The sequence below is a fragment of the Nocardia sp. NPDC057668 genome, from assembly GCF_042799795.1.
Classification (GTDB): domain Bacteria; phylum Actinomycetota; class Actinomycetes; order Mycobacteriales; family Mycobacteriaceae; genus Nocardia.
This window is the reverse complement of the sequence record NZ_JBHVIC010000008.1, coordinates 56,747-113,740: the sequence shown is the minus strand read 5'-3', so window position 1 is coordinate 113,740 and position 56,994 is coordinate 56,747. Positions and strand designations below refer to the sequence as shown.

The following is a 56,994-nucleotide window of genomic DNA, read 5'->3' as shown; positions in this document are numbered from 1 at the left end:
ATCGACGGTCGTGGCGCGGGCACCGCACCGGCCACCCTCATCGATTATTTCCCCGATGATTTCCTGCTCGTCATCGACGAATCACATGTGACGGTCCCGCAGATCGGCAGCATGTACGAGGGCGATATGTCGCGCAAGCGGAATCTGGTGGAATTCGGATTCCGGCTGCCGTCCGCGGTCGACAACCGACCGCTCACCTGGGAGGAGTTCGCCGACCGCATCGGGCAGACCGTGTATCTGTCGGCGACCCCGGGCAAATACGAATTGGGCCAGAGCGGCGGCGAATTCGTCGAACAGGTCATTCGCCCGACGGGTCTGGTCGATCCGCACGTGGTGGTCAAGCCGACCAAGGGCCAGATCGACGATCTGGTGCACGAGATCCGGCTGCGCACCGAACGCGACGAACGCGTGCTGGTCACCACCCTGACCAAGAAGATGTCCGAGGACCTCACCGACTATCTGCTCGGGCTCGGCATCCGGGTGCGGTACCTGCACTCGGAGATCGACACGCTGCGGCGCGTGGAGTTGCTGCGGCAGCTGCGCCTGGGCGAGTACGACGTCCTGATCGGCATCAACCTGCTGCGTGAGGGCCTGGACCTGCCCGAGGTCTCGCTCGTGGCCATTCTGGACGCGGACAAGGAAGGGTTCCTGCGCAGCGGGACCAGCCTGATCCAGACCATCGGCCGCGCGGCCCGCAATGTGTCCGGCGAGGTGCACATGTATGCGGACAAGATCACCGATTCGATGCAGCACGCCATCAGCGAGACCGAGCGCCGGCGCGCGAAGCAGGTCGCGTACAACGAGGAACGCGGCATCGACCCCAAGCCGCTGCGCAAGAAGATCGCCGACATTCTCGACACCGTCTACCGCGAGGCCGAGGACTCCGAGGCGGTGGAGGTCGGCGGCTCCGGCCGCAATGCCAGCCGCGGCCGCCGCGCGCAGGGCGAGCCCGGCCGCGCGGTGAGCGCGGGGGTGTACGAGGGCCGCGACATCAAGTCCATGCCGCGCGCCGAACTGGCCGACCTGGTCAAGGACATGACCGCGCAGATGATGAACGCGGCGCGTGAGCTGCAGTTCGAGCTCGCCGGTCGCCTGCGCGACGAGATCGCCGATCTGAAGAAGGAGCTGCGCGGCATGGACGCCGCCGGTCTGCAGTGAACGGGTCCGGCCGGCCCCGAACCTCCCGGGGAGCAAGCGCTCCCCGAGGCGGTGCGGGTTCAGCCCTGCCGGGCCAGCCACTCGTCGACGCGGCGTTCGGCCTCTTCGCGGGACACGTCCTCGACGCGGGTCATGACGATCCAGCGGTGACCGAAGGGGTCCATGACCCGGCCGAACCTGTCGCCGGTGACGAAGGTCTGCGGCTCGTCCACGTGGCGCGCGCCGTGCTCGACCGCGAGCTTGGCGACGGCGTCGACATCGGGGCAGTAGTGCACGACGCTGCTGTGCACCCAGCCCGCCTCGGGCGCGCGCACGCCCTCGTCCGGCATCGGCACGCCGACCTGGATGGTGGAATCGCCGATCAGCAGTTCGGCGTGCGCGGCCTGGCCGTCGGGCAGATCATTGCGGCTGAGTACGGTCGCACCGAAGACGGCGGAGTAGAAGTCGATGGCGGCGTTCGGGTCCGGGACGGCCAGGAAACAGGTGATGGAGTGGTAGTTCGCGGGGATGGGATGCACTGTTTCGCTCATGGGAAGGACTCTGCTCCGCACCGGCTTCGCGGTCTTGTAGGAATGCGACAGGCCCCCGATGCCCGGTCCTGAGCGCCCGCATCCCGCACCGCGGACCCCGCCCGCCGGCCCGAATTCCCCGGCGGGCGGCCGCAATTCGCGCCCTGTCCCCGGCCCCGAGTCCGTGGCGGGAGGTCGCGGCCCACACGCCGACTTCGGCCCTGAGCGCCCGGTAGCCGTACGCGGCCCACACGCCGACTCCGGCTCGAATCCCGCCGCCCCGGTTCCGGGCACGTTCGCCCCGCGCCCGGTGCCGCCGCCGGAAACCGCGAAAGGCATTCTGCGACCTCGGGAGCAGGCCGCGGTCAACAACCACGCCCGGCTCGCGGCGGGGGAGCGGGTGTCCCGCTACGTCGAGTGGTACTGGGCGGTGCGCTGGGATCGGCGCGGCCTCGAGCCCTACTACGCCGAGGTACTGCCGTTCCCGGCGGTGAACGTGACCTTCGAGAACACCCGGGAGCGGCTCGGGGGTTTCGTCTCCGGGGTGTGGACCACCAAGTACGTCCGCGAATTGGCCGAGGCGGGTGAGACATTCGGGGTCAAGTTCCTGGCGGGCGGCTTCGGCGCGTTCACCGGGATGGACGTGGGCGCCCTGCGTGATCGGGCGGTCCCGCTGACCGAGGTCTTCCCCGAGGCGGCGGGCCTGGCCGAGGCGGTGCTGGCCGAGCCGGAACTCGAACAGCGCCGCACGCTCGTCGAGGACTTCCTGGCCGGCATCGCCGAGCGGCGCGCGGTGACCGACGACGCGCCGTACCGGCAGGTGCTGACGATCATCGACGCCATGGCGCAGGACCGCGAGCTCACCCGGGTCGACCAGGTCACCGAGCGTTTCGACATTCCGGTCCGCACGTTGCAACGGCTGTTCCGCCGCTACGTGGGCACGACCCCGAAGGCCGTGCTGCGCCGCTACCGCCTGCAGGACGGCGCGCATCTGCTGGCGCAGGGCCGCACGTCGGACCTGGCCGCGCTGGCGCTCGACCTGGGCTACTTCGATCAAGCGCACTTTTCGCGCGAGTTCGGCCAGGAAATCGGAATTTCTCCGCTGGAATACGCCCGCGCCTCGCTACTGTCCTGAGATATTGGGAATAAGGAAGTCGCACGACCAGTTGGTTGCCATGTCACCTACTGGCAGAGTCGATCAACCGAGGAGTGAGCCATGGTGAATGTGCTGGTTTTGATCGGGCGGATCCTGTTCGCCGCGTTGTTCCTGGGCTCAGCGATGGGCCATCTCACCAAAGCCGACGCGATGGCGCAGTACGCGCAGTTCCGCGGCGTGCCCTCGCCCAAGCTCGCGGTCATCGGTTCGGGTGTGCTGCTGCTGGTCGGCGGGCTGAGCGTGCTGTTCGGCGTCTGGGCCGATCTCGGCGCGCTGCTGCTGGTGATCTTCCTGCTCCCGACGGCGTTCCTCATGCACCCGTTCTGGAAGGAGACCGATCCCGAGGCGAAGCAGACCGAGATGATCAGCTTCAACAAGGATGTCGCGCTCGCCGGTGCGGCGCTCATGCTCTTCGCCTTCTTCTCCGCGGCGGGCCACTGCCTCGGATTGACGCTCACCGGACCGCTTTTCAACCTCTGACCGATCGGCGCGCTAGTATTGCGCGGCATTGTGATCGGCCACAACGAAGAGGAGCGCATGAACATCATGAGCGTGATTCTCGGCTGGTTCTGGGCCGACTATCACCAGCGGTGAGTGGGTAGCGGTTGTATTTCCGGCCCATCCGGTGCGTGTCGAGCACCGGATGGGCCGAGCCGTTTCATCCGGGCGTTTCCGGGCAGGAAACACGGCTTGTGACCAATATCCCAGGCGCGCAATAGGGTTGACGTTTTACGCCGTCTCCCGGCGGCCAATGGAAATTCGCTGGTAGCCGGGGTCCGTTCGGTATCCGCGCGCGGAATGTGTGCTGCGTCCGATGCGCCACGCGAGTGTGATGTGTTGCCATATCGAAAATTTCCGTCGGATATGCCGCTATTGTCAGGCGCAGTCGCCGCCGACTCATCCGCAGCACGCGGGCGTCGCGGCCCCCGACCCTTGTACTTGGAGGAGAGAATGACCGCCTACCGGACGATCGTCGTCGGTACCGATGGCTCGGACTCGTCGTATGTCGCCGTCGAGCGGGCTGCGGCGCTGGCCGGCGAGGGCTCGACGTTGTACATCGCCTGCGCCTACTACCCGACCGACGACCGCGATGTCGCCGCGGCCGCCGACGTGCTCAAGGAAGAGGCCTACCAGGTCCGCGGCTCGGCCCCGACCAGCGAGATCCTGCGCGTGGCACGCGATCGCGCCGCCGCCGCGGGCGCCGCGAACATCGTGGAGAAGGCGGTGGTCGGCGAGCCCGTCGAGTCGCTGCTGCACCTGCTCAAGGAGGTGGACGCCGATCTGCTCGTGGTCGGCAACCGCGGCCTGAACACCCTCGCGGGCCGGCTGCTCGGCTCCGTGCCCTCGGACGTGGCCCGCAAGTCGCGCAGCGACGTGCTGATCGTGCACACCGTGCGCTGAGTCCCCGTACGCCGAAGCGGCCGTGACCACTTGGTCACGGCCGCTTTCGCGTTCGCGGGGCGAACCCCGCTGCTACGCGGTGGTTCCGGCGGCCGCGATCTTGCCGAGCACCGGCGGCAGGTCGGCGGTGTGCACGACCGTCAGGCGCTGGGTCGCACGGGTCAGGGCCACGTACAGATCGTTCATGCCGCGCGGGGACTCCGCGAGCACGCGCTGCGGCTCGACCAAAATCACCGCGTCGAACTCCAGGCCCTTGACGTCGTGCACGGTCAGCACCCGGGCCGAATCATCGGCCGCGTCGGCCAATTCCGGCGCGAGGTCGTGCGGCACGATGATCGCGGTGGTGCCCGGGTGCGCCGCCTCGGCCGCGACGTGCCGCGCCACCTCGGCGGCCAGTTCCGCGGCGGCCACGCGGTGGGCGGCGGGGGTGAAGCCGGATTCGCGGATCGAGCGCGGGATCGACATGCCCGGATCGATCTCGGCCAGCACATCGGCGGCGATGGCCATGATCTCGGCGGGGGTGCGGTAGTTGACGGTCAGCTCGGTGAGCTTCCAGCGTTTGGCCACATAGGGTTCCAGCACCTGCTGCCAGGACGCCGCGCCGGCCGGGTCGCCGGTCTGGGCGACGTCGCCGACGGCGGTGATCCAGCGATTGGGGATGCGGCGCATGACCATTCGCCAGGCCATCTCCGAGAGCTCCTGCGCCTCATCGACGATGACGTGCCCGTAGGTCCAGGTCCGGTCCCCGGCGGCGCGCTCGGCGGTGGTCTGGCTGGTGCGGACCTGCTGGCGTTCGGCGAGCTGGCTCGCGTCGATGAGGTCGTAGGCCATGAGCAGTTCCGGGTCCAGGTCGTCCTCGAGATCCTGTGGCGCGGAACCGGTCAGGATGTCCAGGGCGTCCTGCGCCTCGGCGAGCTGGGCGCGCCAGCGCCGGCGCGAGCGTTCGCGTTCCTCGCTGTCGTCGATGCCGAGCAGTTCGGCGAGCTCGTCCAGCAGGGGCGCGTCGGCGTCGGAGAACTCGCCGCTGTCGGTGCGCTGCAGTTCGGCGCGGTCCTCGGCGCCGAGGTTCCCCGCGGCGTTGGCCAGGCGGCGGGCATCGGCCCACAGTCCGCCGAGCACGTCCTGCGGGGTGAGCAGCGGCCACAGTCCGGCGATGGCGCGCTGGATCTCGGCGTCGGCGCGCATCTCGTCGCGGATCTCGGTGAGATCGGCCTGGCTCAACAGGTTTCGCCCGCCGAGCGGATCGGCGCCGATGAGCTGGGCCAGCTGATCGGTGAGCGCGTCCACGACCCCGGCGGCGAAGATCGGCCGGGCCAGGTTGTGCGGGCGGCGCGAGGAGCGGGCCCGCCCGCGTGCCTTGGTGATGATGCGCCGGTCCAGGGTCAGCTCGCGGCCGTCGAAGTGCAGGCGCACCGGTTCGCGCGGCACCTCCTGCCAGTCGCGGACCGCCTTCTTGAGTACCTCGAGCATGTCGAGCGAGCCCTTGAGCTCCCCGGCGCGCAGCGAATCCTCCAGTGTCGCGCGCACACCCGGGTACAGGTTGCCGACGGTGGACAGCAGCACACCGGTCTCGCCGAGCGAGGGGAGCACCTGGCCGATGTAGTCCAGGAAGGTCGAGTTCGGCCCGATGATGAGCACGCCGGCTTTGTCCAGCTGCTGACGGTAGGTGTAGAGCAGGTAGGCCGCGCGGTGCAGCGCCACCGCGGTCTTGCCGGTGCCGGGCCCGCCCTGCACCACGAGCACGCTGCGGTGCTCGGAGCGGATGATCGAGTCCTGTTCGCTCTGAATCGTTTCCACGATGTCGTTCATGTGTCCGGTGCGCGCGGCGTTGAGCGCGGACAGCAGCGCGCTCTCGCTGCCGACGCCACCGGCGCCGTCGATCACGCCGTCGCGCTGCGCCGCGCCGAGATCGAGGTACTCGTCGTTGACCGCGGTGACCTTGCGGTTGCGCGAGCGAATGTGCCGGCGCCGCGTCACCCCGTCCGGGGCCGCGGTGGTGGCGAGGTAGAACGGGCGTGCCATGGGCGCGCGCCAGTCCAGCAGCAGGGTCTCGTAATCGGACTGCTCGTCCAGGATGCCGATGCGGCCGATGTACCGGCGTTCGCCCTCACCGGCCGCGCCCGCCTGGCCGTCGCCGTTGCCCGTGGCCGCCCGGCCGTTGCCGTTGCTCACCCGGCCGTTGCTCCCCGGGCCGGCGGCGGGTCCCGCGTCCTCCTCGGCGCTCTCGGCGAGATCGATTCGCCCGAAACACAATCCGTGTTCGGCGGCGTCGTACTTCGATAGGTCCTCGGAGTACAGCTGGGTGAACGACTCGCGCTCACTGCGGGCCTGCGGCGTGCCCCCGGTCTCGAGCAGCACGGTCCGCAGCCGCCGCTGCGCGTACTCGCGCATGCCGTCGAGCCGCTCGTACAGCAGGGTCAGGTGCCGCTGTTCGGCTTCCAGGTCCGCCGTCGGTTCGGCATCGGATCCGGATACGGATCGCTCCTGCGTGAGGTCGGGCAAAACGGAACTCCTTGTCACCACACCGGTCGCCGGGCAGGGCGCGCGCACCATCGAGAACAGAGTTGTCGAGTCTAGTTCGCGTTCGCCCGCCGCGCCGTATCGGCTGCTCGTGGCGTGACGAGCGGCTCAGGACGCGTGGGTCGAGTCGCTGCGGCGGCTCAGGGCGCTGTCCCGGTGGCCGGGGGGTTTGGCCCGGTACATCGCGATGTCGGCGTCGTGCAGGACGGCCTCCGGGGTACGGCCGTCACCCGGGTGCAGCGGGGTGATGCCGATCGAGGCGTTCACCTGGATGCGGTGGCCGCGGGCGATGATCGGTTCGGCCATGGTGGTGCGCAGGCGGGTGACCAGGGTTTCCAGGTCCTCGCCCAGGGTGCGGCCGGACAGCAGGACCAGGAACTCGTCGCCGCCGATGCGCCCGACGATGTCGTCCGAGCGCAGGCCGCGCTGCAGGCGCTGGGCCACGATCTGCAGCACCGTGTCGCCGATGGCGTGCCCGAGGGTGTCGTTGATGGCCTTGAAGCCGTCCAGGTCGATGAACAGCACCGTGGACACCGGCAGATCCTCGCTGGTGCCCAGGGCCGCGGCGAGCCGGGACAGCACCAGCGCCCGATTGGCCAGCCCGGTGAGCGGGTCGTGGGTGGCCTGGTACTCCAGTTGCCTTCGGCTGGCCCGGAATTCGGTGATGTCGTTGAAGGAGGAGACGGCCGCGGAGTTGGGATCCTCCGGATTGAGCAGCCGGCTGCTGGCCGAGAGCCAGCGGCGCTGCCCGTCGGGCCGGTCGACGCCGAACACGAAGCGCGTCACCGTCTCCCCGGTGGCCAGGGTCCGCATGACGGGGTACCAGGACTGCGGCATAGGCTGGGCGTTGGCATCGAGCAGCGCGAGCGGGATGTCGTCGATGCGGGTGCCGACCAGATCGTCGGCGTCGTAGCCGAAGATGCGGCGCGCGGCCGGATTGGCCGATTCGATGCGGCCCTCCCGGTCGATCACCACCACCCCTTCCTCGAGTTGGGAGACGACCGTGGCGAAGAATTGCTCGGCGCGTTCCTGCGCGGCCTCGGCGGCGCGCTGCGGGGTCAGATCGTGCAGGACCACCTGGTAGGCGAGGTGTTCGTGCCAGGCGGTGAGCACCGAGACGGTTTCCACGTCCACGGTGCGGCCGTCCAGGCGCAGCAGCGTCATCTCCGCGGGCACCGAGGCGGTGCCGGCGATGGTGAGACAGCGGATCCGCTCGAGCATCGGCGTGAGCGAGGCGGGATGGACGAACTTGGTGATGGGCTGGCCGACGATGTCGTCGGTGGTCTCGGCCGCGAGCAGGCGCACGGTGGCCGGGTTGGCGTAGACGATGACGCCGCGCTCGTGGACGACCACGGCGTCGGGGCTGTATTCCACCAGGGTCCGGTACCGCTGGGCCAACTGCTCAGCATCGGTCGGAGCGTTTGCCCGATCGTTACCCACCACCTCTTGCACCCCCTGATCGTCGTCATGAAGCGTCGATGGAGCCCGGCACCATTATGTTGTCGGCGAGGTTGCTGTGACACCCTGCCGACCTGTATTGAATCAATCACAGTCCCGCACAGCATCGGGCGGCATTTGACGATCATTACAGGCACCGGCTCTGGAAGGAGCGATGCTCATGGCTGGCACCATCCCCATCCCGAATACCGAAGAACAGCACCAAGATCATATGACCATCGCCGGAATCGGTGCGGTGACCGGGTACGGCTGGGGTCGTGAAGCTCTGTGGGAAGGTTTGCTGAGCGGTAAGCCCGCCGCTCGGCTCTTTCCAGGGTACGGCCCCGAACGTGATCGGCACGGTTGGGTTGCCCGCGTGCCGGACGGTGGGGACGCGGAGCTGGGGCCGAGCCGGTACGCGCGGGCCGCGCAGCAGTCGGTGCGCGAGGCCGTGGCCGATGCCGCGGCGCGGGGCTGGCGGCCGGGCCGGACGGTCGGTCTGCTGCACGCCATCGTTCTGGGTGATGTGTCCGAATGGCGAGATTTCTACCTGGTCGACGGCGGGCAGCGGCGCTCGCGCGACTACATGCGATTACTTCCCTCGACCGTGGTGTCGATGCTGATGCAGGAGTTCGGCTTTCACGGTCCGTCCATGAACGTCTCGGCCGCGTGCTCCTCGGCCAACGTCGCCATGATCACCGCACAGCTGTGGCTGGCACAGGGTTTCGCCGACGACGTGATCGTGGTGGCCACCGATCTGTCCGCGACCCCCGACATGGTCGAGCACTTCGTGGCCCTGGGCGCCGCGGTCACCGACGACGAACCGCTCAGCGCGTGCCGTCCGTTCCAGCAGGGCAGCCGCGGGTTCAGCATGGGCGAGGCCGCGACCGCGTTCGTCGTGACCCGCGCGGCCGATCGGCCCTACACCGCGGTTCTGGGCGGCGCCATGTCGAACGACGGCTATCACGTCGTGTCGGTCGAACCCAGCCACGAGCACATCTTCGAATGCGTGCGCCGCGCACTGGCCGGCGCCGGCGTGCGGCCCGAGGAGATCGCGTATCTGAACGCGCACGGCTCGGGCACCGAACAGTGCGACGACGCCGAAACCGCGCTGCTGGCGGACATGTTCGCGGACCGGCCGCTGGTGTGCGCGACCAAACCGCTGACCGGGCACTGCCAGGGCGCGGCCGCCGGGGTGGAGGTGGCGGCGATCGCCATGGGGTACGAACGCGGCCTGGTGGTCTCGTCCCCGATCGTGGCGCCCGCGCATCCGCGGCTGCTGGACGGGGTGGCCGTCGGCGGCGACGGCATCACCCTCAAGACCTCGCTCGGTATGGGCGGGCACAATTCGGCGCTGGTGCTCGGGCCGGTGGACTGACCCGCGCGGCCCGTCCCGTCAGTGCAGCGGCACGGACCAGTGCAGTTTGGTGCCGGTCTCCTCGCCGTCGCGGCGCGGATAGACCGCGAGCCTGCCCCCGGACTCCTCGGCGCGGGTGGCGAGATTGGTGAGCCCGCTGGGGGTGATGTCGTCGGCGATGCCGCAGCCGTTGTCGGCCACCACGATGGTGAGATCGTCCGCGACCCCGATGTCGATGGTGATGGTGCTCGCCCCCGAGTGCCGCACCGCGTTGCTGACCGCCTCGCGCACCACGGCTTCGGCGTGATCAGCGAGCCCGGGCTCGACCACCGAGAGCGGGCCGGTGATGTGCATGAGCGCGCGGATCTCGCTGTCGGTGGTCTGCTGTTTCACCGCGCGTTCGATGCGCTGGCGCAGCCGGGTGCTGTGCCCGTTGCCGCCGTGCAGATCGAAGATCGAGGTGCGGATCTCCTCGACCACGTCCTGCAGATCGTTGATCGTGTCGCTCAGGCGCTGGCGCACCTCGGGAACGCGGGCGCGCGGCACGGTGCCCTGCAGTGAGAGTCCGATGGCGAACAGCCGCTGAATGACGTGATCGTGCAGATCGCGGGCGATGCGGTCGCGATCGGTGAGGATGTCGAGTTCGCGCATGCGCCGCTGGGCCACCGCCAGCTGCATGGCCACCGCGGCCTGATCGGTGAAGGCTGCGATGAGCTCCACCAATTCGTCGGTGTACGGCGCGGATTCGGCCGAGCGCACGATGATGAGCACGCCCATGGTGGAGTCGGGGGTGTGCAGCGGCAGCACCAGTGCCGGGCCGATGTCGTCGATGGGGATGCCGAGATCGATGTGGCGGGCGTCGTCGAAGCGCAGCGGGGTGCGGGTGGTCAGGGCCTGCCCGACCGCCGCGTCGACGGTGCGCACGATGGCCGCGTCCGGTCCGGCCGCGGGCGCGGCGGGACCGGACCACTGGGCCACGACGAGTTCGGTGACCTCCTCGGGCGGGGTGTCGGTGTCGGCGACCACGGCCAGCAGCGCGCGCTGGGAGGCGGTGAGTTCGCGGGCGTGCTCCACCACGTGCGCCAGCACCTGGTTGGGATCGGTGTCGGCCAGGAATTCGGTGGCGATGTCGCGGGTGGCCTCGATCCAGGCCTGGCGGGTGCGCGCGGATTCGTACAGTCGCGCGTTGTCGACCGCGATGCCGGCCGCGGCCGCCAGGGCCTGCATGAGGACCTCGTCGTCCTCGGTGAAGGGGTGCCCGCCGGATTTCTCGGTGAGATACAGGTTTCCGAAGAGTTCGCCGCGAATGCGCACGGGCACACCGAGAAAGGTGTGCATGGGCGGATGCTGCGGCGGGAAGCCCACCGAGGCCGGATGCCGGGTGAGATCGTCCAGCCGGACCGGTTGCGCCTTGCTCAGCACCAGCCCCAGCACGCCGTGGCCCTCGGGCAGGTCGCCGATGAGCATGCGCGTCTGATCGTCGATGCCGTGGTAGATGAACTGGTTGAACTGCTGATCGTGCCCGCGCACCCCGAGCGCGCCGTACCGGGCGTCGACCAGGCTGGTGGCCGCGCGCACGATGGTGCGCAGCGTTTGATCCAGGTCGAGCCCGGAGGTGACCGCGAGCATCGCCTCGACCAGTCCGTCGATGCGATCGCGCGCGTCGATGATCTGCTCGACGCGGTCTTTGACCTCGGTCAGCAATTCTCGTAATCGCAACTGCGACAACGTGTCACGTACCGAATAGGGTCCGGTGCGAGTGGTGTCGTGCATGGTAGTCCTGGTGTCCGGCGGGCGCGCACACAGCACGGTGGATACTACGCTCGGCACGATTGCCGAAGGGTTGTTACGCCGAACGTGACCGTCTCGTACGGTGTTTCGTCGTCCGCGCGGTATCGGCGACCACACCCCACGCGCGCCGCCGCGCCAGCAGCGCGGCCCCGGCGCGATTGTCCAGCAGTGAGCGGCCCGCGCCGATTTCCCTGATGGCCGAGGCCAACTCCATGCCCTTGATGTCCTTCACCACGTAACCGCTGGCCCCGGCGTCCATGGCGGCCATCATGGCCTGCTCGTCGGGATAGGAGGCCAGGATCAGGCAGCGCAGTTTGTCGATGCCGGCCAGCAACTCCCGGCACAGTTCGATGCCGTCGCCGTCGGGCAGCCGCGCGTCCAGCACCGCGACGTCGGGGCGCAGCGCCGGTATTCGCGAGCGCGCCTGGGCGACATCGGCGGCGCCGCCGACCACGGTGAGGGCGGGATCCTGCTCCAGTATCTCGGTGAGTCCGCGGCGGACGGTACCCGGTGCGGTGACGAGGAAGACGGTGATCAAGGCTGCCTCCGTGCTCTCGGTGAAACCAGGGTGCGCAATGTCCCTTCGAACGTAACCCGTGATGGCTCAGGTGAATACGGGCGAAGGTCACTTGTTATCTCGGTGGGGACTTTCGGCCCTGTTTCGTGTTGTGAGGACCGTGATGCCATGAATGCGAGTTGCCGGGTCGGATACGGGAAAGGTGGTTGGCTATGGGCGGGTTGGAAGTGTGGTCCAGTGGCATGGATCCGGATTTCGTTGTCACCACCCAGGGGGCGGTTCCAGCCGCGGAGGTGACGCGGGCGGTGCGCGGGCTCGGGCGGATTCTGCGCAGGCACGGGCTGGATGGACCGGTGCGGGTGCGCCTGCGCTGGCCCGGCGCCGAGGACGGTCCCACCCTGGTGCAGGTGTCGGTCCGGGCGCTGGGGAAGGCGATCCGGGTGCAGGTCGCCGGGCCGGGGCGGTTCGCCACCACGTTCGCGCTGGAACGTCTGGATCTGCGGCTCGGGTGCGAGCCGGAGGTCGCGTCGCGGCCGTGGCCGGATCCGGCGCGGCCGGTGCTGGCGGTGGTCAGCGAGCCGCGCGAGATCGTGCGGCGCAAGGACTGCCGGCTGCGGGTCGCCACCGCGGCGAACGCGGCGCTGGTGCTCGACGCCATGGATTACGACGCGCACCTCTATACCGACGCCGATACGGGTACGGACGCGGTCGTGTGCTGGAGCGGGCCGCTCGGCGCGCGATGCCGGCGCCAGTATCGCGACGCGGTGCCCGCGCTGCTCGAGGACGAGGCCGCGGAGCGGCTGTGCCTGGGCGGGCTGCCGTATCTGTTCTTCACCGATCCCGGCACCCGGCGGGGCAGGCTGCTGTACCGCCGCTTCGACGGCGACCTCACCTTGGTCGCGGCGATCGGGAGCGACGAGCGCCCGCGCGATCGCGGACTGCAGCCGCGCGTGCTCAACGCCACATGTGTGCGCCGAACCCAGACCGAAGCGCTCACCGAATGGTTCGCCGAGGGCGTGATCGCCGACCGCTGAAACCGCCCGCGACCGGGCGGGAGCCGACACAACAACACAGGGTGTGACCAGCGTCCGAGCCCGCTCGACAGAACTTGTCGGTGGGCACGCCTAGCATGGCTTCGGGGGTAATTCTGGATACCGAACGTTGGAAGGATGGCCGGTGGCGGATCGCCTTACGGTGCGCGGAGCACGGGAACACAACCTCAAAGGGGTCGATCTCGACCTACCCCGTGACAGCCTCATCGTATTCACCGGGCTGTCCGGGTCCGGCAAATCCTCGCTGGCGTTCGACACCATCTTCGCCGAGGGCCAGCGCCGCTATGTCGAGTCGCTCTCGGCGTACGCGCGCCAGTTCCTGGGGCAGATGGACAAGCCGGATGTGGATTTCATCGAGGGGCTGTCCCCGGCGGTTTCCATCGATCAGAAGTCGACCAACCGCAACCCGCGGTCCACGGTCGGCACGATCACCGAGGTCTACGACTATCTGCGCCTGTTGTTCGCGCGCGCGGGCACCCCGCACTGCCCGACCTGCGGTCACCTGATCGAGAAGCAGTCGCCGCAGCAGATCGTGGATCAGGTGCTGGCCATGCAGGAGGGCATCAAGTTCCAGGTGCTCGCGCCCGTGGTGCGCACCCGCAAGGGCGAGTTCGTCGATCTCTTCGAATCGCTGCACGGGCAGGGTTATTCGCGCGTGCGGGTCGACGGCGTGGTGTATCCGCTGACCGAACCGCCGAAGCTGAAGAAGCAGGAGAAGCACGACGTCGAGGTGGTCGTCGACCGGCTCGCGGTCAAGCCTGCCTCCAAGCAGCGTCTCACCGATTCGATCGAGACGGCGCTGCGCCTGGCCGACGGCATCGTGGTGCTGGACTTCGTCGATCGCGACGAGCACGCCCATGATCGCGAACGCCGCTTCTCCGAGCGCCTGGCCTGCCCGAACGGGCATCCTCTGGACATCGAGGATCTGGAACCGCGCTCGTTCTCCTTCAACTCGCCCTACGGCGCCTGCCCGGATTGCACGGGTCTGGGCATCCGCAAGGAGGTCGATCCGGACCTGGTGGTGCCGGATCCGGAGTTGAGCCTGGCCGAGGGCGCCATCGCGCCGTGGTCGCGCGGGCAGACCGCCGAGTACTTCACCCGGTTGCTGTCGGGTCTGGCCGAGGCCGTCGGCTTCTCCATGGACACCGCCTGGCAGGACCTGCCCGCGAAGGCGCGAAAAGCGGTGCTGGAGGGCAGTTCCGAACAGGTGCACGTCTCCTACGTCAACCGGTACGGCCGCAAGCGTTCGTACTACGCCGATTTCGAGGGCGTGATGCCGTTCCTGCAGCGGCGCATGGAGAACACCGAGTCCGAGGCGATGAAGGACCACTACGACGGGTACATGCGGGACATCCCGTGCCCCGTCTGCAACGGTGCGCGCCTGCGGCCGGAGATTCTCGCGGTCACCCTGAGCGCGGGCGGGCAGGACAAGTCGATCGCCGACATCGCCGATCTGTCGATCGGTGACGCCGCGGACTTCCTGCTGTCGCTGACCCTGGACGATCGCCAGGCGGCCATCGCGGCCCAGGTGGTCAAGGAGATTCAGGCGCGCCTGGGCTTCCTGCTCGATGTCGGCCTGGCGTACCTGAGCCTGGGGCGCGCGGCGGCGACGCTGTCCGGCGGTGAGGCGCAGCGCATCCGGCTCGCGACGCAGATCGGCTCCGGTCTGGTGGGCGTGCTGTACGTGCTGGACGAGCCGTCGATCGGTTTGCACCAGCGCGACAACCGCCGGCTCATCGAGACGCTGACCAGGCTCAAGAGCCTGGGCAACACGCTGATCGTGGTCGAGCACGACGAGGACACCATCCACGCCTCGGACTGGGTGGTCGACATCGGCCCGCTGGCGGGCGAGCACGGCGGCGAGGTCGTGTACTCCGGCCCGTACCCGGGCCTGCTCGAGGATCCGCGATCGCTCACCGGCGCTTACCTTTCCGGGCGCGAGCGCATCGAGGTGCCGCTGATCCGGCGGCCGACCGACAAGAAGAAGCAGCTCACGGTGGTGGGCGCGGTCGAGCACAATCTGCGCGACATTCAGGTGAGCTTCCCGCTCGGGGTGCTCACCGCGGTGACGGGTGTGTCCGGTTCGGGCAAGTCCACGCTGGTCAACGACATTCTCGCGACCGTGCTGGCCAACAAGCTCAACGGCGCGCGGCAGGTGCCCGGGCGGCACACGCGCATCAACGGTCTCGATCATCTGGACAAGCTGGTGCAGGTGGACCAGTCGCCGATCGGGCGCACGCCGCGCTCGAATCCGGCGACCTATACGGGCGTGTTCGACAAGATCCGCACCCTGTTCGCGGCCACGACCGAGGCCAAGGTGCGCGGTTACCAGCCCGGCCGGTTCTCCTTCAACGTCAAGGGCGGGCGTTGCGAAGCGTGCTCCGGCGACGGCACATTGAAGATCGAGATGAACTTCCTGCCCGACGTGTATGTGCCGTGCGAGGTCTGCGGCGGTGCGCGCTACAACCGGGAAACCCTCGAGGTGCACTACAAGGGCAAGACCATCGCCGAGGTCCTGGACATGCCGATCGAGGAGGCCGCGGAGTTCTTCGAACCGGTGACCTCGATCCACCGCTACCTCAAGACCTTGGTCGAGGTCGGGCTGGGTTATGTGCGCCTGGGCCAGTCCGCGCCGACGCTGTCGGGCGGTGAGGCCCAGCGCGTGAAGCTGGCCGCCGAGCTCCAGAAGCGCTCGACCGGCCGCACGGTCTACATCCTGGACGAGCCGACCACGGGCCTGCACTTCGAGGACATCCGCAAGCTGCTCAAGGTGATCAACGGCCTGGTCGACAAGGGCAACTCGGTGATCGTGATCGAGCACAACCTCGATGTCATCAAGACCTCGGACTGGGTGATCGACATGGGCCCCGAGGGTGGTTCCGGCGGTGGCATGGTGATCGCCCAGGGCACCCCGGAAGACGTTGCCGCCGAACCCGACAGCTACACCGGCCAGTTCCTGAAGGAGGTGCTGGAGGCGCCCCCGGCCTCGGCCCCGCGCGCCGTTGCGGCGAAGAAGGCTCCGGCGAAGAAGGCGGCGGCGAAGAAGTCCGCGCCCGAGGCGGCGACCGCGAAGAAGTCGACCGCGGCGGCGAAGAAGACGGCGGCTCCCGCCGACGCCGCCGCCAAGAAGGCCGCCGCCGCCCGCCGGAAGGCAGCGGCGCTGCGCTGAGCGCCGTCCCCACCCCGGCCGCGGCGTTCACCGCCCGGCCGGGGCGGGGGAGTGCGAACGCCGGGTTCGGTCCGCGATCCGCACACAGGATCTCCACCAATCGATCGACCGATCCGCACACTTTGTTCCTAGGCTCGAAAGTCGACCCGATCGCGGGACAGACTGGGAGGAACCTATGGGGCGGCCGAGCGATTTCGCTACTTGGACAAGGGAGTTCGCGGCGAACGCGGTGACGCGCTCTGCCGCGGGCGATCCGGAGTGGGGCGCGGGCGCACGACTGGATCCGGTCCTGGCTCGCAGCGTGCAACGCTTTCAAGTCGGCGAGAGCGGCGACGGCGCGAACCTCGTTCGCAAGGCCGAGGCCGCCGGTGATCCGGACTACGCGGCGGCGACCCGCCTGTTCGTCGCCGAGGAGATCAACCACGCCCGTCTGCTGCGAAATCTCCTGCTCTCCGCCGGCTACGAGACGATCTCATCCCATTGGACCGACGCGATCTTCGTGCGATTGCGCCGCGCCCTGGGCCTGCGCCTCGAACTGATGGTGTTGTCCATCGCCGAGGTCGTCGCCCTCCGCTACTACCGCGCGTTGCGCGACGGCGCCACGGATTCGGTCACCACCGAAGTGGCCCGGCTGATCCTCGATGACGAGCTCCGCCACGTCCCCTTCCACTGCGATCGCCTGCGCGTCGCCTTTGCCCCGACACCACGCCCCGTTCGATCGGTCCTGCTGCTCGCGTGGTGGCTGGTCCTACTCGGCGCGACCCTCGTCGTCGCCTTCGACCACGGCCCCGCTCTCCGTCGATTGGGCGTCACCCGAACGGATTTCGCCCGCGACGTGATCACCCTGTTCCGCGACGTGGTGGCCGCGACCTCTCGACCCGGCGCCGCCGCGCCGGTCCCGGAGTCGCTGACTCCGGGACCGATTCGCCCACGTGGTCAGAGCCCGGCGCAACTCGCGCCGGAGACTCCGTGATTGACGTAGACGTTGTTCTCGGGGTTGCTGTACTGCTGGGCCAGGATCAGCGCGCCGCCGAGGCTGTTCTTGATGCCGAGCCCGACGTTGAAGTGCTTGCTGCTGTTCAAGGTGAAGCCGTTGTCGGACTGGACGCCGTGGTAGTCGGTCTTCTTGGCCATGCTGCCCGGTACCCGCAGGCACGTGTTGCCGTAGATCACGATGTAACCGGTGGAGAGCACGTACATGGCCTGATTGGTCCAGGCCCCCATGGGCAGCGCCGTGGCGCGCGTATTGTGCGCGGCGTCGTACGGGTTGATGATGCCGATCGCGGCTCCGGTGTTGTTGTGGATCCACGTGTACACCAAAGACGCTTGCGCGGGCTGCATTTCGGGCGCGGCCTGCGCCGCCCCCGCACCCATGGTCGCGGCGGCGACGACCAGGATCGCCGCGGTGAGGAACTGCACGAACTTCTTCATCTGCTCTCCAACGCCGAGCCGAACCCTCGCGATTCGGTCTGGCGAGAGCAAGCTACAACAAGATCACTGTAAAATGCTGGCGTTTAACACTATTCGTGCTTCGACGATCCTGATCGACCTCTTCGCCACCAGCCTGCATTGGAGTCGACCGCTCGCTGCCGTTGCGGCCGGCCTGCTCCGGTAAAGCGGATTGCCGGCACCCCGCTCCGGGATGAGCTGATTCGACCTGGAGTAGATCAAAACAGCTCATGCACAGGGGAATCGGGCATCATCTACGACTGAACTGTGTCTGGTTCGGAGGTGTACCCGGACGCGGCCTCGGTCGTCGCCTTGCCGCCCCCGGCGGCGAGCTGGGAACCGCATCATCGTGAGTTGTTGTGCGCGAAGGCTGTTCGGTGCCATGCGCCGCCGACGCGGTCGGGGTGATTGGCCGCGCCGTACGCCCGCCGGACAGAGCGTATCCCGAGTGGATGCAGTTTCCGTTGTCGCGCACGGCCACCAGCTCGTTCGGGGAGATGCGGCAGAGGGATCGCGACGGCCGGGCGGGTGCCGGTTACAGCATCGCGGCCGGGGTGGCGGCGACCAGGCCGCCGTCGATGACGAGGTCCTGGCCGTTGATGTAGGACGCCTCGGGGGAGGCGAGGAAGGTCACGGCCGCGGCGACGTCCTCGGCGGTGCCGAGGCGGGCCGCGGCGACAGTGGCGACCACTTCGGCGTGGGCTGTGGGAGAGACGTTTTCGTGGAACATCGGGGTTTCGATGTAGCCGGGGCTGACCGAGTTCACGCGGATGCGGCGGGGAGCCAGGTCGGCGGCGAGGGTGTGGGACAGGTTGTGGATCGCGGCCTTGGTGGCGGAGTAGACCGTGGCGCCGGGGATACCGCGGTGCAGGGTCCAGGACGCGTTGACGACTATCGCGCCGCCGTCGGTCAGCAGCGGAAGAGACTGCTGGATGGTGAAATACACGCCCTTGAAGTTGATTCCGACGATGTGGTCGAAGCTCTCCTCGGTGACCGCCTGGACGGGGTCGAAGACGCCGACCCCGGCGTTGGCGAAGACCACGTCGAGCCGGCCGAAGCGGGCGTCGATGGCGTCGAAGAGGGCCGCGCGGTCGGTGGCGTTTCCGATATCGCCGGGGACTGCCAGAATGCGTTCGGCCACAGCGGCTTTCAGGTCTGCGGGGTGATCGATGTCGACATGTGCCGTGAGTTCGGCCGCCGCCGCGTCCAATCGGACCTTGTCGCGACCGGTGATCACCACCTGGGCGCCTTCGGTCAGCAACCGTCGCGCCGTGGCGAGTCCCATGCCGCTGCTGCCGCCGGTGACGAGAGCGACGCGGCCCTGGAATCGGGGAGTGCTGTTTGTCATGCGTTTCAGACTGCGCGGCGCGCGGGCGGCGTGACAGTGTGCGGTCATCCCGGGTGTGGCACCACCAGGGTGTTCGATCGCTGTTCCAGCATCGCCGAGACTGTGGTTCTGAATCGTGGTTGAGTCTGAATACTGTTGTATCACAATGGAATTGGGCTATTGCAGGTGGCTATCGAGGAGTAGAATAGGGGTATGAATTCGGGAGGGGAATCCAGCATCGCGCACCATGTTGAAGGACATGGCGTCGCAGTGGAGGGCCTGCTCGAATCACCCCTGTATTCATCATCCGATGACCAGGTCATCGCGATGATGCACAAACTCGAAGCGGACTACCGCAAACTCGAAGCGGTGAAGCAGCGCTTCGCCCTCGAATGCGCGGCACGAGGACTGCCCGCGCGGGCCGGGATCAAGAGCCCGATCGTGTACCTGCAACAGACCCTGCGGATCTCGCATTTCGACGCCGCTGCCCGAGTGCGGAACGCGGACCGGCTCTCCACGGTGTCCGAAGGCAGTTTCCAGCGGCCACCGGTGTTCCCGCACATCGCCGCCGCGCAGCGCGCGGGAGAAATCTCCGCCGATCACGTGCAAGCGATCGTGAAGGTCCTGGACCGGATCCCCGCGAGTGTGGATCCGAAGCTGAAGGAACTCGCCGAGAAGACGTTGACCGATTTCGCGTGCGTCGGTGACCCGAAAGGGGTTACCCAGGCTGGTATCCGGGTCCTGGCCTATGCCGACCCGGATGGGGTGTTGACCGCGGACAAGGACCGGCAGCGGATGCGCGGGATCTGCATCGGGCGCCAGCGTGCGGATGGGATGTTCCCTATTTCGGGGTTGCTGACCCCGGAGTTGGGTGCGGTGTTCCTGCCGATGTTCGCCAAGTTCGCGCGACCCGGCATGTGCAACCCTGATGACCCGGACAGCCCGCACACGACCGCGCAACTCGGGATCGACACCGAAACCGACGCCGACGACAGCGACTTGGATGCAGCCACCGTCGCTGCGCGTGCGGTGTTGCGGGCTGCTGCCAAGCGTGATCACCGCTCCGAAGCCCAGCGCAATCATGATGCGTTGCTGCGGTTCCTGCAGCCGGACATGGGGCCCACCAAGCTCGGCTACCACCGAGGCCTGCCGGTCTCGACCGTGGTCACCATGCGGTTGACGGACCTGGAGCAGCGGACCGGGCTGGCTACCACGAATACCGGTGGCACGCTCTCGATCACCGAAGCGATCAAGCTGGCCGCGCGTTCGACCCCGTACCTGGTGATCGTGGATGCCAACGGCCGTCCCCTGCACCTCTCACGCGGTCAACGCCTGGCCTCGGTAGAACAGCGCCTGGCACTCACCGCGGTCGAACTCGGGTGCACCCGCCCCGGATGCGACGCACCCGCCACCCGCTCCGCCGTGCACCACATCAAGGAATGGGCCGATGGCGGCGAAACAGACATCGAGAACCTGACATTCGCGTGCGATGCCTGCCACGCACAGATCAACACCGGCCCGAACGGCTGGAAAACGATCGTCATGCCCGATGATTCGGAGCATCCGGGCAAAACCGGGTGGATACCCCCACCCCATATCGACCCCGCTCGCAGACCACGCGTGAACTTCCGTCATCACCCGCGTGTTCCGAGTCCTTCGGGGATTCCGGGTATCCCGACGCGGCGACTCTGCTAGTGCGCTGCCCCGCAGCCGAAACCCAAAAGCCAAGTCCCAAGAGCGAAGAGCGGCATTGGTGTTCGCTCCAGTGGCCGACGTAGCCCGAACCCGCACGCGCCGTGCGCCTTCCAGCGGGGTTCGGGAGGACAAGCAAGAGCAACGAGGCAGTGCTGGTCATGTCGCCTGCCGTACCCGACTTCGGCTCCCCGGCCGGGAGCGCCTTCGCCCTTCCAGCGTGGCTGGATGGCTGTGGGAACCTTCTCGAGACCTACAGACAAAGATCCGTCATCGCTGAATGCTGGTACTGCCTGAGAGGGTGATTGTGGTGAGCGGTAATCGATTCGAGGCTTGCTCGTACCCCACCGGTGGTGGATCACGTTTGTCGGCCCGGTAGGGCTGGTACCGCCGTCGAGGCTCCTATCCGGTCCCCGCTGGTATTCCGTTATCCAGGCTGCTTTGCCCCGGGAGGGCTGGAACCGCAGCCCGACTCTCTCAACCGCACTCCGCTGGTTCTCGTTATCTAGGCTGCTCTCCCTGAGGGGGCTGGAACCGCAGCTCGACCCCCGACTGATCCCCGCTGGTTCTCGTTATCCAGGCCGCTCTCCCAGAGGGGACTGGAACCGCAGCCCGACCCCCAACCGGCCCCCGCGGGGTGTCTCGTCATCCAGGCTGCTCTGCCCAGCAGGGCTGGAACCGCAGCCCGCCCACCCCAACCGCACTCCGCTGGTGTCTCGTTATCCAGTCGTCCACCAACGCAACCACTCACCCAACGACCCGATACCCCGACACCCGGCCACGCACACCCTAAACAACCCCCACATCCAACTCGACAAGCCGCTCAGCAGTCCCACTCTCCGGCCGAGGATGATAAAGCTCGAGAAACCACGACGGCTGATCCGTGACCGCCAACGTCGTGGTGTCGAAGTGCAGCTCACCGGCCTCCGGATGCGTGATCGCCTTGACCCCCTGCCGCGGTACGGCAACGTCGTGCCGAGCCCACAGTGCCCCGAAATCCACACTGGCGGAATGCAGTTCGGCGATCACACGCTCGAATTCCGGATCCCCCGGCGACTGAGCGGCGTCGGCTCGGAAAGCCGCCACGACGGCGGGTGCGGTTGCTTCCCACTGCGGATGAGCTGCCCGGTAGCGCTCGTTGGTGAAGAACGAGATCAAGCAGTTGTGGTCGGCGTCCCCGTATCCGAATACCGCGCGGGTCATCGCGTTGATAGCGAGGATGTTCCAGTATCGGTCGCGCAGTAGCGCGGGCCCCGCTGTCCACGCGTCGATCACTCGCCGTAGTTCCGGCCCGACTCGCGTGCTACTTCCGTGCCGCCCCGGCGGCGGCGCGGTGAGTCCCGCGAGCGTGAACAGATGTGCCATCTCGGCATCGTCCAACTGCAGTGCCCGCCCGATGGCTCGCACGACCGATCCCGATACGTTGATGTCTCGCCCCTGCTCGAGCCAGGTGTACCAGGACACTCCGACTCCGGCCAGCAATGCGACTTCTTCCCGCCGCAATCCCGGCGTCCGCCTGGTTCCGGTGGAGACGATGCCGACATCGGCGGGTGTGAGTCGAGCTCGCCGCGTGCGCAGGAAGTCTCGGAGCTGCTCTCGGCGCAACTCGCGCGCCGCCTTGGATGTGCCGGCCATATCGGCTGCAACACTAGTGGCCCGGCGCTTACTCCGGTCCACCGCACGTGCCCGCGAGGTCGCGTTTCGAATCGTTCGGCTCCGTGACCATCCGACCTGCGATCGAATCCGGTGACTACGCGACAGCGCCCGGCCGGGGATGCCGGCCGGGCGCTGTCGGAAGGGGGAGATTCGTCGAGGTCAGGAGACCGGGACGGTGTCGGCTACCACCTTGCCGAAGTCGAGCTTCACGATCTGGTCGGCGAGGTGGAAGTACCGGTCGTCGTGGGTGATCACGATGACCGTTTTGCCGCGGGCCTTCAGGTCGGCGAGGATCTCGGTGTAGAAGACCTCGCGGAACTTGGGGTCCTGGTCGGCGGCCCATTCGTCGAACAGGTAGATGGCGCGATCTTCCAGCAGGGCGGTCAGCAGGGCGAGGCGTTTGCGCTGGCCCTGGGACAGGTCGATGGTCGAGAGTTTCCCGTCCTTGACCGTCACCTTGTGGGCGATCTGCAGTTCCTCGAGGTAGTGCTGCACTTCGGCGTCGATGCCGGGGCGGTCGAAGCCCAGGTAGTCCTCGAAGAGGTGGAAGTCGGTGAAGATCGCCGAGGCGTTCTGCCGGTACCACTCCACGTTCTCGTGGTCGATGCGTTCGCCGTTGAGGGTCATGGTTCCGATTCGCGGCACGTACAGGCCGGTGATCAGTTTGGCGAGTGTGGACTTGCCACTGCCGTTGCCGCCCACGACGAATGAGATCTGACCGGGCTCGAAGACGAGGTCGATGGGCCCGAGTTTGAAGCCGTCGCCGTTCTCTTCCAGCGGTGGGTGCCCGAGCGGCGCGGGCCGACCGTCGTGCCCGCTGTGCTCGACGAACCTGTGCCCGTTGACATCCGGGCCGGGCGGTCGTGTTCCACCGCGATGCGGCGGGTGGCCGCCGGGGTGCCCCGGCTGTCCGCCGGGACCGGCGGGATGTCCGCCCTCGGGTCCGCCGGGATGCCCGCCGGGACCGTTCGGCGGTGCGCCCGCACCCTCGGGATGAGCCGGTGCTCCTGCCGGATGCCCCGGGGCACTGCCCTTTTCGGACTTCGCTCGCGCGCCCGGCCGCGGTGGCCGGCCACCCGGATGCGGTCCGGTGCCCTCGGGCGCTCCCGGCGTCGGGAACGGTGACGGCGCTTCGGACCGGTAGTTGTACCCGACTCCCGCCAGCTCGAGTCGCGCCGAGGTGACCGCGGGCCGTTCGGTGTACGGCAGTTCGTCCTCGTTGTGCATGGTCTCCATGGACAGGTTCATGCCGCGGATCTTCGCCAGTGCCACGTCACCGCGCAGCAGGTCCGGAATGCGATGCATGAAGTTCTGCATGGGCATCGACAGGAAGGTGGTCACCAGCACGTATCCGAACATGACCGGCCCGGGCACGTTGAGCGCTTTGGCGATCACGAACAGGATCAGGCCCATGGTGGCCAGCTGCAGCAGCTGTCCGAGCCCCTGCCCGATCGAGAATTTGGACGCTGCTTCGATGTTCTGTCCGCGCAGGGCCTGCGCTGATCCGAGCAGGTGCCGGTCCATGAAGTCGCGGCGCCGGCCGCGGTGCAGCTTGAGTTCCTTGATGCCCAGGGTCACGGCCTGGAAGGAACGCAGCAGCACGTCCTCGTTCTCGCGGGCCTCCTGGTACAGCCTGCGCACTCGCTTGAGGAAGATCTCGACGCAGGCGATGCCGACGAGTGTGCCCGCCACCGTGATGGCGAAGATCGGCCCGGACAGTACGAGCAGGAAGACGAAGCAGCCCACGATGGTGGCGACGTCGACCACGATGCTCGGAATCGCCGTCACCGCTTGGGAAAGCGCTCGCACATCCTCGGTCAGCGTGGCCATGAGCCGGTGCATGCCGAGCCGTTCCAGGTGCTCCAGCGGAGCCGAGACGATGCTCGAGCTCAGCTCCGCGCGGAGTCGGTAGATGGCGTCCTGCGCCAGCCGGATCAGCAGCACCTGCGACAGCACGCCGCTCACCAGGATCACCACCGCCGTGAGGGCGAAGTTCCCGACATGGACGTACGGCGGCGGTTCCGGCGAGACGATGCCGCGGATCAGCATCACCAGGAAGGTGTTGGCGATGCCGCATACCAGGCCCGTGGCGGTGACCGCCGCGATCCGTACCCACGAAATCGAGATGAGGAATCTGATGAGTTGCATTGTTACTGCGCTCTTTCGGAACGAATGTTCGCGTCGATGCCGGCGGTTCAGTGCCGGACGATGTCGAACAGGATGCCCTCGAGCGTGACGCCCGGGGCGAAGGAGAACGCGACGCCGGTGGAGATCGGCTTGTCGGACTCGACCTGGGCCGCCATCTGCTCGAGCACGAAGATGAGCGAGACGCTCAGCATGTTGCCGTAGCGCGCCAGCACATCCCAGCTCACCGCCGCGGCCTGCTCGGCATCGATGCCCAGCGATTTCGCGGACTCTTCGATGATCTTCGGGCCGCCCGGGTGGATGGCCCACAGATCGACGTCGGACTTGCGTAGTCCGTGCCCGCGCAGCATGTCGGTGATGACCGGATCCACCCCGCGGTAGATGTACTGCGGCAGGTTCTCCGACAGTTCGCAGGTGATGCCGTTGTCGTTGACGCCCAAGACGATTCCGTCCTCCGCGTCGTCGAACAGGTGGCTGAAGCCACCGCGGATGACGATCTTGCCCGGGGCCAGCTGCTGATGCACCTGGCCGGCGCCGATGACGACCGCGCCGCAGCCGTCGCCGAACAGGCTGTGCGTGATGACGTCGTTGATGTCGTCGTCGAACACCGCGTTCACCGAGCTGAGCTCGAGGCAGATGACCATGGCCTTCTTGTCCGGGTGTGCCCGAACGTAATCCACCGCGGCGCGCATGCCGTTCATCGCGGCCGCGCAGCCCATGAAGTTGATGACCATCCGGTTCACGGTGGGGGACAGCCCGAGCTGCTTGACCACCGCGACGTCGACCCCCGGTGCGATGAAGCCGGTGCTGGTCACGAAGATCAGCATGCCGAGATCGGCTGCGGGGTCATCGATTCCGGCGATGGCCCGGCCCGCTACGTCGACCGCGAGCGGCACCGCGTGCTGGTAGAACAGGTTCATGCGCTCGCGAATGGTGGCCGGTCGCTGGCTGAACGGCAGGAATTCCGGATCCAGCGGATCGATCGCCAGGCGCCGGGTGGTGATCCGGGTCTTCTGGTAGACCCGCGGGATGCGCGCCTGCTGGGCGGGATCGGTGAATCGCTCGGCCACCCGGCGGGCGGCCTCGGCCTGATCTACACTCGGTGCGGGCGAACCCGTTGCGATGCTTTCGATTACGCCGACGGTGGACGGCGGCGCCGGCGGCAGCACCCGCTCGACCAGCCCCTCGACCCGGTCGTAGCGCTCGCTCGAGCCGTGGTGACGGTTCAGAGCCTCGGGGCGCGCGGCGCCCTCGTCAATGGTGATAGACACGAAATTACTCCCCTTCTTTCGATAAAGATATTGCGCTGCTGCGCTATTGCGTTAACGACCGGCGAAATCGATTCAGACAGTGCCGATTCCGGAGAAGCCCTGGGCGGTATAGACGACACAGGTCTTCAAGGCCGATGGCGCGAAATGCTCGCGGAAGAAGCCCCACTCCCGTTCTTTCGCTTCATCCGAGGCCGCGAGAATGTACGTTCGGATCTGCTTCGGAAAGCGATCCGTGAAGAAACTCTTCGCCGGCAGCCATTCAACATCGAATTTGGCTGCCTCTTCGCGCAATACGTCCTCGGTGGCGATATTGGCGAAGCCACTGCGCTGATAGGGCAGCACATGGTGGACTCGGTGCGAGCTCAGGCCCGCGGACAGGAAGCAGTCGACGTAGCGATTGCCGATGACCTTGAGGTCGTAGGCCTGCTCGAGCTGATTGATGCCCCAGTCCTCGGTATTGGTCTCGATGTGCTCGGTTTCCACTTCGAAGTCGTGGCTGGCCACGACCAGGAAGGTGCTGATCCACATCGTGAGCACGAATTGCAGTGCCCAGGCCCAGAAGTCGCCGGCCAGGGTGAACACGACGAGCTCGCCCACCAGCAGGAAGCGCACGCCGAAGGATCCGATGAAGTGCGGCAGCGCACCGCCCCAGGTGCCGTACATGTCCTTGATGCCCACCTTGCGGGTGAGGCGGCAGACGTCCAGCAGGCGCATGATCATGCCGGTCACGGTGTGCCCGAACTTGTGCATGGTGTGCACCGGAACCCGGTACAACCTGGGGATTCGCATCATCATGGTGAAGACGTTCTTCTTGATGTCGACTTCACTCTGGGTGTGCGGGTGGTGCAGCAGCGCGTGGCCGTCGGCGGTGACGAAAGCCAGTGCGACGTAATTGAGGTCGAAGGCGTTGACCCAGATCTTGTTCATGCCCTTCTGGGCACGGTGGATCGCGTAGTGCCCGAATCCGGCCAGTGAGCTGCGCAGCAGCACCATCGCGATCACGAAGACCGGCAGCGGCATCCAGCTGGTGTCCCACAGTCGCAGGCCCTGCACCGCAAAGTACAGCACCGCCAGGGTCGCCACGACGACGTTGAAAATCTTGTCCATGCGCTTGACGCGCGCGGCCAGTGTCGGATCCTTGAGCCGCTTCTTCACCTGATGCAGCAGGTCGTTCTTATTGTCGAACTGGTACTTGGGGGTATCGCGCCAGCTGTCGAAGCCTTCCTTGAACAGGAAGTCGGGCGCGTTCGCCTTGGGGTGAATGTCCTCCGGCAGTGCCTGTCGATCGAGCGAGTAGCGCTCGATCAGTTTGGCGATGCCCTCCGGATTCTTGTGGTACGAACCGATAATCGAGGTGATGTCCCGATTCTTGGTACGGCCGATGAAGAACTCGCCGCCGGGATGCTTGGAGATCCAGTCGCTCAGGTCGTAGGCTTTGCCGTTGTAGACCCAGACGTTCGACACCGGAGGCGGACCCGAGGGCGGAGGTGGACGGAGTTCCCGCTCCTCAGTTTCCGGGCGGTCGTTCGTCATCTCAATCCTCCATGTCTGACCGGCTGCCTGTCGGGCCGATCAGGGTTCCTAGCTACCCCTGATGCCTAACGCACACACCGCATTCGAGCGTTGTGTGGTTATCGTGCGTGTAGCGCCTTGCATTTCACTGAATAAACGCTTGCGCCGCCTCGAGCGGCTGTGTGATCTTGCGGCGCGGTCGTGCGATCTCGCGGCGGCCGGACGCCACCGCGGCCCGAGACGACAGCCGGTCCGGGACCGCGCACGACAGTCGTTGCCGCCGTGGCGCTTTCCCGGACCGGTGCTCCGCGTGGGAGCGAGCAGCTAGGACCTAGCCGGCGGGCTTGACGACGTTGACGTCCTTGCCCCAGCCGGAGAGGGTCAGCTTGATGTTGCCCGAATCCTTGGTGACGACGGCGCGAACCAGGTTCGGGCCGGTGCCGGGGGAGGCGTCCGCGGAGGGACGAGCCGCGACCGAGGTGGTCGGCGGCGCGACATCGGCGATCCACAGGGTGATCGGCAGGACGCCGGCCTGCTGGCCGATGCGCGGGACGACCGGGTCGATGACCGAGGAGTCGATGGTGCCGGTGACCCGGACGGTGTTCACGCCGTCGATGGTCTCGCGGGCCTCCACCTTGGGGTTCTGCACCTGGGCGATGACGTGGGCGATGCCCTTGTCCTTGTCCAGGATCACGCCCGGATCGTAGATCTTCTCCGCGGGGCCGACGGGGGCGTACTTGGAGCCGTCACCGGCGTACAGGGTCTTGTCCACCACGAGGAACTTGGTCTCGGTCCAGGTGGTGTCGCCTTCCTTGACCCGGACCTTGGCCTCGCCGACCGCCTGGCCCTCACCCTGCGGCTGGTTGGTGATGTCGGCCTTGACGTAGTCCACCGGCAGGTTGGGGATGTCGGTGACCTTGAGGTCCAGGTGGACCGACTGCAGGGTCTGGGTGGTGCGCGAGCACTCGGCCACCAGCTGGCCGCCCTCGGGGAGCGGGCCCGTGGCGGGAGCCGAAGAGCTGGTGCTGGATTCGGAGTCCGAGGTGCAGCCCGTCACCAGTGCGCCGAACAGGGCCGCCGCCGCGACCATGGCCGGGACGAGTGCCCGGCGACGCCGATGGGAGCCGGTCCCGCGGGAAATGGAGTCAATCATGTACAACCCCCGAAGAGTTCGTGATCTCGGTATGCGGGCGGCTGCCGCCACCCGCGTCGTAGTATGCAGCACCCGAGATGCATTCCGCATGATCGGGCGGCACACCGGCATCCAACCAGGGTGGTCGCGAACGCGCCAAGGCTTTTGTCGCGGGTGTCGCGAAACCCATTCCCGGATGCTTACTTTCAGGTGGTAGCGAGAATTGGGCTATCGGTCGGCAATAGCGTTTTTCCAGCGCTGTCGACCGCGCTGCAATGTCGAACAGGGGCACTCCCCGCATATCAAGCAACTGTTCGGCAATCACTACGAATCCGCACCCCCCGGTGCGTTCGGCGGCGGCGAAGCGTGGGTCATGGCTCGAGCATGGCACGGCCCACCGACAGGCTCTCCGCGTCGGATTCGCGGCCACGAATGGTCTTGTGACCGAACATGTGTCCATGCTTGCGGCCGCCGCGTCCCGAGGGTAACCTGCGTCACAATCAAACTGAAACCGAATCGTACCACTTTAAGTCCGGAGCGAGGGAACGACAATGACGACGACCCGCCGAAACCCCTGGGGCCGTGGCGCTTTCGCGGCCGGCCTGTGCGCCCTCGCCGCCGCCGCGCTCTCCGCGCCCGCGCAGGCCGCCCCGGCCGACGGCGGCGCGGAATACGTCGCCCTCGGCGACTCCGGCGCGGCCACCACCGGGATCCAGAAGTTCGACTCCGGTGCGCCGCTGCAGTGCATCAGGTCCACCGCCAACACCCCCAAGCTGGTCGCCGCCGCGCTCGGGGTGCGCCTGGACGATCGCAGCTGCAGCTCGGCCAAGATTCCGCACCTGACCACCTCGCAGGGCGCGGGCATCGCGCCGCAGTTCGAGGCGCTGGGCCCGGCCACGAAACTGGTGACCGTGCACATCGGCGCGAACGACGCGTCCATGACGACCTACATCCTGAGCTGCCACCTGGGCGGGGTGAAGCAGTGCGCCGATCCGGCGTGGGACGCCAGCATCGATGCCATCGCCGGCTCGTACGCCGCTGCGCTGCAGCAGATCTCGGCGCTCGCGCCGAACGCGAAGATCTACGTGGACGGCTGGCCGACCTACGTTCGCGACGGTGGCTGCGCCGACCTGCCCGGCCTGCGCCCCCAGGACGCGGCCGTCGTGCAGCGGGCCTTCGACCGGCTCAACACCGTTGTCGCGCGTGAGGCCGCCGCCAACGGAGCGACCTACATCGACACCCGTGCCGGATCCGTCGGCCACGACATGTGCGCCGCGCCCGGCGTGCGCTGGTTCGATCCGTTGCTCGCGACCCAGACGCTCATTCCGTACCACCCGACCCTGGAGGGCATGAGCGGCGTCGCCGACATCATCGTCCGCGCGATCCGCGCGGACGGGAACTGAACCGGCCGCGACTCGGCGGCCGGCGGAGCCGAACTCAGTAGACGGGGCCGGTGTACTTCTCGCCCGGTCCCGCGCCCGGCGCGTCCGGGTGCGCGGAGGCTTCGCGGAACGCACGCTGCAACGACTGCAGGCCCTCGCGAATCGGACCGGCGTGCGGGCCCAGGTACTCCACCGACGCGGTGACCAGACCGGCCAGTGCGGTGATGACCCGGCGCGCCTCGTCCAGATCCAGATGCGGGCTCGCGGACGGATCGGCGTCGCCCAGGCCCAGCTTCTCCGCGGCGGAACTCATCAGCATGACGGCCGCGCGGCTGATAACCTCGACCGCCGGGATCTCGGCCAGCTCACGCACGGCCTCGCCCTCGATGAGGTCCGATTCCCGCTCGTTCAAAGACGCCTCGCTCATGGGTAGAGCATGGCATCGAGCGGGTTGTCAATGGTCGAGGGGGCTGCCGATTCGGCGGTTCGGCCCGAGGCTGTTAGACTCTCCTGCGACGACCGCCCCGGACTCCGGTTCAGGGCATCAAGTGGAGCCCGACTCCCACCGTCTGCCGGTCTAGAACCAGGTTTACGGTCCGGTCGCTCACCTTTTTCTGGTGAGTCAACTGTATGGGTTTGCCCTGTACAGGCGCGATGCGAGTAGTTTGCGTCGCGGACCGGTCGACTCGGGCCCCGTGTTGGAGAAATACCAACCCGGGGCTTTCGTGTTGAAATTGGGGTTGCAGTTATTGCTTGCGGTCGTTGACGAACCGCTTGACCTAGGAGGCCCCATCAGCACTGAGACTCGCATCAACGATCGCATCCGCGTACCCGAGGTCCGCCTCATCGGACCGGGTGGTGAGCAGGTCGGGATCGTGCGTGTTGAAGATGCACTACGCGTCGCCATGGAGGCCGACCTCGACCTGGTCGAGGTGGCACCGGACGCGCGTCCACCCGTTTGCAAGATCATGGACTACGGCAAGTTCAAGTACGAGACCGCGCAGAAGGCGCGTGAGTCCCGGAAGAACCAGGTCCAGACCGTGATCAAGGAGCAGAAGCTCCGACCGAAGATCGACGATCACGACTACGAGACCAAGAAGCGCAACGTCGTTCGCTTCCTCGAGGCCGGATCCAAGGTCAAGGTCACGATCATGTTCCGTGGTCGTGAGCAGTCCCGGCCGGAACTCGGTTTCCGGCTGCTGCAGCGGCTGGCCTCCGACGTCGCCGATCTCGGTTTCGTCGAAACCTCGGCCAAGCAGGACGGCCGAAACATGACCATGGTCCTCGCCCCGCACAAGGGCGCGAAGACGCGGGTGAAGGCTCAGAACGAGGCCAGCTCGGCACCGCAGCGCAGCAGTGCGCCCGCGCCCGCGGCCCCGGCCGAGGCTCCGGCTCCCGAAGCCGCTCCGGCTCCGGCTGCCACCCCGCCGCAGTAATAACGAACAGCATTGGCGGAAGCGCGCTTCGGCGCGCCTCCGGCACGAGACAGATTGAGGATTCCATGCCGAAGATGAAGAAGCACAGCGGCGCCTCGAAGCGATTCAAGGTGTCCGGTGCGGGCAAGCTGCTGCGTCAGCAGGCGAACCGTCGCCACCTGCTCGAGCACAAGCCGTCCACCCGGACTCGTCGTCTGGACGGCACGGAGGTCGTCGCGAAGGCGGACGTCCCGCGCGTCAAGAAGCTGCTCGGCCTCTAAGGCTGCGCAAGCACCTCGCGTTCTCGAACGCCATCCCCGACTAACTTCGGGCGCGAAAGCTGCGCCCGCCCAATCGATCAAGGACTGACAAGTGGCACGCGTCAAAAGGGCCGTCAACGCTCAGAAGAAGCGCCGTTCCGTTCTCGAGGCCTCCAAGGGCTACCGCGGCCAGCGCTCGCGGCTGTACCGCAAGGCCAAGGAACAGCAGCTGCACTCGCTCACCTACGCCTACCGCGACCGCCGCGCGCGCAAGGGTGACTTCCGCAAGCTGTGGATCGCTCGTATCAACGCCGGCGCGCGTCTGAACGACATGACCTACAACCGCTTCATCCAGGGCCTCAAGGCCGCGGGTGTCGAGGTCGACCGCAAGATCCTCGCCGAGCTGGCCGTCTCCGACGCCGCCGCGTTCGCCGGTCTGGTCGCCATCGCGAAGGCCGCTCTCCCGGCCGACGTCAACGCCCCGGCTGCGTAAGCTGCCGCTGCGTGACAACGCAACAGCATTCGGAACGACCCGTGGAAGCGCTCTCCGAGCGCAATCCGCGGGTCGTTTCCGCTGTCAAGCTGCACCGGGCGCCGGTGCGGCGCAAATCCGGCCTGTTCCTGGCCGAGGGACCCAATTCGGTGGAATCCGCACTGGATACGGGTCGTGTCGAGGAACTGTTCTATTCGCTGAAGGCCGCGGGCCGTGAGCACGAGCTGGTCGCGGGCGCCGCGGCCAACGGTGTGCGCACGACCCTGGTGAGTGATCGCGCGGCGGAGGCGCTGGGGGAGACGGTGACTCCGCCCGGGCTGGTCGCGGTGTGCCGTCAGATCGATGTGCCGCTGACCGAGATCCTGGAGTCCGCGCCCCGGCTGCTGGCCGTCCCGGTCGCCATGTCCGATCCGGGCAACGCCGGCACCCTGATTCGGGTCGCCGACGCGGTGGGCGCGAACGGGGTCGTGCTGGCCGGTGATTCGGTCGATCCGCACAACGGCAAGAGCGTGCGCGCGGCGGCCGGGAGCCTGTTCCACGTGCCGATCGCCCGGGACCGCGATATCGACGCGGTGCTGCAGGCGTTGCGCGCGGCGGGCATCACGGTGCTGGCCACCGCCGCCAAGGGCGAGGTCGACCTGGATTCGGCCGACGAGATTCTGCGCGGGCCGGTGGCCTGGCTCTTCGGCAACGAGGCGCACGGTCTCGATCCGGAAATCTCCCGGCGCGCCGACCACCGCATTCGCATTCCGATTCGCGGTCGTGCGGAAAGCTTGAACCTGGCCGCGGCGGCATCCATCTGCCTGTACGCCAGCTCGCGCGTCCAGCACGCGAAGTAGATCGCATACACCACACGCCGACCGCCGCCGGGCGGGCGGCGTGCGACGGTTCACCATGATCGTCAAGCTCGGGAGGGGAGCGGACATGCGCGCGGGACGAGGACGGACGTGGGTGGCGGGCGGTCGCGGGCTCGCGCTGACCGCGCTGCTCGGAGTGGCGGCGCTGCTGCCTGGTGCACCGGCGACGGCGGAGTCCGCACCGGCCTGGGGTCCGTGCCCGGCCGAAGCTGGAGCCGAGAAGGCCTCGTGCGCAACGGTATCGGTGCCGATGAACTACGCCGACCCGGACGGTGCGCGGATCGAGGTCATGGTCAGCCGGATTCCGGCGCTGGACCCGGCCCGCAGCCGCGGCGCGCTGTTCGGCAATCCCGGTGGGCCCGGCGGTGATTCGCTGAGTTTCTGGTCGGGACCCAGCACGCGGGTGCCGCAGTTGCGGGAGTTCGACCTGTTCGCCGTGCAGCCGCGCGGGCTGCGCTGGTCCACGCCCCTGTCCTGCTCGTCGCTGCTGGACATCGCGCCGATCACCGATCGCGCCGCCTGCGAGGTGGCTCGGCCCGGCTACCCCGCGACCGTGACCAGCGAATCGGTCGCGCGCGATATGGACGCGGTCCGGGAAGCGCTGGGACTGGACCGGATCAGCTTCTTCGGGGTGTCCTGGGGGACGTATCTGGGCGCGGTGTACGCGACCCTGTTCCCCGGGCGCGTCGACAAACTGGTGCTGGACTCCAATGTCGATCCGAACGTGAGCTGGGTCGACCAGGTCGCCCGCGTGCCCGCCGGCGTCGCCGACAGGCTGAACGACATCTTCGACTGGATCGCGGCCAACGACTCGATCTACGGTCTCGGCGCGACCCGCGACGAGGTGCTCGCGGAGTGGAAACGCCAGTCCGCGAGCCAATCCGGCGGCTGGTCCTCGCCCATCGTCGGCGCCACCACCTACGCGGCCTACGGGCGATCGGCATGGCCGTACCTCGCCCAGGGCATGCGCGAATACCGGGACGATCCGGAGCAGCTGCGATTCCTGAAGTACCTCGCGCGCCCGGCGGCGGTGTCGGACATGACATCGGGCTGGATGCGGGACGCCACCCGCTGCAACGAGGACAGCGGCCTGAACCCCGCGGCCCTGACCACGATGGCCGTCACCCTGCTCACCGACAGCGATCCCTTCGCGCAGCAGGAGGCTCTCATGCGCGCCGGAATCACCTGTGCCGCTTGGCCGCAGACCACCCGCCGCGTACCGGTCGACGGCGCCGGCCTCGCCGTGCGCCCGATGTTGGTGCAGAGCCCACGCGATCCGGCCACCTCCGGCGCCCCCGCCATGGCCGCCGCGCTCGGCGGCGACATCCTCTGGGTCGAGGGCGGCGATCACGGCCACTTCACCCGCCCCAACCCCACCCTCAACACGGCGGTCCTGCACTACCTCCGCACCGGTGAGTTCACCATCGATTCTGCCCCCGAGGCCCCCATCACCACCCCGAACCCGCCGACTGTGGTGCCCGGCGCCCGCTGACCGCCCGGCCCACACCCGATGGGTGACCGCCGCCAACGGCCACCACACTCGTTGCGCCACCCGGGCTTTCGTCTCCATCGACGCCGCGGGCTCTCGGGACAGCCTGTGGTACCTGTGCCGGCCGCGGTGCTACTCGTCGCCCTGCTCGTGTGGATCCCGGCTCCGCGGCGCTAGGGAGTGCCGAATACCGGGAAATCCGGTGTGGGGCAGGGCTGTCAGGGGTTTCCGGAGTTTCGGGCAGGCCGTTTCGAAGGGGCCGGGTCGAGGTCGTGACCGTCTCACCGCGCGCCGCTGAACCGTGGTGGCGGCAACCGCGCCGCCGCCACGGCGGGTGTCAGTTGCCGGGCTCGATCAGCTGGATGTCGAGCTCGATCTCGATGGTGTCGCTCACCAGCATGGTCGGGATGCCGGGGGCGATCCCGAACGCGCTGCGGTCGATCGTGCCCCGGGCGGCGAAGCCGGCGTGGTGTTTGTTGTCGAGCGGGAACAGCTGCACCCCACCCCATTCCACGTGCAGGGTGACCGGCTTGCTGACGTCGCCGATCGTGCTGAGGCCGGTGACGTCGAACTCGTCGGTGATGGCCACCGGCTCGGGTACCCGGAAGGTCAGGTGCGGGATCTTCGTGACATCGAGGATGTCCGCGCCGCGCACGTAGTTGTCGCGGAACTCGTTGCCGGTGTCGAAGGAGTCGAAGTAGATGGTGGCCTCGATGGCCGCGGCGCCGTTCTCGTCGACGATGAATCCGGCGTCGAAATGGTTGAACCGGCCCCGGACCTTCGAGATGCCGAGGTGCTTGACGGTGAAGTGCACGGCGGAGTGCGCGGTGTCGAGGGTCCAGGAGCCGGGGGCGATAACTGTCTGCTCGGAGGTCGTCATGGCGCACAGACTAGGCGGCGTCTATGCCCCTGTGCCGCACCGGTTCCCGCGTGTTTCCGCAGCTCGCCGGGTATGTCCGGGTCTGTGGTGGTCGCGCTCGGGCGCCCGCCTCGGTGCGGGCACAAGTTACGCGCGGGTAGGGTACTGAAGTGAGCGATGCAACGCGTGTCTACGCCCGAATCTTCGTCCGGACTGCTCCGCTGTTCGGTGTCCTCCTGGCCGGCTATTTCGTGATCCTCGGCGGCGGCGCCGGTGGCGCCGTACTGGTGGGCGTGGTGGGCGGATTGCTTTTCGGCGCGATCATGGCCCTGCTGCTCGGCACCATCAGCATTCGGTCGGTGCGCCGGATCGGCGGCGAGTCGGCCACGAACGCGCCGGTCCGCCAGCAGCTCACCACGGTTCTGATCGCGGAACCGATCGCGGTGTTCGAGGCCGTCGATCATCTGATCCAGGGTTCAGGCGCGCGGGTGTCCCAGCGCGACGTGACCGCGGGCCGCATCGACGCCCGCACGGGGTTCTCCTGGAAGAGCTGGGGCGAACGGCTGTCGGCCACCGTGCTGTCCCTGGGCGACGGCCGCACCGAGGTGCGCATCGAGAGCCGGCCCAGGTTCCCCGGCACCGCGGTCGACTACGGCAAGAACCTGCAGAACGTCCGGCAGTTGGACGAGGGGCTGAAGGCGCTCTTCCCGGGGCGGGGGCCGGGCACGGCGATTTAGTGTGCTGAACGGTTGCCCTTAGGCTGACCCGGTGACGTCCCCCGGTACCCTGCGCTCAGGCGCGCTCTCGCTCGCCTCCAGCGTGGTGATCGGGGTGGCCTCGGCGGGGCCCGCGTACAGCATCACCGCGACCCTCGGGCTGGTGGTGGTCGCGGTGGGCGCGCAGGCGCCGGTGATCGTGCTGCTGGCGTTCGTGCCGATGCTGCTGGTGGCCATCGGGTATCGGGAACTCAATGCGGTGGAACCGGATCCGGGCACCACGTTCGTGTGGGCGACGCGGGCGTTCGGGCCGTTCGCCGGGTGGATGTCGGGGTGGGCGATCGTCGTCTCGGATCTGCTGGTGATGGCGAGCCTGGCGCAGATCAGCTCGCAGTTCACCTTCCACCTGGTCGGTGCGCACGGGATCGGGGCGGACGCGACCAGCCCGTGGGTGCTGTTGCTGGGTATTGCCTATCTGGTGGTCATGACCCTGGTGGCGCTGTACGGAATCGATGTGTCGGCGCGGCTGCAATCGTGGTTGCTCACCGTGGAATTCGGCATGCTCGTTGTGTTCTCGGTGGTGGCGCTGGCGCGGGTGGCGCTCGGGCACGGGCCGGCCGGGTCGGGTCTGCCGCACTGGTCCTGGTTCAACCCGTTCGAGCTCGGGTCGTTCTCGGACTTCGTGACGGCCATGCTGCTGATGGTGTTCATCTATTGGGGCTGGGATTCCGCGGTCGCGGTGAATCAGGAGACGGTGGATCCGCGCCGCACGCCCGGGCGCGCGGCGGTGCTGTCGACCGTGACCCTGGTCGCGCTGTATCTGCTGGTCACGGTCGCGAGCCAGGCGTTCGCGGGGACCGGGACCACCGGGCTGGGCCTGGCGAATCCGTACCACGCCGACGATGTGCTCGGCGCGCTGGGCGAGGCGGTGTTCGGCGACGGGGTCGTGGGCGCCGTGCTGGTGCATCTGCTGTTCCTGATGGTGCTCACCTCGGCGGCCGCGTCCACCCAGACCACGATTCTGCCCACCGCCCGCGCCACCTACTCGATGGCGCTGCACCACGCGCTGCCCGCCGCGTTCGGGCGGATCCATCCCCGCTTCCGTACCCCGTCGTTCTCGACGATCGTGTTCGGCGCGGCCTCGGTGGTGCTGTACGTGGCCCTGAACTTCGCCTCCGGTGGCAGGCTGATCGCGCAGGCGGTCACCGCGATCGGCATCTCGATCGGGGTGTACTACGGACTCACCGGCCTCAGCTGCGCGTGGCTCTATCGCGATCGATTCGCTTCCGGTGCAAGGACTTTCATCGTCAAGGGCGTGCTGCCCGCGGTGGGCGGCTGTGCGCTGCTCTTCGCCGCGGCCTGGACCGCGGTCACCTCCTGGTGGGTCGAGGACGCGGGGTCCTCGTGGCAGCTGCCCTTCGCGCCGCACTGGGAGATCGGGGCCACCTTCCTGCTCGGCGTCGGCACGCTGGCGCTGGGTGTCCCGATCTACCTGGCGCTGGCCGGGCTCATGCCGCCGTTCTTCCGCGGTGAGGTGCTCGCCCGCGAGCTGCCCGCCCCGACCGAGGAGATCATCGAGGCCGACGCCCCGGTGCCGGGCCGGGCGGGCTAGTCGCCCAGTTCCTCGAGGTTGTCCAGCAGGTCCCGGGCCCAGGGCGCGTCGACCGCGTCGGGACCGACCACCTGCATGGCGGTCATATCGGTGAGCAGCATGCCGGTGGCCATGAATCGGCGGACCTCGAGGATCGAGGCGCCGGTCAGGTCGCGGGCGAGGGTGTAGATGCGGCCGAATCGCTCCCGCACCTCGTTGCCGATGGCCGGGTCGCTGCTGGCGGCGAAACCGTGCAGCAGCATGAGCGGGCGGGCGCGTTCGGTCAGGAAGATGTTGTAGCTCTGGCCCATGGCCCGCAGCCGCTCGTCGGGGGTGGCGGTGGCTGGGGCCTGTTCGACGGCCTCGCGGAAGACCTCTTCGATGCGGTCGCACCCCAGGCGCAGTGCGGCCAGGAACAGCTGCTGCTTGGTCCCGAACAGTCGGATGACGTACGGCTGCGACACTCCCGCCCGGCGCGCGATCTCATCGGTTTTCGTTGCGGCGTAACCGGATTCGGCGAACGCGGAAATGGCGGCCTCGAGCACCTGTTCGCCCCGCTCGCTGGCGGTCATCCGTGTCTTCGTCATGGCAGCCGGGCTCCTCGTCGCTGGGGAATCGTTCTCGCCCGGTATATGTTATCAGTCAATGCGTACTTGCCGGGTGAGACTCCGTGTTCAGCGTTCGGGCTCGGTGATGAGCAGGAAGCGGCCGTTGCCCCGGCGTTCGTACTTTTCCGACACCCGGACATCCAGCAGGGCGGGCGGGGTGACCGCGGCCAGGTCGATGGCCAGCGCGCCCGCGGGCAGATCGGTGAAGTACTGGCGCTCTTCGGGATTCAGGTCGGCGACCAGATCGGAGCAGGGGACGGGCTTGGCTTCGGAGTGCCGGTGATCCCACGGGTAGAGGGCGGTGGCCAGGTGTGGGTTCTCGTTGTCCAGGACGTCGTCGAACTCGTAGTCCTCGTCGGCGGGGGTGGCGTCGATGCCGGCGGCCAGGGCCGTCCACCAGTCGACCAGTGAGCGCGCCTGCAGGGCCAGGGTGGCGTCGAAATCGGGGGAGCTGCCCAGGATCGGGCCCCAGTGGCCGGTCTCGCGGTCGATGTCCACGAAGTAGTGGTCGCCCGAGCCGCGGGCCATATACAGCTGCAGCGCAGAACCTTTCGGCCCGGTGTCGGACTCGCCGCCCACCGCGCCGTCCCAGCGCGGCGGTTCGTCGAGCTCGCGGCGCTCGTGTCCCGGCCCGAAGTACTCGCCCTCCACCAATAATCCGCCGACCTGCCGCAGGAGCGACCGCTCCGGCTCGGCCACCGGCACCGGAAACGCGTCGAGCTCGCTGTCGCTGAACCCGGAGAACAGCTGAACCACTTCGGATCGCCGCTGTGCCAGCGTCCGCAGTTTGGTTACGAGTTCTTCGACGACGGTGGTCATTGGAATCACCCCAAACATGTTCGTGGACTTGTGCTTGCCGAGCCTATCGGGTGTACGCGGGTGATGTGGGGCGAGTCGGCGCTGTACGCCGCCCGGCGGCCGGGGTGTCCGCGATCGCCTGTTGACTTGTTATCAGTCGATGCATACTCTCTAGTTATCAGTCGATAACAACAAGGGTTGGTCATGACTTCGACACTCGAAAACTCCTCGGGGGCAACGGTGGCCGGTAAGCCGCCGCGGTCCCTGGCCGCGGTCCTGGTGGCCGTGGGCATTCCGATGTTCATGGTGACGCTGGACAATCTGGTCGTCACCAACGCGCTGCCGGTGATCCGCACCGAACTCGGCGCCTCGCTGTCGGATCTGCAGTGGTTCGTGAACGCCTACACGTTGTCGTTCGCCTCGCTGATCCTGACCGCGTCGGCGCTCGGCGACCGGATCGGGCGGCGGCGGCTGTTCCTGATCGGCATCGCGGTGTTCACCGCGGCCTCGGCGGCCTGCGCGGTCGCCAGTGAGCCGTGGATGCTGATCGCGGCGCGGGCGGTGCAGGGGCTCGGCGCGGCGGCGGTGCTGCCGCTGTCGCTACCGCTGCTGGCGGCGGCGGTCCCGGAGAAGATGCGCAGCGCGGCCATCGGCATCTGGGGCGGCATCGCCGGACTCGGTGTGGCGCTGGGCCCGGTGGTGGGCGGCGCGGTCGTGGACGGGCTGAGCTGGCAGTGGATCTTCTGGCTGAACGTGCCGATCGGCATTCTGGCGCTGCCGTTCGTGGCCCGTGTGCTCGATGAATCCTTCGGCAGCACAAGGCGTCTGGACATCGCCGGGCTGCTGCTGTCGGCCGGCGGCGTGCTGGCGGTGGTCTGGGGCGTCATCCACGGCGCCGACGACGGCTGGACCTCGGCCCCGGTGCTGGGCGGATTGCTCGGTGGCGCGGTGCTTTTCGTGGCCTTCATCGTGTGGGAGCGCCGCACCGCCGAGCCGATGCTGCCGCTGCGCCTGTTCTCGAACCGCGGCTTCAGCCTCATCAACACCACGATGCTCACCTTCTCGGTGGGCGTGTTCGGCTCGATCTTCCTGCTGGCCCAGTTCTTCCAGGTGGTCAAGGGCTACAGCCCCTTCGAGGCCGGGGTGCGCACCATGCCCTGGACCATGGCCCCGATGGTGGTCGCCCCGCTCGCGGGACTGTTCGTGGACCGGGTCGGTCCCCGCGTGCTGGTCGCCACCGGCCAGGTGCTGCTGGCCGGCGCCCTGGGCTGGATGGCGCTGATCACCAGCGCCGACGTCGCCTACAGCGCGCTGGTGCTGCCGTTCATCATGGGCGGCGTCGGCATGGGCCTGACCTTCGCGCCCGCCGCGACGGTCGTCATGTCCAGCGCGAGTGCCGCCGATCAGGGCATGGCCTCGGGCACCAACAGCACGATTCGCGAGGTCGGCGTCGCCCTGGGCGTGGCGATCCTGGCCTCGGTGTTCGCCTCGCACGGTTCCTACACCGACCCGCAGAGCTACGTCGACGGCCTGGTACCCGCGGTCTGGGTGGGCGCGAGCATCGTCGCGGTCGGCGCGGTGGTCGCCGCGTTCCTGCCCGGCCGCCCGGCCGCCGGCGCGAAGACCGGCGAGACGGCGGCTTTCGCCCACTGAGCCCGACCGACGGCCCGGCGACCCGATGCCGGGAACCGATCGCCCCTTCCGGCAACGCCGCCGGAAGGGGCGATTCGCTTCCCCGTCGCCTGACCCGCGCGGGTGGCGCGCACCACGCCGCGAGGGTGCGCGCTGCCTGGGAGAAAAGCATGTGAAGTGGGCTGAGTACAACGCCTACGATTCGACCAGCAAGAATGGGGGCGGCAAACCGCCCGACCCGTACCAGCCAGGGGAGTGACGAACCATCGTGGCCGACGACATCGACCGTGCCGAGCAGAGTGTGGCGTTGACCGAGGAATCCCTCGCCGCCGCCGCGGAGGCCGCTGAGAAGGCGTTCGCCGCTGCCGCCGACCTGGAGGCGCTCGCGAGCGCCAAGACCGAGTTCATGGGCGGCAAGTCGCCGATCTCGCTGGCCCAGCGTTCGCTGGGCACGCTGCCGAAGGAGCAGAAGGCCGACGCGGGCAAGCTCGTGAACGTGGCTCGCCAGCGGGTGTCGCAGGCATACGAGGGCCGCAACGCCGAACTGCTCGCCGAGCGCGACGCGGCCGTACTGGTCGCCGAGGCCATCGACGTGACCGTGACCGCCCGCCGCGCGCCCGCCGGCGCGCGCCACCCCATCGCCGTGCTCTCCGAGCGCGTGGCCGACGTCTTCGTCGGCATGGGCTGGGAGGTCGCCGAGGGTCCCGAGGTCGAGACCGAGCACTTCAACTTCGACGCCCTGAACTTCCTGCCCGATCATCCCGCGCGCACGATGCAGGACACCTTCCACATCGCGCCCGAGGGCTCGCGCCAGGTGCTGCGCACTCACACCTCCCCGGTGCAGGTGCGATCCATGCTCACGCGCGAGCTGCCGATCTACGTGGTGTGCCCGGGCCGGACCTTCCGCACCGATGAGCTCGATGCCACGCACACCCCGGTGTTCTCGCAGGTCGAGGGTCTGGCCATCGACAAGGGCCTGACCATGGCGCACCTCAAGGGCACCCTGGATTCGTTCGCGCGCGCGCTGTTCGGCCCGAACACCACCACGCGCATGCGTCCCAGCTTCTTCCCGTTCACCGAGCCGTCGGCCGAGGTGGACGTGTGGTTCGAGGACAAGAAGGGCGGACCGGGCTGGGTCGAGTGGGGCGGCTGCGGCATGGTCAACCCGAAGGTGCTCATCGCCAGCGGGATCGATCCGGAGGTGTACACCGGATTCGCGTTCGGCATGGGTCTGGAGCGCACCCTGCAGTTCCGCAACGGACTGTCGGACATGCGCGACATCGTCGAGGGCGACGTGCGCTTCACGCTGCCCTTCGGCATCCAGTCCTAGCGCGCCACACTTCCCATCCCCTGAACACGGAAAGCGAAACGTCAAGTGCGAGTAGCGCAGTCCTGGCTGACGGAAATCCTGCAGCGCACCACCCCCGAGTGGTCGGTGACGCCGGACGAGCTCGACGCGGGTTTCGTCCGGGTCGGCCTGGAGGTCGAAGAGGTCGACTCGCTCGAGCGGATCGACGGCGATATCGAGCGCCCGCTGGTGGTGGGCCGGGTCGCCGAGATCACCGAGCTGACCGAGTTCAAGAAGCCGATCCGCTTCTGCAAGGTCGACGTCGGCAATCCGGAGCTCCAGGAGATCGTCTGCGGCGCGAGCAATTTCGCGGTCGGTGACCTGGTCGTGGTGATCCTGCCCGGCGGCGTGCTGCCCGGCGGCTTCACGATCACATCGCGGAAGACCTACGGGCACACCAGCAACGGCATGATCTGCTCGGTCGCCGAGCTCGGCATCGGCAAGGACGCCAACGGCATCCTGGTGCTCCGCCCGGGCACCGCCGAGCCGGGCGCCGACGCCAACGCGCTGCTGGGCCTGGACGACACCGTCATCGAGCTGGCCATCACCCCGGACCGCGGCTACGCCTTCTCCGCTCGCGGCCTGGCCCGCGACCTGGCCTGCGGCTTCGACCTGGAGTTCAGCGATCCGGCGGTGCGCCTGCTGCCCGACGCCGACGCGCCGGCCTGGCCCGTCACGCTCGAGCCCGAGTCGCTGTGCACCCGTTTCGCGGTGCGCCGGGTGACCGGTGTGGACCCGAAGGCGTTGAGCCCCTGGTGGTTGCAGCGCCGGTTGCTGCTCTCGGGCGTGCGCCCGATCTCTCCGGCGGTCGACGTCACCAACTACGTCATGCTCGAACTGGGCCAGCCGCTGCACGCCTTCGACGCGGTCAAGGTCGCGGGCGGCCTCGTGGTGCGCCGCGCGCGCAAGGGCGAGACCCTGCGCACCCTGGACGGCGTCGAGCGCACCCTCGACGCCGAGGACGTGGTGATCGCCGACGATTCCGGCGTCATCTCCCTGGCCGGGATCATGGGCGGCGCGAGCACCGAGGTCGGCGGGGAATCGACCGACATCGTGCTCGAGGCCGCCACCTGGAACCCGATCGCCGTGGCCCGCACCGCGCGCCGGCACAAGCTGGGCTCGGAGGCGAGCCGCCGGTTCGAGCGCGTGGTGGATCCCGAGCTCAATATCGCCGCACTCGATCGCGCGGCCACGCTGCTCGCCGAGATCGCCGGTGGCACGGTCGAATCCGTGCTCACCGACGTACGGGTGCCGGTTCCCGCCGCGCCCGTCATCACCATGGACATCGACCTGGCCGACCGCGTGGCCGGCGTGCACTACGAGCCCGGCGCGTCCACGCGTCGCCTGCAGCAGGTGGGCTGCGCGGTCGAGGTCGGGGTCAGCGAGGCCGGGCACCCGCAACTGTCGGTGACCCCGCCGAGCTGGCGGCCCGACCTCACCCAGCCCGTCGATCTGGTGGAGGAGGTGCTGCGGCTCGAGGGGCTGGACAAGATTCCGTCCGTGCTGCCGGCCGCCCCGGCCGGTCGCGGCCTGACCCCCGAACAGCGCCGCCGCCGCGCGGTGAGCCGGGCGCTGGCGTTCGAGGGCTGCGTCGAGGTGCCGCCGCCGGTCTTCATGTCCCGCGAGGTCTTCGACACCTGGGGCCTGCCGCAGGACGACGCCCGCCGCAACACCCTGCGTGTGCTCAACCCCCTGGATGCCGATCGCCCCGAGCTGGCCTCCACCCTGCTGCCCGGACTGCTGGAAGTGGCCGCCCGCAACATCTCTCGCGGTGAGCGCGACCTCGCCATCTACGGCATCGCGCAGGTCGTGCAGGCCACGCCGCAGACCGCGCCGGTCGGGCTGCTGCCGGTGGACCGGCGGCCCACCGACGCCGAGATCGCCGGACTCGACGCCTCGCTGCCGCACCAGCCGGTGCAGATCGCGGTCGTGCTGACCGGTCGCCGCGAGCCGAAGGGCCCGTGGGGCCAGGGCCGGATCGTCGAGGCGAGTGATGCTTTCGCGCTCGTGGACGCCGTGGCCGATGCCGCCAACGTCGTCATCGAGCGCCGGGCCGCGGCGTACCTGCCGTGGCATCCGGGCCGTTGCGCGGAGCTGGTGGTGGACGGCGTCGTCGTCGGTCACGCCGGTGAACTGCATCCGGCCGTGCTCGAGCGGTCGGGCCTGCCGCCGCGCACCTGCGCGGTGGAAATCGACCTCGATGCCCTGCCGGTGCGCGAATTGCGGCCCGCCCCCGTGGTTTCCGCCTTCCCGGCGGTGCTGCAGGACGTGTCGGTGAGCGTGGAGAAGTCGGTTCCGGCCGCGGCCGTGGAGAGCGCGCTGCGCGGTGGCGCGGGCGAGCTGCTCGAGAAGATCTCGCTCTTCGACGTGTACGAGGGCGCGCAGGCGGGCGAGGGCCGCAAGTCCCTGACCTACGCGCTGCGCTTCCGGGCCGCCGATCGCACCCTCACCGAGGACGAGGCGAGCGCGGCCCGTGACGCCGCGGTCGCCGCCGCGGCCGACACGGTCGGCGCGGTGCTGCGCGGATAGCGATTCGAGTTCGGGCGATGGCCCGTCGCGGGCGCTCACGGGTGTCGCGGCGGGCCATCGCCGATTCGCGAGGTAGGAAAGAACACATGCGACATCCGGCCACCCCCGTCCTCAATGCCCTGACCTATCACCCGGGGCGTCGCATCGTCATGACGCCCGCGGACTTCGGGCTGGCGTACGAGGATCTGTACCTGCCGACGGCGGACGGTGAGACCGTCAACGCCTGGTTCGTGCGCGCGGCCGGAAAACCGCTGGGGCACCTGCTGTTCGCGCACGGCAATGCCGGCAATATCGGGGATCGCTCGCCGATCCTGGCCATGCTCTCGGCGGCCGGGTTCGACGTGCTGGTGTTCGACTATCGCGGATTCGGCCGCAGCACCGGCCGTCCCGGGGAGCGCGGCACCTACCTCGATGCCCGCGCGGCCCGCGAAGCGCTGCTGGCCCAGCCCGGGATAGATTCCGGAAAGGTTGTCTACCTGGGGAAGTCGCTCGGCGGGGGCGTGCTCCTGGAGTTGGCGACCGCCCATCCGCCCGCCGCCATGGTGCTGATGTCCACCTTCACCGGACTGCGCGATGCCGCCGGGGCGGTGTACCCGTTCCTGCCGAAGATGTTCGTGCCCAACGCCTATCCCAGCATCGAGCGCATCCGGCGGCTGTCCTGCCCGGTGCTGGTCATGCACGGGGACTCCGACGAGTTGCTGCCGGTGCGCATGGGCCGCGCGCTGTTCGCGGCCGCGCCCGAGCCCAAGGAGCTCATCATCTATCCCGGTGGCGGCCACAACGATCTGGTCGCCATTCCGGGCTGGTCCGGTGCGCTGGCTCAGTGGGTCGGCGCCACGATCGGCAGCAGGTAGGTCCGGGCGAAACCCTCGATCTGCTCGCGGGTGTCCAGCGCGATGGTGGCCCGCGGCAGCAGGATCAGCGAATGCACCAGGCGGCACACGATTTCCGCGCGCGTGGTCAGATCGTCCGCCGGGGCCAGTAGCCCGCGCTCGACCGCGTTCTCCAGCAGCGCGGCGGTGACGCCCACCGCGAGGGTGAAGACCTCGCTGCCCTCGACGCTGAGTTTGGTCAGCACGCGGTCGGGTTCCAGGGTCAGCATGCGGGTGGCGACCGGATGTTCGCGCCAGTGCGTGAGGACCCCCAGGAACAGTTCGACCAGCATGCCGTCGAGGGTGTCGTGGCGGTCGGGGATCTGCGCCAGGTCGGTGAGCACCAGGCCCACTTCGCGATTGAACACCGCCTGGACCAGGTCGTCGCGGGAGCCGATGCGGCGGTAAACCGTCACTCGGTCGACCCCGGCTTCGCGGGCGACGTCCTCCAGGGTCGTCTTCTTGACCCCGACGCGTTCGAATTGGCGCAGCGCGGCGTCCAGGATCAGGGTCCGATCATCTTCGGTAACGCGGCTCGCGGGGGTGTTCGAGGCGGTCGGCACGGTTCAACGCTAGCAAAATCGAGGCGAACTGCAACAATCTGGAGCGATCTGTTGCTGCAACATTGCAATGCTATTTGTTGCACTGTACGGTTCGACACATGGTCGATCAGGACGGCGCAACGCGGCGCCAGTACCGCGACGAAGCACACGCCATCGCTCCGCGCGATGTGCACTTCGACTTCGAATCCGTTCCCATGCACTACATTCCGGGCGAGGCCCTGGCCACGCACATCGTCAATGTGATGCACCTGGTGCTGCCGGAAGGGGAGCGCGCCATGGCCGCCGCGCTCGCCGAGGCGCTGCCGTACATCGACGACGAGCGCCTGCGGGAGGAGGTGACCGGCTTCGTCGGCCAGGAATCCATGCACGCCAGCAGCCACGAGGCCGCACGGAATCATCTGCGCGATATCGGGCTGGACGTCGATACCTACGTCGACGCCATCGCCTGGCTGGTGGACCGGATTCTCGGCGACCACGGGCTCGCCGGGCGCGCCAAGCAGGAATGGCTCAAGGAACGGCTCGGCCTGTTCGCCGGCATGGAGCACTACACCGCGGTGCTCGGCGAATGGCTCCTGGAAGCCGACATCCTCGAGGCCAAGGGCATGCACCCGGCCATGCTGGATCTGGTGCGCTGGCACGGCGCGGAGGAGGTCGAGCACCGCAGCGTCGTCTACGACGCCTTCATGCACGTGGACGGGAGTTACGCGCGCAAGGCGCGGACCGCGATCCTGGCCAGCGCCACCCTGCTGCCGCTGTTCATCGTCTCGGCGGGCTACCTCTACCGCAAGGACCCGACCCCGGACAAGGGCCGCTCCTGGGGCCGGCAGTTCCTCGACGCCACCAAGCGCGGCGTAATCCCTAGCTGGACAGTATTTTTCACCGAGCTTCCGCGCTACCTGCGCCCCGGCTTCCATCCCTCCCAATTGGGTCCGATGGACAACGCCCTGCGCTACCTCGCCCACTCGCCCGCGGCCCGGGCGGCCCGGTGATGGCGGGGGTACCCGCGGAGCACGGCCTCGACGATGCGGCCGGGACGGGCGCGGGGGTCGTCGCGACACCGCGAGGCGGTCGCGTGGATGCGATGCGAGGTGGGGGTCCCCACGTTCCTGCCGCGGACGGAAGTTACGCGGCGGCGAAGCCGGGTGCGAGCCGTCCCACGGCGCCGGCCGGATCCGGGACGGCGGTGTCGAGGACGACCGGCCCGGGGGCCGGGCTCCGGCTGCTCGGCTCGGTGATGGACGCGTACCTGAAGGTCTTCGTCTCCGGCCCCGCCGCCCCCGTGCTCTCGCGCTCGAATCCGGTGCGGCGCGGCGGATTCGACCTGGATATGGTCGTCGGCGCGCGCACGATCGAGGCGGACGGGGTGGTGAGCCTGTCGCTCTACGCCGCCGATCGCCGGCCGCTGCCGAGCTGGCGGCCCGGCGCGCACCTGGATGTCTTTCTGCCCTCGGGTAAGCAGCGGCAGTACTCGCTGTGCGGTGATCCGGCCGACCGCTACCGGTATCGCATCGCGGTCCGGCGGATTCCGGACGGCAGCGGCTCGGCCGAGATCCACGACGCGCTGTGGGTGGGGGACCGGCTGCGAATTCGCGGGCCGCGCAACGCCTTCACGCTCGTGGACGCGCCGTCCTACCTGTTCCTGGCGGGCGGGATCGGTATCACGCCGATTCTGCCGATGGCGCTCGCGGCCGGGTCGCGGGGGCGGTTGGTCTACACCGGGCGCTCGCTCGCTTCCATGCCGTTCCGGGATGTCGTCCCGGACGCGCTGGTGCTCGCGGACGAGGAACACGGTCCGCCGAATGTGGCCGAGCTGCTCGCCACGGCCGCGCCGGGGGCGGCCGTGTACGTGTGCGGACCGCCGCCCATGCTGGCCGCCGCGCAGGCGTGCATGTTCGAGCTCAACCCCACCGGATCGCTGCACACCGAACGCTTTTCGGCGCTCCCGGTGGTCGGCGGCCGGGAATTCGGGCTCACGCTGAACCGCAGCGGGCGGACCGTGCGGGTGGGTGCGGACGAGACCGCGCTGAGCGCGGTCCGGCGGCAGCTGCCCGATGTGGCCTACTCCTGCCAGCAGGGCTTCTGCGGCTCCTGCGAGGTCGGGGTGCTCGCCGGGGCGATCGATCATCGCGATCGGCTGCTCTCGGAATCGGCTCGGGCGGACCGCATGCTGCTGTGCGTCTCGCGCGCGGCCGGCGACGAATTGGTGCTCGACCTGTGAGCGAAGGGAACTCGAAGGCGATGACCTCCACGGTCGAACACACGCCCATCGTCATCATCGGCGCCGGCTTCGGCGGCATCGGCCTGTCGATCAAGTTGCGCGAGGCGGGATTCGAGGATCTGGTCATCCTCGAACGCGCGGCCGACCTCGGCGGCACCTGGCAGGCCAACACCTACCCGGGCGCGGCCTGCGACGTGCCGTCGCACCTGTACAGCTACTCGTTCGCGCCGAACCCGAAGTGGTCGCGCACCTACGGTCAGCAGCGCGAGATCCTGGAATACCTGCGGGCGGTGGCGACCGAGCACGATGTGCTGCGGCACATGCGTTTCGGCGTCGAACTGCTGCACGCCCGCTGGGACGAGGACGAGTCCCGCTGGCACCTGGCCACCAGTCACGGCCCGCTCACCGCGGACTTCCTGCTCTCGGCCACCGGCATCTTCGCCGAGGCCAAGTACCCCGCGCTGCCGGGCCTGGAGACGTTCGCGGGCAAGGCTTTCCACTCCCTGCACTGGGATCACGACCACGATCTCACGGGCGAGCGGGTCGCGGTCATCGGCACCGGCGCGTCCGCGGTTCAGTTCGTGCCGGAGATCCAGCCCCGCGTGCGCGAGCTGCTGCTGTTTCAGCGGTCCGCGCCCTGGATCGTGCCGCGCATGGACCGGCACACCTCGGGCCTCGAGCGCCTGCTACTCGAGCGTGTTCCGCTGGCCCAGCGCCTGATTCGCGGCGGGTTCTATTCCGCCATCGAGACCTTCGGGCTCATCTCCCTGGTCGATCAGCGGTTCCGTCACCCCTACGAGGCGCTGGGCCGCTGGCAGCTGCAACGCCAGGTTCGCGATCGGGCCCTGCGCGCGAAACTGCTGCCCGACTACGTCATCGGCTGCAAGCGCGCCATCTTCTCCGACGCCTACTTCCCGGCCCTGGATCAGCCCAACGTGGAGGTGATCACCACCGGCATCGCCGAGGTGCGCCCGCACTCCATCGTGCTGCGCGACGGCACCGAACACGAGGTCGACACGATCGTGTTCGGCACCGGATTCACCTCCATCCCCACCGCGTACGACAGCTACATCGGAACCGACGGCCGCAGTCTGGCGCAGCTCTACGACAAACAGCCGCAGAGCTACCTGGGTGTGGCGGTCGCCGGATTCCCGAACTTCTTCTGCACGCTCGGCCCGTTCGGGGCGGCGGGCAACCAGTCCGCCATCTTCATGATCGAGTCGCAGATCGCCTACATCGTCGACGCCTTGAAGCAGTTGCGCGCCACCGGCGCCCGTCGCGTGGAGGTTCGTCCCCGGGTGCAGCAGGCGTTCCTGGCGGAGATGGCGCGCCGCAGCACCGCCACGGTCTGGCTCACCGGCGGCTGCCAGAGTTACTACACCACCGCCGACGGACTCAATGCCGGGCTCTACCCCAACTGGAGCTTCCAATATCGTCGTCGCACAGCCGCATTCGACAGTGAATCGTACGAGGTGAGCAAGTGATGTTGTCATTGCTGGGACTGCTGTCCCCCAATTCGCCGGCCGCGAATCGGGTCAACGGGCAGACGGTGCTCATCACCGGGGCGGGACAGGGCATCGGGCACGACCTGGCGCTGCTGCTGCACGAACGCGGCGCGCGTGTGGTGCTGGTGGACATCGACCGGCACGCCGTCGACGCCATGGCGCACCGGCTCGGCAAGCGCGCCCTGGCCGTCGCCGCCGACGTGACGGATCGAGACGCCATGCGCCAGGCCGTGATTCGCGCCGTCGAGCACTTCGGCACCCTGGACGTGGTGGTCGCCAACGCCGGTGTGGTGCCGCGCCCGGCCACCCTGCGCACCATGGACGGCGCGGATTTCGATCGTGTGCTCGGGGTGAACCTGACCGGTGTGTTCAACACCGTGCGCCCGGCGCTGGACCACATCGTGAACGCGCGCGGGCACGTGGTGGTGGTGTCCTCGTGCGCCGCCTTCGCCCCCGGCATGGCCGGCGCGCCGTACATGATCAGCAAGGCGGCGGTGGAGCAGCTCGGCCGGGCGCTGCGGGTCGAACTCGCGCCGTGGGGCGCCACGGCCGGCATCGCGTACTTCGGCATCGTGCAGACCGAGATGACCCGGGCCACCCTCGATCGCGACGAACTCGGCGCCGAGCTGGACGACCTGTTGCCCTGGCCGCTGAGCGTGCGGATCAGCTCCGAACGCGCGGCCGAGATCATCGCCGACGGCATCGAGCGCCGGGCCCCGCGCACCATCGCGCCGCTGGGCTGGATGCCGTACGCGATGCTGCGCGGCCTGGTGAACGTGGCCCTGGATCGGGCGCTGACCGCCGATCCCCGGGTGCACGATCTGCTGCGCCGGGTCGAACAGCGCCGGGTGCGCTTCTGAGAACGCCGCCGGGCCGCGAAACCGCAGGCCCGGCGGATTTCCGCCGATGGCGCCGCCCGGCTGCGTAGCCTGGTCGATATGAGCGATTCCAGTAATCTGGCGGCGCAATTGGCGGGTCTGAGCGATGCCGAGCTCGCGGCGGTGGTGGGCGCGGCCACCGACGGCCGCGCCGGGCTCGCCGAACTGCACGCGGTGGCGATCGCGGTGGCCGCGACCGTCGGTCATTCACCCAACGTCACCGATGTGACTCCGGACACGGATCTGTCCTCGGACATCCCGCCGTCGAGCGCGGGGCCCGCGGTTCCCGATACATTCGGGCAGGTCGAGCTGGGTGCGATGGTCACCGGCGGACCGGTACCGCCGACGGGTATGCCCAGCTCACCGGGGATCGGCGGATATACGAACAGCGGTGTCCCTACTTTCGAGTCAGTTCGGGATAAGGTCGAGCAGCGCTACGGCACCGCCCAGGGGATGAACGAACTCGATCGGCAGACACCGGTGGGCCGCAGCGTCGACGAACAGTGGGACGCGCGGGAGAAAGCCGCGCGGGAGCGCCTGGAACAGATTCGAAAGTCGGTGCACGGCAACGATTCCGACTGATCTCGGGCACTCCGCTTCGAAACGATGGGTGGAATCGTATGACCGAGCCGCGTGAAATCGCCGAACGGCTGCTCGACCTGCAGGTCGACTTCATTGTCGCCGAGGTGACGGGTGACCGCTTCGCCGAGGTGATCGCCCGCGACGTGGAGGCGGTGATCGGCGTGGCCGACACCATCATCTTCCGAGACGTGGTCGAGGTGGATCAGGCCAAGGAGACCGTGCGCAGGATCGTCGAACTGATCGGCGGCAGCCCGGTGCTCGGGGAGATGGTCGGCGCGCTCGCGCCCGCGCTCTACGACGACATCGCCGCCAACAACGACTACACCCTCGGCGACGTGGTCGACCGGGAGCCGGTCGAGCAGCTGCTGGAGAAGATCTTCGCCATGCACCAGGCCCAGGAGCGCATCCTGGAGCGGCTCACCGAGAGCCCGCTGGTCGCGACCGTGGCCTCCAAGTTCGTGGACAAGCTGATCTCGGACTTCATGGAGAGCAACCGGCAGATGGCGAACAAGATCCCGGGCCTGGGCTCGCTGGTCTCGTTCGGCACCTCCGCTGCCAAGTCCGCCGCCAAGGCCGCCGAGAAGGCCACCGGCGACGGCACCTTCCTGGGCGAGATGGCCGGTAAGGGCGCGCAATTCGCGCTCAAGCGAACCAACAACGCCATTCGCGAGATGCTGCGCGATGCCCCCGTGCACGACGCCGCCATGGAGTTCTGGGATCTGCACGCCGGTGAGCCGGTGAGCGGGCTGCGCGACTACCTCACGCAGCAGGATCTGAAGGACCTGGCGCTGATCATCTACCGCATCGCGCTGACCACCCGGGAGAAGGAGTACTTCGGCGTCCTTCTCGATCAGGGCGTGGAGGTCTTCTTCGAGAAGTACGGCGATCACACCCTGGCCGCGATCCTGCCCGAGCTGGGTCTGTCCGGCGATGACATCGCCGGCGAGATCCTGCGCTACGGCCCCGCCGTTGTCGACGCCGCCAAGCGAAACGGCGTGCTGGCCAAGCTCGTTCGCGAGCGGCTGGAGCCGTTCTTCCTCTCCGATCAGGTCATCGGTGTCCTGACGGAGGCGACCAAGTAACCCTAGTGACGCCCCGGCCGCGCGCCGGGGCGTCGACCCGCGGGAGGCGAGCCGATGGACCTGCCGATCACCGGAGAACAGCTACGGGTGCGGTCCTCGGGGCCGCACGTCATAGTGCTGACCGCGGGCGCGTACGAGATACGCGTGGAGAGTGAACTGGTGGTGCACCGCGCCGCCGGTTCTGTCTCGCACCGGCTTGCCGGGGAGACCCGCGTGGACGATCTCACCGAGGCTGTCGACGGCGTAATCGTCTCCGCCACGGTCGAATCCGACGGCGAGCTGCGGATCGACCTGGATTCCGGTCAGCGCCTCGTGGTCGAGCCCGACCGCTTCTTCGAGGCCTGGACCGTGACCGATCCGGGCCGCTATCTGGTGGTGTGCATGCCGGGCGGCGAACTCGCCGTCTGGACGAGCGACTGAGCGCTCGCACGCGTGCCCGTCGCCGCGCCCCCCGCGTGTGCCCGTCCCCGAATGCCGTCCCGTCCCGTCCCGTCCCGTCCCGTACGCGTCGATCCGCGGTCGGTGGGGCGGCGTTGCACCACCGACCGCGGGTCGATACGCACGGCGGGCCGGTGTCGGGCCGGCCCGTCGCGTCGGATGCCCCGCGGCACGAATCCGTCGCGCATCGTGATCGGCGATGCGGACCTTCGTGCCGTCCCCTCCGCTGGCATCCGGTATGGCCGAACAGCAGTGCACGGCTTGGAGAGCATCGCGATTTCACCGGTCCGCCGTCAAGGCTCGGGCCTGTCCCAATTTGTCCCAGTCGCCCGGTTTGGCAATGCTGTCTGGGTCGGGTAATGGCGGTTGCCGGGTGAACTGCCCGGGGCGGTAGATTCGACCTCGAGTCCCAGTACACAGCGATTTCGCGGGAGGTAGCGGTATGGCCGACGCACACCTGGCGATCGCGAGCTATCTGCGTGAGGCGCGGGAGAGCGCCGGGCTCACCCGGGCCGAGCTGGCCAGGCGTGCCGGGGTCTCGGAGGCCCTGATCCAGAAACTGGAACAGGGCACGCGCCCACCCACCCCGACCGCGCTGGGCGCGCTGTTCGACGCCCTGGATGTCCCGGTGCAGTATCGCGATCACGCGGCCAAGGTGTTGCAGCCGGAGCTGAGCGCCCATATCGCCGACGAGGGCGCTCCCGACGCGGCCGAAATGGCTTTCCTGCACAGCCTGCCCTACCCCGCGTGCTATCAGACCGTGCCCGCGCTGGATGTGGTCGCCGCCAACGATGCCTATCTGCGGGTCTTCCCGGGCCTGGGACCCGGGGCGAACGTCATGGAGTGGATGCTGCTCGACCCGCGCGCCCGGGTGGCGCTGCGCGACTGGGAGCGCGAAACCCACAGCGTCGTGCACGCCTTCCGGCACATGGCGCCCGGCCTCGTCGAGCCGGCCCGCATCGAACAACTGACCCGGCTGTTCGCCGAACACTCCCCGGACTGGGATCGGTTCCGCGCGAGCGACATTCCGTCCGACGACCAGCCCCGCCGCCCGATCGCCGTGCGCTCGCCCGAGACCGGCGAATGGGTCGAGATGACCACCCATGTCTTCCGCTTCGAGCTGCCGCGCCGGCACTGGTGCATCTACTCCCTGGTGCCGGTCGCAGCCCCGAATTAATCGCTGTCGGCCTGCGTACCGGGGGTGTTAGCGTGTGGGCACACCCGGCGAACGCGAAAGGAACGACGGTGATCAGGATCATCTCGGTGCTCGACTCCGCTCGTGCGCGCTATCGCTGTATCCGCGGCCGTTCGTGAGGGTGCTCCACCTCGATCCGCACGGGCCGCCTGCGCGCTGAAAAGCACACGGAGCGGCCCTTTTTCATGCCGCAGCCCGCGGGGGCGAGGAGCCTGGTGGCTCAACCTGTCTGTAAAACAGGTGCTCACGCACGGTAGGTTCGATCCCTACCGCCCCCACTTCGCCCGCCCGGCCGCGCCGGGAACCGCTACCGCCGTTGGGTTTTCGGGCCCGTCGTCGCGCGTGGGCACGGCCGGCGCTCAGTTCACGCAGGGGATGCCGTCGCCGATCGTGGTGGTGACCGACTTGCCGGCGTCGGGGGTGCCGGAGGTCGTCGTGGTGGGGGTTGTCGTCGTGGTGGTCGTTCCGGAGGCGGCGTTGGCCGCGGCCGCCGGGTCCAGGGCCTCGGGGACCTCGAAGTCGGCGCCGATCACCAGTTTCACGTGCCCGGGTGGCACGTTGTCCGAGGCGGAAGCCGTTATGCCGCTGAGCATCTGGCTCAGCTGCTGGGCGTCGGTCTCCGCGCCGGCGCCGTAGAGCACGGCGGTGGAGGTGCCGTCGGAGTAGGTGGCGCTCGAGACATCGCCGGTCGGGAATCCCTTGGCGCCCAGGCTCTTGGAGATCTTCGCGGCCAGGCCGGGTGTGGTGCCGGCGTTGACCACGTCCAGGGTGCTCACCGGCATCGTGGTCGGCGCGCTCACCACCGGCGGCTCGGCCACGCCGAAGGCCGCGCGCACCTGTTTGCGGATCGCGACCGGATCGACGATGTTCACGTCCTGGCCGTTGATGTTGTCGTAGCGCAGCACCGGCAGGGTGTTGAACTCCACGGTGGGCGAGCCCGCGCGGCCCAGGGTGGTGATGAACTCGGTCAGGCTCCAGCCGTCCGAGAGCACCACGTCCTTGTGCGCCACGTCCATCAGGGCCTTGAGCTTGCCCGGATTGGTAATGGTGCCTTTGGATTTCAGCGAGTTGGCGACCGAGGTGAGGAAGGCCTGCTGCCGGTGCGTGCGATCCAGGTCGCCGTTCTCCAGGCCGTGCCGCTGGCGCACGAAGGCCAGCGCCTGCCCGGCGTCCAGGTGCTGGCGGCCGGCCGGGAACACCGCGCCGGAGTAGTAGCTGTCGTCGACGGCCTTGTTCAGGCACACGTCCACCCCGCCCAGGGCGTCGGCCAGGTGGTAGAAGCCGGCCAGCGACACCTCGGCGAAGCGATTGATCGGAACGCCGGTGAGCGCCTTGACCGTCTGCACGATCGAGGCCCGCCCGGCTTCACGGCCCTCGCGTTCGAGCTCGACCTTGTCGGTCATGCCCTGCGCCTTCAGCTTCTCCTCGGCCGCGTACTTCTTGAGCCCGTACGCCTCTTTGATCTTCACGTTGGTGTAGCCGGGGATGCCGCTGACCGCCACGTAGTCGTCGCGCGGGATGGAGAACGCGGTGATCGAGCGCATATCTTTCGGAATATGCACGAGGATGAGCGAATTGGCGTTGTAACCGCCCTCGGAGCCGTCGCCCGCGTGGAGTTCGTCCAGGATGGCCTTGGGTAGATCGTTGCCGTCGAGGTCTTTTCGGGTGTCCAGGCCGATGAGCAGGATATTGATGTCGCCGTCCAGGCTCCGGTCTTCTTCCGGGATCACCTCCGAGCGCGCGAAGCCGCCCTCGAGGCTGTTCTCCCCGTACCAGCCCGCCCCGGTGATGCCCAGCACCAGGACCGCCGCGAGCGCCGCCAGCACCCGCCCGGCCATCCGTAGGCGGCCGCTCCCGGCGGCCCTGCGGTGTGAGGTGGGCCGGGTATGGCGGGAGCGCCGCGATGGCGGGCGGGTGGATTCGGCGGCGGGCCGGGCGTCGGAACCGGTGCGTACGGCCGGGATGGGGGCGGTGTCGTCGTCGTACATGGCTTCATCGAGTGTGCCGGAACGTGCGGAAACTGTCAGATTCACGGGTGAATCAGGCACGGAATCGCACCCGGCTGTGAATGAGCTTGCACAGTCGTGCATAATCATCACATGGCGGATACCTCTGGTGGGCCCACGGTGCGGGTCGCGGTCGCTGGTGCGAGTGGGTACGCGGGCGGTGAGGTCCTGCGACTGTTGCTGGGCCATCCGGCCTACCGCGACGGGCGACTCGAGATCGGCGCGCTGACCGCCGGATCCAATGCCGGCACCGCGCTCGGCCATCTGCAGCCGCATCTGCTGCCGCTGGCCGATCGCATCCTGCGCCCGACCACCGTCGACGAACTCGCCGGGCACGACGTGGTGTTCCTCGGCCTGCCGCACGGGCAGTCCGCCGCGCTCGCCCAGGCCCTGCCCGAATCCACCGTGATCATCGACTGCGGCGCGGACTTCCGGCTCACCGACGGCGCGGCCTGGGAGAAGTACTACGGCACCCCCCACGCGGGCACCTGGCCGTACGGCCTGCCCGAACTGCCGGGCGGGCGCGACCGCCTGCGCGGCGTGACCCGGATCGCGGTCCCCGGCTGCTACCCGACCGTCGCCAGTATCGCGCTGGCCCCGGCCGTCGCGGCGGGCATCATCGAACCGACCGTGAATGTGGTTGCGGTGAGCGGAACCTCGGGCGCGGGCCGCAAGCTCGACGTGGGCCTGCTGGGCTCGGAGGTCATGGGCTCGCTGCGCGCGTACAGCATCGCGGGCGCGCACCGGCACACCCCGGAGATCGAGCAGAACCTGAAGGCCGCGAGCGGACAGGACGTCGCGGTGTCCTTCACCCCCGTGCTGGCCCCGCTGCCGCGCGGCATCCTGGCCACCTGCACCGCGCCGGTGCGCGTGGACGCCGCCGCCGCTCGCGCCGTCTACGAGAAGGCTTACGCGGACGAGCCTTTCGTACACCTGCTGCCCGAAGGCATACTGCCGCAGACCGGTTCGGTCCTGGGTTCCAACGCGGTGACCCTGCAGGTGGCCGTGGACGAGGCCGCCGGGGTGCTGGTCGTGATCGGCGCGATCGACAATCTGGCCAAGGGCACCGCGGGCGCGGCCGTCCAATCCATGAATCTGGCTCTCGGAATCGACGAGACCGCAGGACTTTCCACCGTAGGAGTGGCACCGTGACATCGAGCAATGACGGCAAGCTGGTCCGGACCCAGGGCGTTACCGCGCCGCTGGGCTTCCGCGCGGCCGGCATCACCGCGGGCATCAAGGCCAGCGGCAAGCCCGATCTGGCGCTGGTGTTCAGCGAGGGACCGGAGTACGCGGCCGCCGGGGTGTTCACCCGTAACAAGGTCAAGGCCGCACCGGTGCTGTGGTCCCAGCAGGTGCTGCGCGACGGGCAGCTGCGGGCGGTCATCCTCAATTCCGGTGGGGCCAACGCCTGTACGGGCCCGGGC

The 56,994-nt window shown here is 68.5% G+C and carries 49 protein-coding genes, 1 tRNA gene and 1 pseudogene (2 of these 51 only partly in view); 32 read left to right on the top strand and 19 right to left on the bottom strand.

Annotated elements, in window-relative coordinates; translation table 11 throughout:
- Positions 1 to 1,158, top strand: the 3' portion of a protein-coding gene (gene uvrB / locus ACFVBH_RS36570) for an excinuclease ABC subunit UvrB (RefSeq protein ID WP_354987804.1). Its footprint begins 1,011 nt before the window's first position; 1,158 of the gene's 2,169 nt are visible here — the last part of the coding sequence; its start codon lies beyond the left edge, outside the window; its stop codon occupies positions 1,156 to 1,158.
- Positions 1,159 to 1,217: 59 nt separating this feature from the next.
- Here uvrB and ACFVBH_RS36565 read toward each other — a convergent pair whose 3' ends face one another.
- Complete coding sequence (locus ACFVBH_RS36565; RefSeq protein ID WP_379008911.1) at positions 1,218 to 1,688, bottom strand: VOC family protein; 471 nt, start codon at positions 1,686 to 1,688, stop codon at positions 1,218 to 1,220.
- 289 nt (positions 1,689 to 1,977) lie between these two features.
- On the opposite strand from ACFVBH_RS36565, the gene ACFVBH_RS36560 reads away from it, so the two are divergent.
- From ACFVBH_RS36560 to ACFVBH_RS36550, 3 genes are all read left to right on the top strand, one after another.
- Entirely contained in the window at positions 1,978 to 2,802 is an 825-nt protein-coding gene (locus ACFVBH_RS36560; protein WP_379008909.1) for a helix-turn-helix domain-containing protein, read from the top strand.
- An 81-nt stretch (positions 2,803 to 2,883) separates the two neighbouring features.
- The gene (locus tag ACFVBH_RS36555) at positions 2,884 to 3,303 is read left to right on the top strand and encodes a DoxX family protein (RefSeq protein WP_379008907.1); all 420 of its coding nucleotides are present in this window, start codon (positions 2,884 to 2,886) and stop codon (positions 3,301 to 3,303) included.
- Positions 3,304 to 3,774: 471 nt separating this feature from the next.
- Positions 3,775 to 4,224: a universal stress protein gene (locus tag ACFVBH_RS36550; RefSeq protein ID WP_354987808.1), complete on the top strand. Its 450-nt coding sequence runs from the start codon at positions 3,775 to 3,777 to the stop codon at positions 4,222 to 4,224.
- Between the two features lie 72 nt (positions 4,225 to 4,296).
- On the opposite strand, the gene ACFVBH_RS36545 is transcribed toward ACFVBH_RS36550, so the two are convergent.
- Both ACFVBH_RS36545 and ACFVBH_RS36540 read right to left on the bottom strand, forming a co-directional pair.
- Positions 4,297 to 6,615 carry a HelD family protein gene (locus tag ACFVBH_RS36545; RefSeq protein ID WP_379009815.1) on the bottom strand — a complete coding sequence of 773 codons (2,319 nt, stop codon included), beginning with the start codon at positions 6,613 to 6,615 and terminating at the stop codon, positions 4,297 to 4,299.
- A 237-nt stretch (positions 6,616 to 6,852) separates the two neighbouring features.
- A complete protein-coding gene (locus ACFVBH_RS36540) occupies positions 6,853 to 8,142 on the bottom strand; it encodes a diguanylate cyclase domain-containing protein (protein WP_379008904.1) in 1,290 nt (429 codons plus the stop codon).
- Between the two features lie 220 nt (positions 8,143 to 8,362).
- Between ACFVBH_RS36540 and ACFVBH_RS36535 the strand changes: the two genes are divergently transcribed.
- Entirely contained in the window at positions 8,363 to 9,559 is a 1,197-nt protein-coding gene (locus tag ACFVBH_RS36535) for a beta-ketoacyl synthase N-terminal-like domain-containing protein (protein ID WP_379008902.1), read from the top strand.
- Positions 9,560 to 9,577: 18 nt separating this feature from the next.
- Here the strand turns inward: ACFVBH_RS36535 and ACFVBH_RS36530 are convergent, their stop codons facing one another.
- Entirely contained in the window at positions 9,578 to 11,311 is a 1,734-nt protein-coding gene (locus ACFVBH_RS36530) for a GAF domain-containing sensor histidine kinase (RefSeq protein ID WP_354987812.1), read from the bottom strand.
- 139 nt (positions 11,312 to 11,450) lie between these two features.
- Positions 11,451 to 11,867, bottom strand: a pseudogene (locus ACFVBH_RS36525) (response regulator transcription factor); the annotation flags it as partial.
- Between the two features lie 191 nt (positions 11,868 to 12,058).
- Here ACFVBH_RS36525 and ACFVBH_RS36520 point away from each other — a divergent pair.
- The 3 genes from ACFVBH_RS36520 to ACFVBH_RS36510 all read left to right on the top strand — a co-directional run bounded on the left by ACFVBH_RS36520 (position 12,059) and on the right by ACFVBH_RS36510 (position 17,040).
- The gene (locus tag ACFVBH_RS36520; protein ID WP_379008899.1) at positions 12,059 to 12,880 is read left to right on the top strand and encodes a sigma 54 modulation/S30EA ribosomal C-terminal domain-containing protein; all 822 of its coding nucleotides are present in this window, start codon (positions 12,059 to 12,061) and stop codon (positions 12,878 to 12,880) included.
- A gap of 142 nt (positions 12,881 to 13,022) precedes the next feature.
- Positions 13,023 to 16,067, top strand: a complete 3,045-nt coding sequence (gene uvrA / locus ACFVBH_RS36515) for an excinuclease ABC subunit UvrA (protein WP_354987814.1) — start codon at positions 13,023 to 13,025, stop codon at positions 16,065 to 16,067.
- A gap of 229 nt (positions 16,068 to 16,296) precedes the next feature.
- Positions 16,297 to 17,040 (top strand): ferritin-like domain-containing protein, encoded by a 744-nt coding sequence (locus ACFVBH_RS36510; RefSeq protein WP_379008896.1) that lies wholly within the window; start codon positions 16,297 to 16,299, stop codon positions 17,038 to 17,040.
- Here ACFVBH_RS36510 and ACFVBH_RS36505 read toward each other — a convergent pair.
- Together ACFVBH_RS36505 and ACFVBH_RS36500 are read right to left on the bottom strand one after the other, a co-directional pair.
- Positions 17,004 to 17,498: a hypothetical protein gene (locus ACFVBH_RS36505; RefSeq protein WP_354987816.1), complete on the bottom strand. Its 495-nt coding sequence runs from the start codon at positions 17,496 to 17,498 to the stop codon at positions 17,004 to 17,006. The two genes, ACFVBH_RS36510 and ACFVBH_RS36505, sit on opposite strands and share 37 nt — an antisense overlap.
- Before the next feature lie 553 nt (positions 17,499 to 18,051).
- Positions 18,052 to 18,864 carry an SDR family NAD(P)-dependent oxidoreductase gene (locus tag ACFVBH_RS36500; RefSeq protein WP_379008893.1) on the bottom strand — a complete coding sequence of 271 codons (813 nt, stop codon included), beginning with the start codon at positions 18,862 to 18,864 and terminating at the stop codon, positions 18,052 to 18,054.
- A gap of 192 nt (positions 18,865 to 19,056) precedes the next feature.
- On the opposite strand from ACFVBH_RS36500, the gene ACFVBH_RS36495 reads away from it, so the two are divergent.
- Positions 19,057 to 20,538: a DUF222 domain-containing protein gene (locus ACFVBH_RS36495; RefSeq protein ID WP_379008890.1), complete on the top strand. Its 1,482-nt coding sequence runs from the start codon at positions 19,057 to 19,059 to the stop codon at positions 20,536 to 20,538.
- Between the two features lie 786 nt (positions 20,539 to 21,324).
- Here ACFVBH_RS36495 and ACFVBH_RS36490 read toward each other — a convergent pair.
- The 6 genes from ACFVBH_RS36490 to ACFVBH_RS36465 all read right to left on the bottom strand — a co-directional run bounded on the left by ACFVBH_RS36490 (position 21,325) and on the right by ACFVBH_RS36465 (position 28,576).
- Entirely contained in the window at positions 21,325 to 22,170 is an 846-nt protein-coding gene (locus ACFVBH_RS36490; protein WP_379008888.1) for a helix-turn-helix transcriptional regulator, read from the bottom strand.
- Positions 22,171 to 22,350: 180 nt separating this feature from the next.
- Complete coding sequence (locus ACFVBH_RS36485; protein ID WP_354987820.1) at positions 22,351 to 24,339, bottom strand: ATP-binding cassette domain-containing protein; 1,989 nt, start codon at positions 24,337 to 24,339, stop codon at positions 22,351 to 22,353.
- A gap of 47 nt (positions 24,340 to 24,386) precedes the next feature.
- Entirely contained in the window at positions 24,387 to 25,607 is a 1,221-nt protein-coding gene (locus tag ACFVBH_RS36480; protein ID WP_379008885.1) for a type III polyketide synthase, read from the bottom strand.
- Between the two features lie 72 nt (positions 25,608 to 25,679).
- Positions 25,680 to 27,140 (bottom strand): fatty acid desaturase, encoded by a 1,461-nt coding sequence (locus tag ACFVBH_RS36475; RefSeq protein WP_354987821.1) that lies wholly within the window; start codon positions 27,138 to 27,140, stop codon positions 25,680 to 25,682.
- A gap of 310 nt (positions 27,141 to 27,450) precedes the next feature.
- Positions 27,451 to 28,272, bottom strand: a complete 822-nt coding sequence (locus ACFVBH_RS36470) for an LppX_LprAFG lipoprotein (protein WP_354987822.1) — start codon at positions 28,270 to 28,272, stop codon at positions 27,451 to 27,453.
- Entirely contained in the window at positions 28,265 to 28,576 is a 312-nt protein-coding gene (locus ACFVBH_RS36465; protein ID WP_379008881.1) for a hypothetical protein, read from the bottom strand. The genes ACFVBH_RS36470 and ACFVBH_RS36465 overlap by 8 nt, the downstream gene beginning before the upstream one ends.
- 226 nt (positions 28,577 to 28,802) lie before the next feature.
- Between ACFVBH_RS36465 and ACFVBH_RS36460 the strand changes: the two genes are divergently transcribed.
- Positions 28,803 to 29,654, top strand: a complete 852-nt coding sequence (locus ACFVBH_RS36460; protein ID WP_379008879.1) for an SGNH/GDSL hydrolase family protein — start codon at positions 28,803 to 28,805, stop codon at positions 29,652 to 29,654.
- Positions 29,655 to 29,688: 34 nt separating this feature from the next.
- On the opposite strand, the gene ACFVBH_RS36455 is transcribed toward ACFVBH_RS36460, so the two are convergent.
- Positions 29,689 to 30,060, bottom strand: a complete 372-nt coding sequence (locus ACFVBH_RS36455; RefSeq protein WP_379008877.1) for a DUF1844 domain-containing protein — start codon at positions 30,058 to 30,060, stop codon at positions 29,689 to 29,691.
- Between the two features lie 313 nt (positions 30,061 to 30,373).
- On the opposite strand from ACFVBH_RS36455, the gene infC reads away from it, so the two are divergent.
- The 5 genes from infC (at position 30,374) to ACFVBH_RS36430 (ending at position 34,150) form a co-directional block, all read left to right on the top strand.
- The gene (gene infC / locus ACFVBH_RS36450) at positions 30,374 to 31,069 is read left to right on the top strand and encodes a translation initiation factor IF-3 (RefSeq protein ID WP_354987851.1); all 696 of its coding nucleotides are present in this window, start codon (positions 30,374 to 30,376) and stop codon (positions 31,067 to 31,069) included.
- A gap of 65 nt (positions 31,070 to 31,134) precedes the next feature.
- A complete protein-coding gene (gene rpmI, locus ACFVBH_RS36445) occupies positions 31,135 to 31,329 on the top strand; it encodes a 50S ribosomal protein L35 (RefSeq protein WP_354987826.1) in 195 nt (64 codons plus the stop codon).
- 91 nt (positions 31,330 to 31,420) lie between these two features.
- Positions 31,421 to 31,801 carry a 50S ribosomal protein L20 gene (rplT, locus tag ACFVBH_RS36440; protein WP_354987827.1) on the top strand — a complete coding sequence of 127 codons (381 nt, stop codon included), beginning with the start codon at positions 31,421 to 31,423 and terminating at the stop codon, positions 31,799 to 31,801.
- A gap of 41 nt (positions 31,802 to 31,842) precedes the next feature.
- Positions 31,843 to 32,640 carry a TrmH family RNA methyltransferase gene (locus ACFVBH_RS36435; protein ID WP_379009808.1) on the top strand — a complete coding sequence of 266 codons (798 nt, stop codon included), beginning with the start codon at positions 31,843 to 31,845 and terminating at the stop codon, positions 32,638 to 32,640.
- Positions 32,641 to 32,725: 85 nt separating this feature from the next.
- Complete coding sequence (locus ACFVBH_RS36430) at positions 32,726 to 34,150, top strand: alpha/beta fold hydrolase (RefSeq protein WP_379008874.1); 1,425 nt, start codon at positions 32,726 to 32,728, stop codon at positions 34,148 to 34,150.
- Between the two features lie 334 nt (positions 34,151 to 34,484).
- Here the strand turns inward: ACFVBH_RS36430 and ACFVBH_RS36425 are convergent, their stop codons facing one another.
- Positions 34,485 to 35,027 (bottom strand): YceI family protein, encoded by a 543-nt coding sequence (locus ACFVBH_RS36425; protein WP_354987829.1) that lies wholly within the window; start codon positions 35,025 to 35,027, stop codon positions 34,485 to 34,487.
- Between the two features lie 149 nt (positions 35,028 to 35,176).
- Between ACFVBH_RS36425 and ACFVBH_RS36420 the strand changes: the two genes are divergently transcribed.
- Together ACFVBH_RS36420 and ACFVBH_RS36415 are read left to right on the top strand one after the other, a co-directional pair.
- Complete coding sequence (locus ACFVBH_RS36420; RefSeq protein ID WP_379008871.1) at positions 35,177 to 35,743, top strand: hypothetical protein; 567 nt, start codon at positions 35,177 to 35,179, stop codon at positions 35,741 to 35,743.
- A 31-nt stretch (positions 35,744 to 35,774) separates the two neighbouring features.
- A complete protein-coding gene (locus tag ACFVBH_RS36415; protein ID WP_379008869.1) occupies positions 35,775 to 37,334 on the top strand; it encodes an APC family permease in 1,560 nt (519 codons plus the stop codon).
- Here the strand turns inward: ACFVBH_RS36415 and ACFVBH_RS36410 are convergent.
- Together ACFVBH_RS36410 and ACFVBH_RS36405 are read right to left on the bottom strand one after the other, a co-directional pair.
- Complete coding sequence (locus ACFVBH_RS36410) at positions 37,331 to 37,900, bottom strand: TetR/AcrR family transcriptional regulator (RefSeq protein WP_354987832.1); 570 nt, start codon at positions 37,898 to 37,900, stop codon at positions 37,331 to 37,333. The two genes, ACFVBH_RS36415 and ACFVBH_RS36410, sit on opposite strands and share 4 nt — an antisense overlap.
- 87 nt (positions 37,901 to 37,987) lie before the next feature.
- Positions 37,988 to 38,740 carry a hypothetical protein gene (locus ACFVBH_RS36405; RefSeq protein ID WP_354987833.1) on the bottom strand — a complete coding sequence of 251 codons (753 nt, stop codon included), beginning with the start codon at positions 38,738 to 38,740 and terminating at the stop codon, positions 37,988 to 37,990.
- Between the two features lie 183 nt (positions 38,741 to 38,923).
- Here ACFVBH_RS36405 and ACFVBH_RS36400 point away from each other — a divergent pair, with 183 nt between their 5' ends.
- The 4 genes from ACFVBH_RS36400 to ACFVBH_RS36385 all read left to right on the top strand — a co-directional run bounded on the left by ACFVBH_RS36400 (position 38,924) and on the right by ACFVBH_RS36385 (position 45,082).
- A complete protein-coding gene (locus ACFVBH_RS36400; RefSeq protein ID WP_354987834.1) occupies positions 38,924 to 40,372 on the top strand; it encodes an MFS transporter in 1,449 nt (482 codons plus the stop codon).
- Between the two features lie 247 nt (positions 40,373 to 40,619).
- Positions 40,620 to 41,681, top strand: coding sequence for a phenylalanine--tRNA ligase subunit alpha (pheS, locus tag ACFVBH_RS36395; protein WP_354987837.1), 1,062 nt, complete (start codon positions 40,620 to 40,622; stop codon positions 41,679 to 41,681).
- Between the two features lie 45 nt (positions 41,682 to 41,726).
- Entirely contained in the window at positions 41,727 to 44,228 is a 2,502-nt protein-coding gene (pheT, locus tag ACFVBH_RS36390; RefSeq protein WP_379008865.1) for a phenylalanine--tRNA ligase subunit beta, read from the top strand.
- 86 nt (positions 44,229 to 44,314) lie between these two features.
- Complete coding sequence (locus ACFVBH_RS36385) at positions 44,315 to 45,082, top strand: alpha/beta hydrolase (protein ID WP_379008863.1); 768 nt, start codon at positions 44,315 to 44,317, stop codon at positions 45,080 to 45,082.
- On the opposite strand, the gene ACFVBH_RS36380 is transcribed toward ACFVBH_RS36385, so the two are convergent.
- Complete coding sequence (locus ACFVBH_RS36380) at positions 45,049 to 45,663, bottom strand: helix-turn-helix domain-containing protein (protein ID WP_354987840.1); 615 nt, start codon at positions 45,661 to 45,663, stop codon at positions 45,049 to 45,051. The two genes, ACFVBH_RS36385 and ACFVBH_RS36380, sit on opposite strands and share 34 nt — an antisense overlap.
- Positions 45,664 to 45,761: 98 nt before the next feature.
- Here ACFVBH_RS36380 and ACFVBH_RS36375 point away from each other — a divergent pair, with 98 nt between their 5' ends.
- The 9 genes from ACFVBH_RS36375 (at position 45,762) to ACFVBH_RS36335 (ending at position 53,839) form a co-directional block, all read left to right on the top strand.
- Positions 45,762 to 46,652: a metal-dependent hydrolase gene (locus ACFVBH_RS36375; protein WP_354987841.1), complete on the top strand. Its 891-nt coding sequence runs from the start codon at positions 45,762 to 45,764 to the stop codon at positions 46,650 to 46,652.
- A gap of 245 nt (positions 46,653 to 46,897) precedes the next feature.
- Positions 46,898 to 47,881 (top strand): PDR/VanB family oxidoreductase, encoded by a 984-nt coding sequence (locus ACFVBH_RS36370; protein WP_379009804.1) that lies wholly within the window; start codon positions 46,898 to 46,900, stop codon positions 47,879 to 47,881.
- Positions 47,882 to 47,901: 20 nt separating this feature from the next.
- Positions 47,902 to 49,365 (top strand): flavin-containing monooxygenase, encoded by a 1,464-nt coding sequence (locus ACFVBH_RS36365; RefSeq protein WP_379008860.1) that lies wholly within the window; start codon positions 47,902 to 47,904, stop codon positions 49,363 to 49,365.
- A complete protein-coding gene (locus tag ACFVBH_RS36360; RefSeq protein ID WP_379009799.1) occupies positions 49,365 to 50,246 on the top strand; it encodes a short-chain dehydrogenase/reductase in 882 nt (293 codons plus the stop codon). The genes ACFVBH_RS36365 and ACFVBH_RS36360 overlap by 1 nt, the downstream gene beginning before the upstream one ends.
- A gap of 78 nt (positions 50,247 to 50,324) precedes the next feature.
- Positions 50,325 to 50,846: a hypothetical protein gene (locus ACFVBH_RS36355; RefSeq protein ID WP_354987845.1), complete on the top strand. Its 522-nt coding sequence runs from the start codon at positions 50,325 to 50,327 to the stop codon at positions 50,844 to 50,846.
- 38 nt (positions 50,847 to 50,884) lie between these two features.
- Entirely contained in the window at positions 50,885 to 51,928 is a 1,044-nt protein-coding gene (locus ACFVBH_RS36350; RefSeq protein ID WP_379008858.1) for a hypothetical protein, read from the top strand.
- A 54-nt stretch (positions 51,929 to 51,982) separates the two neighbouring features.
- A complete protein-coding gene (locus ACFVBH_RS36345; protein WP_379008856.1) occupies positions 51,983 to 52,348 on the top strand; it encodes a DUF6188 family protein in 366 nt (121 codons plus the stop codon).
- Between the two features lie 460 nt (positions 52,349 to 52,808).
- Entirely contained in the window at positions 52,809 to 53,543 is a 735-nt protein-coding gene (locus ACFVBH_RS36340) for a helix-turn-helix domain-containing protein (RefSeq protein WP_379008854.1), read from the top strand.
- A gap of 217 nt (positions 53,544 to 53,760) precedes the next feature.
- Positions 53,761 to 53,839: transfer RNA gene (locus tag ACFVBH_RS36335), tRNA-OTHER, on the top strand.
- An 81-nt stretch (positions 53,840 to 53,920) separates the two neighbouring features.
- Here ACFVBH_RS36335 and ACFVBH_RS36330 read toward each other — a convergent pair.
- Positions 53,921 to 55,549, bottom strand: coding sequence for an LCP family protein (locus ACFVBH_RS36330; RefSeq protein ID WP_379009795.1), 1,629 nt, complete (start codon positions 55,547 to 55,549; stop codon positions 53,921 to 53,923).
- 111 nt (positions 55,550 to 55,660) lie between these two features.
- Between ACFVBH_RS36330 and argC the strand changes: the two genes are divergently transcribed.
- Together argC and argJ are read left to right on the top strand one after the other, a co-directional pair.
- Positions 55,661 to 56,719 (top strand): N-acetyl-gamma-glutamyl-phosphate reductase, encoded by a 1,059-nt coding sequence (gene argC, locus ACFVBH_RS36325; protein WP_379008852.1) that lies wholly within the window; start codon positions 55,661 to 55,663, stop codon positions 56,717 to 56,719.
- Positions 56,716 to 56,994, top strand: partial view of a bifunctional glutamate N-acetyltransferase/amino-acid acetyltransferase ArgJ gene (gene argJ / locus ACFVBH_RS36320; RefSeq protein WP_379008850.1) — the beginning only. Its footprint extends 933 nt past the window's final position; only the first 279 of its 1,212 coding nucleotides appear in the window; it begins with the start codon at positions 56,716 to 56,718; the stop codon falls past the right edge of the window. Before argC ends, argJ begins: the two co-directional genes overlap by 4 nt.

Bases quoted from the DNA above. Each gene is read 5' to 3' on its own strand.
- ACFVBH_RS36565 (WP_379008911.1), bottom strand. From the start codon at position 1,688: ATGAGCGAAACAGTGCATCCCATCCCCGCGAACTACCACTCCATCACC.
- ACFVBH_RS36555 (WP_379008907.1), top strand. From the start codon at position 2,884: ATGGTGAATGTGCTGGTTTTGATCGGGCGGATCCTGTTCGCCGCGTTG.
- ACFVBH_RS36550 (WP_354987808.1), top strand. From the start codon at position 3,775: ATGACCGCCTACCGGACGATCGTCGTCGGTACCGATGGCTCGGACTCG.
- ACFVBH_RS36545 (WP_379009815.1), bottom strand. From the start codon at position 6,615: ATGCGCGAGTACGCGCAGCGGCGGCTGCGGACCGTGCTGCTCGAGACC.
- ACFVBH_RS36535 (WP_379008902.1), top strand. From the start codon at position 8,363: ATGGCTGGCACCATCCCCATCCCGAATACCGAAGAACAGCACCAAGAT.
- ACFVBH_RS36530 (WP_354987812.1), bottom strand. From the start codon at position 11,311: ATGCACGACACCACTCGCACCGGACCCTATTCGGTACGTGACACGTTG.
- ACFVBH_RS36520 (WP_379008899.1), top strand. From the start codon at position 12,059: ATGGGCGGGTTGGAAGTGTGGTCCAGTGGCATGGATCCGGATTTCGTT.
- ACFVBH_RS36505 (WP_354987816.1), bottom strand. From the start codon at position 17,498: ATGAAGAAGTTCGTGCAGTTCCTCACCGCGGCGATCCTGGTCGTCGCC.
- ACFVBH_RS36500 (WP_379008893.1), bottom strand. From the start codon at position 18,864: ATGACAAACAGCACTCCCCGATTCCAGGGCCGCGTCGCTCTCGTCACC.
- ACFVBH_RS36495 (WP_379008890.1), top strand. From the start codon at position 19,057: ATGAATTCGGGAGGGGAATCCAGCATCGCGCACCATGTTGAAGGACAT.
- ACFVBH_RS36490 (WP_379008888.1), bottom strand. From the start codon at position 22,170: ATGGCCGGCACATCCAAGGCGGCGCGCGAGTTGCGCCGAGAGCAGCTC.
- ACFVBH_RS36485 (WP_354987820.1), bottom strand. From the start codon at position 24,339: ATGCAACTCATCAGATTCCTCATCTCGATTTCGTGGGTACGGATCGCG.
- ACFVBH_RS36475 (WP_354987821.1), bottom strand. From the start codon at position 27,140: ATGACGAACGACCGCCCGGAAACTGAGGAGCGGGAACTCCGTCCACCT.
- ACFVBH_RS36470 (WP_354987822.1), bottom strand. From the start codon at position 28,272: ATGATTGACTCCATTTCCCGCGGGACCGGCTCCCATCGGCGTCGCCGG.
- ACFVBH_RS36460 (WP_379008879.1), top strand. From the start codon at position 28,803: ATGACGACGACCCGCCGAAACCCCTGGGGCCGTGGCGCTTTCGCGGCC.
- ACFVBH_RS36455 (WP_379008877.1), bottom strand. From the start codon at position 30,060: ATGAGCGAGGCGTCTTTGAACGAGCGGGAATCGGACCTCATCGAGGGC.
- rpmI (WP_354987826.1), top strand. From the start codon at position 31,135: ATGCCGAAGATGAAGAAGCACAGCGGCGCCTCGAAGCGATTCAAGGTG.
- ACFVBH_RS36430 (WP_379008874.1), top strand. From the start codon at position 32,726: ATGCGCGCGGGACGAGGACGGACGTGGGTGGCGGGCGGTCGCGGGCTC.
- ACFVBH_RS36425 (WP_354987829.1), bottom strand. From the start codon at position 35,027: ATGACGACCTCCGAGCAGACAGTTATCGCCCCCGGCTCCTGGACCCTC.
- ACFVBH_RS36410 (WP_354987832.1), bottom strand. From the start codon at position 37,900: ATGACGAAGACACGGATGACCGCCAGCGAGCGGGGCGAACAGGTGCTC.
- ACFVBH_RS36405 (WP_354987833.1), bottom strand. From the start codon at position 38,740: ATGACCACCGTCGTCGAAGAACTCGTAACCAAACTGCGGACGCTGGCA.
- ACFVBH_RS36400 (WP_354987834.1), top strand. From the start codon at position 38,924: ATGACTTCGACACTCGAAAACTCCTCGGGGGCAACGGTGGCCGGTAAG.
- ACFVBH_RS36385 (WP_379008863.1), top strand. From the start codon at position 44,315: ATGCGACATCCGGCCACCCCCGTCCTCAATGCCCTGACCTATCACCCG.
- ACFVBH_RS36375 (WP_354987841.1), top strand. From the start codon at position 45,762: ATGGTCGATCAGGACGGCGCAACGCGGCGCCAGTACCGCGACGAAGCA.
- ACFVBH_RS36370 (WP_379009804.1), top strand. From the start codon at position 46,898: ATGGACGCGTACCTGAAGGTCTTCGTCTCCGGCCCCGCCGCCCCCGTG.
- ACFVBH_RS36365 (WP_379008860.1), top strand. From the start codon at position 47,902: ATGACCTCCACGGTCGAACACACGCCCATCGTCATCATCGGCGCCGGC.
- ACFVBH_RS36360 (WP_379009799.1), top strand. From the start codon at position 49,365: ATGTTGTCATTGCTGGGACTGCTGTCCCCCAATTCGCCGGCCGCGAAT.
- ACFVBH_RS36355 (WP_354987845.1), top strand. From the start codon at position 50,325: ATGAGCGATTCCAGTAATCTGGCGGCGCAATTGGCGGGTCTGAGCGAT.
- ACFVBH_RS36350 (WP_379008858.1), top strand. From the start codon at position 50,885: ATGACCGAGCCGCGTGAAATCGCCGAACGGCTGCTCGACCTGCAGGTC.
- ACFVBH_RS36345 (WP_379008856.1), top strand. From the start codon at position 51,983: ATGGACCTGCCGATCACCGGAGAACAGCTACGGGTGCGGTCCTCGGGG.
- ACFVBH_RS36340 (WP_379008854.1), top strand. From the start codon at position 52,809: ATGGCCGACGCACACCTGGCGATCGCGAGCTATCTGCGTGAGGCGCGG.
- ACFVBH_RS36330 (WP_379009795.1), bottom strand. From the start codon at position 55,549: ATGTACGACGACGACACCGCCCCCATCCCGGCCGTACGCACCGGTTCC.
- argC (WP_379008852.1), top strand. From the start codon at position 55,661: ATGGCGGATACCTCTGGTGGGCCCACGGTGCGGGTCGCGGTCGCTGGT.